The sequence below is a fragment of the Corallococcus sp. CA053C genome, from assembly GCF_003611675.1.
Taxonomy (GTDB): Bacteria; Myxococcota; Myxococcia; order Myxococcales; family Myxococcaceae; genus Corallococcus.
Genome location: NZ_RAWA01000005.1, coordinates 1 through 57,671 on the forward strand (window position 1 = coordinate 1; position 57,671 = coordinate 57,671).

41 protein-coding genes and 1 tRNA gene (1 of these 42 running past the window's edge) are annotated in these 57,671 nt (G+C 68.7%); 18 read left to right on the forward strand and 24 right to left on the reverse strand.

The annotated features are described in order from the left end of the window. The 5 genes from D7V97_RS44455 to D7V97_RS01425 form a co-directional block, all read left to right on the forward strand. A partial coding sequence (locus D7V97_RS44455; RefSeq protein WP_120608766.1) for a hypothetical protein occupies positions 1-565 on the forward strand: 565 nt, incomplete at its 5' end. Beyond that, positions 562-2,208, forward strand: coding sequence for a caspase family protein (locus D7V97_RS01410; protein ID WP_120608767.1), 1,647 nt, complete (start codon positions 562-564; stop codon positions 2,206-2,208). The genes D7V97_RS44455 and D7V97_RS01410, both read left to right, overlap by 4 nt. Beyond that, the gene (locus tag D7V97_RS01415; RefSeq protein ID WP_120608768.1) at positions 2,208-3,122 is read left to right on the forward strand and encodes a carboxypeptidase-like regulatory domain-containing protein; all 915 of its coding nucleotides are present in this window, start codon (positions 2,208-2,210) and stop codon (positions 3,120-3,122) included. Before D7V97_RS01410 ends, D7V97_RS01415 begins: the two co-directional genes overlap by 1 nt. Before the next feature lie 121 nt (positions 3,123-3,243). Then, positions 3,244-3,735 carry a hypothetical protein gene (locus D7V97_RS01420; protein WP_120608769.1) on the forward strand — a complete coding sequence of 164 codons (492 nt, stop codon included), beginning with the start codon at positions 3,244-3,246 and terminating at the stop codon, positions 3,733-3,735. 110 nt (positions 3,736-3,845) lie between these two features. Beyond that, positions 3,846-4,793 carry a DUF4382 domain-containing protein gene (locus tag D7V97_RS01425; RefSeq protein ID WP_120608770.1) on the forward strand — a complete coding sequence of 316 codons (948 nt, stop codon included), beginning with the start codon at positions 3,846-3,848 and terminating at the stop codon, positions 4,791-4,793. Positions 4,794-4,879: 86 nt separating this feature from the next. Here D7V97_RS01425 and D7V97_RS01430 read toward each other — a convergent pair whose 3' ends face one another. After that, the gene (locus D7V97_RS01430) at positions 4,880-5,431 is read right to left on the reverse strand and encodes a YceI family protein (RefSeq protein ID WP_120608771.1); all 552 of its coding nucleotides are present in this window, start codon (positions 5,429-5,431) and stop codon (positions 4,880-4,882) included. Between the two features lie 143 nt (positions 5,432-5,574). Here D7V97_RS01430 and D7V97_RS01435 point away from each other — a divergent pair, with 143 nt between their 5' ends. Then, positions 5,575-6,480, forward strand: a complete 906-nt coding sequence (locus D7V97_RS01435) for a LysR family transcriptional regulator (RefSeq protein ID WP_120608772.1) — start codon at positions 5,575-5,577, stop codon at positions 6,478-6,480. A 109-nt stretch (positions 6,481-6,589) separates the two neighbouring features. Beyond that, positions 6,590-7,285: a pirin family protein gene (locus D7V97_RS01440; RefSeq protein WP_120608773.1), complete on the forward strand. Its 696-nt coding sequence runs from the start codon at positions 6,590-6,592 to the stop codon at positions 7,283-7,285. A gap of 71 nt (positions 7,286-7,356) precedes the next feature. On the opposite strand, the gene D7V97_RS01445 is transcribed toward D7V97_RS01440, so the two are convergent. The 3 genes from D7V97_RS01445 to D7V97_RS01455 form a co-directional block, all read right to left on the reverse strand. After that, positions 7,357-8,886 carry a hypothetical protein gene (locus tag D7V97_RS01445; RefSeq protein WP_199728669.1) on the reverse strand — a complete coding sequence of 510 codons (1,530 nt, stop codon included), beginning with the start codon at positions 8,884-8,886 and terminating at the stop codon, positions 7,357-7,359. Between the two features lie 179 nt (positions 8,887-9,065). After that, positions 9,066-9,608, reverse strand: coding sequence for a DUF2378 family protein (locus D7V97_RS01450; RefSeq protein WP_120608774.1), 543 nt, complete (start codon positions 9,606-9,608; stop codon positions 9,066-9,068). Between the two features lie 91 nt (positions 9,609-9,699). Continuing rightward, positions 9,700-13,650 carry a bifunctional serine/threonine-protein kinase/formylglycine-generating enzyme family protein gene (locus tag D7V97_RS01455; RefSeq protein WP_120608775.1) on the reverse strand — a complete coding sequence of 1,317 codons (3,951 nt, stop codon included), beginning with the start codon at positions 13,648-13,650 and terminating at the stop codon, positions 9,700-9,702. Positions 13,651-13,714: 64 nt separating this feature from the next. Between D7V97_RS01455 and D7V97_RS01460 the strand changes: the two genes are divergently transcribed. After that, positions 13,715-14,650: a sigma-70 family RNA polymerase sigma factor gene (locus D7V97_RS01460; RefSeq protein ID WP_120608776.1), complete on the forward strand. Its 936-nt coding sequence runs from the start codon at positions 13,715-13,717 to the stop codon at positions 14,648-14,650. A 14-nt stretch (positions 14,651-14,664) separates the two neighbouring features. On the opposite strand, the gene D7V97_RS01465 is transcribed toward D7V97_RS01460, so the two are convergent. The 3 genes from D7V97_RS01465 to D7V97_RS01475 form a co-directional block, all read right to left on the reverse strand. Then, positions 14,665-15,765, reverse strand: a complete 1,101-nt coding sequence (locus tag D7V97_RS01465; protein ID WP_233582449.1) for an ADYC domain-containing protein — start codon at positions 15,763-15,765, stop codon at positions 14,665-14,667. Between the two features lie 245 nt (positions 15,766-16,010). Next, on the reverse strand, positions 16,011-16,943 hold the full coding sequence (locus D7V97_RS01470; RefSeq protein WP_120608777.1) for an SWIM zinc finger family protein: 933 nt from the start codon (positions 16,941-16,943) through the stop codon (positions 16,011-16,013). Further along, on the reverse strand, positions 16,940-19,954 hold the full coding sequence (locus D7V97_RS01475; RefSeq protein ID WP_120608778.1) for a DEAD/DEAH box helicase: 3,015 nt from the start codon (positions 19,952-19,954) through the stop codon (positions 16,940-16,942). The genes D7V97_RS01470 and D7V97_RS01475 overlap by 4 nt, the downstream gene beginning before the upstream one ends. A gap of 102 nt (positions 19,955-20,056) precedes the next feature. On the opposite strand from D7V97_RS01475, the gene D7V97_RS01480 reads away from it, so the two are divergent. From D7V97_RS01480 to D7V97_RS44460, 6 genes are all read left to right on the forward strand, one after another. Then, a complete protein-coding gene (locus D7V97_RS01480; protein ID WP_147444641.1) occupies positions 20,057-21,544 on the forward strand; it encodes a hypothetical protein in 1,488 nt (495 codons plus the stop codon). Continuing rightward, the gene (locus D7V97_RS45650; RefSeq protein WP_233582450.1) at positions 21,541-22,575 is read left to right on the forward strand and encodes a hypothetical protein; all 1,035 of its coding nucleotides are present in this window, start codon (positions 21,541-21,543) and stop codon (positions 22,573-22,575) included. Before D7V97_RS01480 ends, D7V97_RS45650 begins: the two co-directional genes overlap by 4 nt. Positions 22,576-22,594: 19 nt before the next feature. Further along, positions 22,595-22,744 (forward strand): hypothetical protein, encoded by a 150-nt coding sequence (locus tag D7V97_RS45655; RefSeq protein WP_233582451.1) that lies wholly within the window; start codon positions 22,595-22,597, stop codon positions 22,742-22,744. A 4-nt stretch (positions 22,745-22,748) separates the two neighbouring features. After that, positions 22,749-23,114: an IS66 family insertion sequence element accessory protein TnpB gene (gene tnpB, locus D7V97_RS01490; RefSeq protein ID WP_147444642.1), complete on the forward strand. Its 366-nt coding sequence runs from the start codon at positions 22,749-22,751 to the stop codon at positions 23,112-23,114. A 115-nt stretch (positions 23,115-23,229) separates the two neighbouring features. Continuing rightward, positions 23,230-24,645, forward strand: coding sequence for an IS66 family transposase (locus D7V97_RS01495; protein WP_120608781.1), 1,416 nt, complete (start codon positions 23,230-23,232; stop codon positions 24,643-24,645). 217 nt (positions 24,646-24,862) lie between these two features. Then, positions 24,863-25,039, forward strand: a complete 177-nt coding sequence (locus D7V97_RS44460; protein WP_158623240.1) for a hypothetical protein — start codon at positions 24,863-24,865, stop codon at positions 25,037-25,039. A gap of 60 nt (positions 25,040-25,099) precedes the next feature. Here the strand turns inward: D7V97_RS44460 and D7V97_RS01505 are convergent, their stop codons facing one another. From D7V97_RS01505 to D7V97_RS01550, 10 genes are all read right to left on the reverse strand, one after another. After that, on the reverse strand, positions 25,100-25,747 hold the full coding sequence (locus D7V97_RS01505; RefSeq protein ID WP_120608783.1) for a hypothetical protein: 648 nt from the start codon (positions 25,745-25,747) through the stop codon (positions 25,100-25,102). 133 nt (positions 25,748-25,880) lie between these two features. After that, a complete protein-coding gene (locus D7V97_RS01510) occupies positions 25,881-27,977 on the reverse strand; it encodes a DEAD/DEAH box helicase (RefSeq protein WP_120608784.1) in 2,097 nt (698 codons plus the stop codon). A 6-nt stretch (positions 27,978-27,983) separates the two neighbouring features. Continuing rightward, positions 27,984-29,321: a BREX system ATP-binding protein BrxD gene (brxD, locus tag D7V97_RS01515; RefSeq protein WP_120608785.1), complete on the reverse strand. Its 1,338-nt coding sequence runs from the start codon at positions 29,319-29,321 to the stop codon at positions 27,984-27,986. Next, positions 29,318-32,149, reverse strand: a complete 2,832-nt coding sequence (gene pglZ / locus D7V97_RS01520) for a BREX-2 system phosphatase PglZ (protein WP_158623241.1) — start codon at positions 32,147-32,149, stop codon at positions 29,318-29,320. Before pglZ ends, brxD begins: the two co-directional genes overlap by 4 nt. Next, the gene (locus D7V97_RS01525) at positions 32,146-35,775 is read right to left on the reverse strand and encodes a hypothetical protein (protein WP_147444643.1); all 3,630 of its coding nucleotides are present in this window, start codon (positions 35,773-35,775) and stop codon (positions 32,146-32,148) included. The genes pglZ and D7V97_RS01525 overlap by 4 nt, the downstream gene beginning before the upstream one ends. Beyond that, complete coding sequence (pglX, locus tag D7V97_RS01530; RefSeq protein ID WP_158623242.1) at positions 35,772-39,368, reverse strand: BREX-2 system adenine-specific DNA-methyltransferase PglX; 3,597 nt, start codon at positions 39,366-39,368, stop codon at positions 35,772-35,774. The genes D7V97_RS01525 and pglX overlap by 4 nt, the downstream gene beginning before the upstream one ends. Positions 39,369-39,464: 96 nt before the next feature. Further along, a complete protein-coding gene (locus D7V97_RS01535) occupies positions 39,465-40,367 on the reverse strand; it encodes a type VI immunity family protein (RefSeq protein ID WP_120608822.1) in 903 nt (300 codons plus the stop codon). Then, positions 40,367-41,197: a hypothetical protein gene (locus tag D7V97_RS01540; RefSeq protein ID WP_147444644.1), complete on the reverse strand. Its 831-nt coding sequence runs from the start codon at positions 41,195-41,197 to the stop codon at positions 40,367-40,369. Before D7V97_RS01540 ends, D7V97_RS01535 begins: the two co-directional genes overlap by 1 nt. Continuing rightward, positions 41,194-45,522: a BREX system serine/threonine kinase PglW gene (gene pglW / locus D7V97_RS01545; protein ID WP_120608790.1), complete on the reverse strand. Its 4,329-nt coding sequence runs from the start codon at positions 45,520-45,522 to the stop codon at positions 41,194-41,196. Before pglW ends, D7V97_RS01540 begins: the two co-directional genes overlap by 4 nt. A gap of 15 nt (positions 45,523-45,537) precedes the next feature. After that, positions 45,538-46,272 carry a hypothetical protein gene (locus D7V97_RS01550; protein ID WP_120608791.1) on the reverse strand — a complete coding sequence of 245 codons (735 nt, stop codon included), beginning with the start codon at positions 46,270-46,272 and terminating at the stop codon, positions 45,538-45,540. A gap of 345 nt (positions 46,273-46,617) precedes the next feature. Here D7V97_RS01550 and D7V97_RS01555 point away from each other — a divergent pair, with 345 nt between their 5' ends. Further along, entirely contained in the window at positions 46,618-47,397 is a 780-nt protein-coding gene (locus D7V97_RS01555; protein ID WP_147444645.1) for a hypothetical protein, read from the forward strand. Between the two features lie 100 nt (positions 47,398-47,497). Here the strand turns inward: D7V97_RS01555 and D7V97_RS01560 are convergent. The 6 genes from D7V97_RS01560 to D7V97_RS01585 form a co-directional block, all read right to left on the reverse strand. Further along, a tRNA-Leu gene (locus D7V97_RS01560) sits at positions 47,498-47,579 on the reverse strand. An 84-nt stretch (positions 47,580-47,663) separates the two neighbouring features. Beyond that, the gene (gene secG, locus D7V97_RS01565; RefSeq protein ID WP_120608793.1) at positions 47,664-48,095 is read right to left on the reverse strand and encodes a preprotein translocase subunit SecG; all 432 of its coding nucleotides are present in this window, start codon (positions 48,093-48,095) and stop codon (positions 47,664-47,666) included. A gap of 85 nt (positions 48,096-48,180) precedes the next feature. Then, entirely contained in the window at positions 48,181-48,951 is a 771-nt protein-coding gene (gene tpiA, locus D7V97_RS01570; RefSeq protein WP_120608794.1) for a triose-phosphate isomerase, read from the reverse strand. A gap of 30 nt (positions 48,952-48,981) precedes the next feature. Continuing rightward, positions 48,982-50,172, reverse strand: a complete 1,191-nt coding sequence (gene pgk / locus D7V97_RS01575; protein WP_120608795.1) for a phosphoglycerate kinase — start codon at positions 50,170-50,172, stop codon at positions 48,982-48,984. Between the two features lie 67 nt (positions 50,173-50,239). After that, a complete protein-coding gene (gene gap / locus D7V97_RS01580) occupies positions 50,240-51,250 on the reverse strand; it encodes a type I glyceraldehyde-3-phosphate dehydrogenase (RefSeq protein ID WP_120608796.1) in 1,011 nt (336 codons plus the stop codon). Positions 51,251-51,349: 99 nt separating this feature from the next. Continuing rightward, positions 51,350-54,238 (reverse strand): N-acetylmuramoyl-L-alanine amidase, encoded by a 2,889-nt coding sequence (locus D7V97_RS01585; protein WP_120608797.1) that lies wholly within the window; start codon positions 54,236-54,238, stop codon positions 51,350-51,352. Between the two features lie 80 nt (positions 54,239-54,318). Between D7V97_RS01585 and D7V97_RS01590 the strand changes: the two genes are divergently transcribed. After that, a complete protein-coding gene (locus D7V97_RS01590) occupies positions 54,319-54,963 on the forward strand; it encodes a diacylglycerol kinase family protein (RefSeq protein ID WP_120608798.1) in 645 nt (214 codons plus the stop codon). Positions 54,964-55,157: 194 nt separating this feature from the next. Here the strand turns inward: D7V97_RS01590 and D7V97_RS01595 are convergent, their stop codons facing one another. Then, positions 55,158-55,361: a hypothetical protein gene (locus tag D7V97_RS01595; RefSeq protein WP_120608799.1), complete on the reverse strand. Its 204-nt coding sequence runs from the start codon at positions 55,359-55,361 to the stop codon at positions 55,158-55,160. A 330-nt stretch (positions 55,362-55,691) separates the two neighbouring features. Here D7V97_RS01595 and D7V97_RS01600 point away from each other — a divergent pair, with 330 nt between their 5' ends. After that, positions 55,692-57,287, forward strand: a complete 1,596-nt coding sequence (locus D7V97_RS01600; RefSeq protein ID WP_120608800.1) for an NAD(P)/FAD-dependent oxidoreductase — start codon at positions 55,692-55,694, stop codon at positions 57,285-57,287. A gap of 45 nt (positions 57,288-57,332) precedes the next feature. Beyond that, positions 57,333-57,671, forward strand: the 5' portion of a protein-coding gene (locus D7V97_RS01605) for a hypothetical protein (RefSeq protein WP_120608801.1). Its footprint extends 33 nt past the window's final position; only the first 339 of its 372 coding nucleotides appear in the window; the start codon lies at positions 57,333-57,335; its stop codon lies beyond the right edge, outside the window.

Here is a 57,671-nt window from a genome sequence, read left to right on the forward strand (position 1 = left end):
GCGCTTCGCCGCGCCCCCCCGGCAGTACTGGGGATGGATGGCGGGAGCGCTCGCGGCCTCCGTGCTGATGGTGGTGATGGTTCCCCTGGTGAAGGGCCCTGGCGCCACCCGGGACCTGTCCCCCGAGGGCATCAAGGGTTCGGGGCGCATCTCGCTGGAGCTGGCGGTGGTGGCCCGGGGCGTGGACGGCGAGCTGCGCCGGCTGGACGCCGGAGCCGCGGTCGCCAAGGACGAGGTGCTGCTCGTGCGCTACCACGCCACCGAGTCCGGCACCGCGCTGCTCTACCAGCAGCGGGAGGGTCAGCCGCCGGAGCTGCTGGGCCACTTCCCCCTGGAGGCCGGGACGCACGACCTGCAAGGGCCGGACGGGCTCGCGGGCGTGAGCCTGGAGACGGACGAGGGCTCGCTTGCCCTGGTGCTGGTCGCCTTCGCGGCCTGGGAGCCAGCCACGGAAGCGGACGCGCTCGCGGCGCTCGGGACGGACCAGGCGTCGGACACCCGCCCGGGGACGGTCGCGCGGTTCGACGTTCGCGTCCAGACAGGTCAGACTTCACGCCAACCGTGAGGCAACTGCTCTTCCTCCTGCTCGTCACCCTCACCGCCTGCGCGGGCCCCTCCGCCGCGCCCGGTGACAAGGGCGGCCTCGTGCCGCTCCGGCTCGATGAATCCGACCTGTCTCGTGCCTACACGCCCCGGCGGCTCGCGCTGCTCGTGGGCGTGTCCGCGTTTGACGACCCCCAGTGGCGCGACCTGCGCTTCTCCGCCAAGGACGCCATCGACCTGGGGGCGGTGCTGAAGGATCCCGCGCGCGGCCACTTCGACCAGGTGCGCGTCCTCACGCGCCCGGAGGAGACCACGAAGGAGGCCGTCCTCGCGGCGCTGCGGCAGCTGCGGCGCGAGGCCACCCGCCCCGACGACGTGGTGGTGGTGTACCTGTCCGCGCACGGCACGCTCGCGCGCGACGGCCGGGGCGAGCTGACGCGCTACCTGGTCACCCGCGACGCGTCCTACCGCGACATCCCCCAGACGGCGCTCTCCATGGACGCGCTGAAGGGAGAGTTCGAACAGCTGCCCAGCCGGCGGCGGCTGCTCGTGCTGGCCACGTGCCACAGCGGCAGCGGCAAGTCGCTGCTGCCCCGCGAGCTGGAGGTGGAGCTGGCCGGCATCAAGTCCGGCTTCTACGCGCGGCCGCTGGAGGAGTCCTCCCGCGCCTCCATGGTGTTCGCCGCGAGCGACTGGGGCGAGACGGCGCGCGAGGACGACAGCCTCCGCAACGACATCTACACGCACTTCCTCGTGGAGGGCCTGGGCGGCACGGCGGACCGCAACGGCGACGGCGCGGTGACGGCCACGGAAGCCCACGACTACGCGCGCCGCCGCACCTTCGCCTTCACCGAGGGCCGGCAGCGGCCGTCGGCGGAGATCCTGGAGGTGGGCGCGGATCCGGTCATCCTCGCGGGCCGCATCGACCGCGCGGGCCAGCCAGAGATGTTCTCCTACAACCCGCGCCTGGACGGCTTCACGCTCAAGGTGGACGGCGAGACGCGCCTGGAGCTGCCGGGCGGCACCGCGGTGGGCGCGGGCCGGCGCACCGTGGAGCTCACCAAGGGCGACGCCGTCCTCGTGCGGCGCGACGTGGACGTGGCGCAGGGCCAGCGCCTGCCGCTGGAGCAGCTGCTGTCGGAGGCCATCCCCCGGCGCTCGCTGTCGCTCGTGGGCGGCATGGTGTCCTTCGCGGACGGCCAGAGCCGGCGCGACGTCCTGCCCGCGGCGCCCCAGGTGGGCGTGGTGCTCCGGCTGGAGGACGTCCCGCTCGAAAACCTGGGGCTGCTGGTGGACGTGGGCTTTGGCCGGGGGAAGCGCACGCTCCAGGTGGCCCCTGGCAGCGAGGTGCCCTTCGGCTACACGGCGCTCACGCTGGGTGTGGCGGCGCCCTACCTGTGGCGTTGGGAGCGGTTGACGCTTTTCGCCGGGCCGCGTGTGGCCGCGCTGTACCTGCGCAGGTCTTTTGACGTGGAGGCCTTCTCCGGAGGCCAGCGTTACTTCACCGTGAGCCCTGGCGTGGTGGCCGGGCTGGCGGTGCGCCTGGGCGAGCGGTTGGAGCTGACGGCCCAATCGCAGCTCCTGCTGACGTACGTGGTGGTGGACTCCCGGGGACAGGCGGTGGGTTTCCTCGGCGGCCACGCCGGCGTGGGGTACCGCTTCTGATGCGACACACACTTTCGCGCCTCCCACTGACGCTGCTCGCGCTGGGGCTCGCTGCTTGCGGCAGCCTGGACAACGCGCCGTTCCAGGCGGGCACCGTGCACGGGCGGCTCACGCAGTTCGACCCCGCCGTGGCCCTGGTGTCCGTGATGGGCGCGCCCGACGTGCGCGCCACCGTGGACGCGGAGGGGCGCTTCACGCTGCACGGCGTGCCCGCCGGCCCCGCGGAGCTGTTCATCGTGGCCGCGGCGGACAAGGCCGCGCGCGTGCCGCTCACGGTGCAGGGCGGTCAGTCCATCCAGCTCACGGACGTGGAGCCCGGCCCCGCCAGCACGCTGTCCGTGAAGGTGCACGCCCGGGGCAACCTGAAGATCAAGAAGGGGCAGGCGTCCGTGGACGACACGCCCCTCGCGGACCTGCCGCTCGACGACGACGGCAACCGGCGCGTGGGCCCCCTGCCGGACGGCTGCTACACGGTGAGCATCTCCGCGCCGGACTTCCCGAAGCGCTCCCTCCTGGACTGCGTGGGCGGAGGCACGCAGAAGACGCTGAAGGTGGAGCTGCTGCCGGACGAGGCCTACGCGAGCAAGGGCTGCGCGCAGACGGGGTGCGCGAACGACAGCGTGTGCGCGCCGGACGGCAAGTGCGTGGAGTGCCTGGATGACAGCGCGTGCGGCGCGTCGCTCGTCTGCCGGGGCTTCCGCTGTGAAGGGCCGGGCCCGCAGTGCGCCCCGTGCAACGGCAACTGGCAGTGCGACGCGGCCACGCATTGCGAGGACGTGCCCGGCGACGAGATGGCGTGCGTGGCGAAGTGTGGCAATGGCAGGCCCCCGTGCGGCGAAGGCTTCACGTGTCAGCAGGAGCTCTGCCTGCCGGACCCCGCGTACTCCACCACCTGCTGGTCCTACCGACAGTAGGGCACCACAAAGTCACTCCAGACCCGTGGCCGCTGTCTTCCCGGCCAGGTCTTCCTCCAGGGGGGCGCCTCCGCTCGGAAACGGGGAGGTGAAAGCAGTTCCACTCACCTGGAGGATTCCCATGCGAAACCTGTCGGCTTCTTCGTCCGCGCTGAAGATGGCGTTGTGCGCACTGTTGTTCGTTGGCTGCGGTAGCGCCACCGAGTCCGACACGCTGCTGGGCACGGGCGGCGACAACCTGGGCAGTGAGGAGGCGGAAGCCCCCGCCACCGACGGAGGCGAAGCTCCGGGCGGTGCGGGCCGCGTCTCCATCTGCCACATCCCTCCCGGCAATCACGCCAACGCGCACACCATCGTGGTGGGCATGCCCGCGGTGGTCGCGCACCTGCGCCATGGCGACACCGTGGGCGCCTGCGAAGGCGAAGCGCCCACCGACGGTGGCGTGGGCAGTGAGGACGCGGGCACCGGCGCGGTGGATGCCGGCACGGGCGGCGACACGGACGCCGGCCCCGCGTGCTTCCCGCAGGGCACCGCCTGCGACGCCGAAGAGGGAAACCCCTGCTGTGATGGCCTCACGTGCGTGGAAGGCGCGTGCTGGCCGATCATCGGCTGAGCAATCCCTTTCATCCCGCCGTGGCCGATACAGGCCCCGGCGGGTCTCCCGTCCGTTCAATACCAGCCGGGCGCCTGCGAAGGCCCTGGCACAACCCCCGAGCCCACTCCATGCCCTCCCTTCGTCGCTTGACCTCTTCCCTGCTGCTCGCCACGGGGCTCCTGTGCCTCGCCGCCTGCGGTGACTCCACGGGCCGCGTGTCGGTGAAGCTGACCGACGCGCCCGGCGACACGTTCGAGAAGGCCGTCGTCACCATCTCGAAGGTCTACCTGAAGGGCAGCGTCGAAGGTGACAAGGGCGCCGAGGGCAAGGGCGAGGTCGTCCTGCGCAGCGAGCCCATCACGACCAACCTGCTCACGCTGGCCAACGACGCGGCGGACCTGGTGAAGGACGTCGAGGTTCCGACGGGCAACTACCGCGAGCTGCGCTTCGTCATCACCGGCGGCTACGTGCAGGTGAAGGAGGACGGCGGCAGCCGCGTCTACGCCACCTCCGCCAACTACGAGGGCCTGCCCCCGGGCACCCAGGTGGACGGCGACCTGCAGATGCCGAGCGCCGCCAGCTCCGGCCTCAAGGTGAAGTTCGACAAGGACGCGGACGTCTCCGTCACCAGCGACGAGGGCCAGAAGGTCATCCTGGTGGACTTCGACGTGTCCCAGAGCTTCGGCCGCGCCGCGGGTGGCTCCGGCCGTTGGGTGATGGGCCCGGTCATCAAGGGCGCGGACCTGGAGTTCTCCGGCAACGTGGAAGTGACGCTCCGCCTGGGCGCGGGCGTGCAGCTGCCCGTCATCGGTGATGCGCAGGTGCAGCTGACCAGCTTCTCCGCCGTCCTCATCAACGCCGACGGCGGCCGCGAGCCGATGGCCTTCACCGCCGGCGCGAACGGCGTCTACGTGGCGGACTTCAAGTACCTGCTGCCCGGCACCTACTCGGTGGACCTCGTCGGCCCCACGGGCGTGAGCTTCACGAGCGAGCCCGGTCACCCGACGACGGCCACCGTCGGCTCCGGCGCCGAGGCGTCCGTGGCCTTCACGCTGACCGCAGCCTCCAAGCTGTAACCGAAAACGCATCCCGCGGTCCTGGAAGGACCTCCACGGCGAGTGGAGGTCCTTCTTCATTTCCAGCGGGTGATGCGCGGCCCTGCTCAGGCCGCCTGCTCCGCCGTCTGCGCCCGGGCCGCCTGCACCTCGAGGGTGATTTCAATCTTCTCGCCCACGAGCACGCCGCCCGTCTCCAGCGCCTGGTTCCACGTGAGCCCGAAGTCGCGGCGGTCGACGGTCCCCTTGGCCTCGAACGCGGCCTTCAGGTTGCCCCAGGGATCCTTGCCGACGCCCAGCGCCTCCGCTTCCAGCACCACCTCGCGGGTGATGTCGCGGATGGTCAGGTTCCCCGTCACACGCAGGCCCTTGCCGGACGCCTGCTCCACCTTCGTGCTCTGGAAGGTGATGGCGGGGAACTTCTCCACGTCGAAGAAGTCCGCCGAGCGCAGGTGGTTGTCGCGCTGGGCGACGCCCGTGTTGATGCTCGCCGTGTCGATGCGGACGGAGACCGCGGACGCGGTGGGGTTCTCCTCGTCCAGCGTCAGCGTCCCGCTGAACTGCTGGAAGCTGCCGCGCACCTTCGCGATGACCATGTGGCGCACGCTGAAGTGGATGCCCGTGTGGGTCGTGTCGATGTTCCAGAGGTTCGAGGCCATGGCGGTTGTCCTGTCGTGAGCGGTTTGAGTTGTTTTGTTCCGACGAGGAGCAAGGTAGCGGTGACAGGGCTTCCGGATTAGATGGGACGAACAGGAAGAACTGTTCCATTGCTGGGACAGTCCTCGCTCCCCGGGACGGCGCCATGGACCTCAACGAACTCCTCGTCTTCGCCCGGGTGGTGCAGTCCGGCAGCTTCACGGCGGCGGCGCGCGCGCTGCGCATGCCCAAGTCCACGGTGAGCCGGAAGGTGTCGGAGTTGGAGGAGCGCGTGGGCGCGCAGCTCCTGCAGCGCACGACGCGCAAGCTGCACCTCACGGAGGTGGGACGGGCGTACTACGCGCACTGCGAGCGCATCGTCCAGGAGGCGGAGGCCGCGGAGCAGGAGGTGACGCGCATGCAGGCCGGGCCGCATGGGCTCTTGCGTGTGACGACGCCGCTGTCCGTCCCCTTCCTCGCGCCGCTGGTGGCCGGGTTCCTGGAGCGGTATCCGGACGTGCAGGTGGAGCTCTTGTGCACGGACCGCGCGGTGGACCTGGTGGAGGAGGGCCTGGACCTGGCCGTGCGCGCGGGGCGGCTGCCGGACTCGTCGCTGATGGCGCGCAGGCTGGGAGACATCGCGCGCGTGGTGGTGGCGTCGCCGGAGTACCTGGAGGCGAAGGGCGCGCCCAAGACACCGGCTGACCTGGCGAAGCACGACTGCCTGCTCTTCGGCACGGCGCTGGAGGGCAACGTCTGGACGCTGCACGCCGGAGGGCGGTCCGTGGAGGTGAAGGTCTCCGGCCGGCTGGTGGTGAACGAGCCGGACATGCTGCACGCGGTGACGGTGGCGGGCTCAGGCGTCGCACTCCTGCCCGGCCTCCACTGCGTCGATGACCTGGAAACCGGGCGCCTGCAGCGCGTCCTGCCGGACTGGAGCTCCGCGGGTGCGCCCGTGCACGCCGTCTACCCGCCCACCCGGCACCACGTGCCCAAGGTGATGGCGTTCGTGGAGTTCCTGCGCGAGCACTGGCCCATGCGCCAGGAGCCGCTCAAGCGCGCGAAACGCTGAAGCCGCCGGCGCGTTGCGTCCCATGGGTGGAACAATGCGTCCCGACTTCCGTGTCTGGCCAAGGCGGCTTTGGACTCGCATTGTGTTGGGAGAAAGGAAGCACCCCATCATGATGAACGTTCGACCCTCTGAAGCCCGCGGACATGCCAACCACGGCTGGCTCGACTCCCACCACACCTTCTCCTTCGCGAGCTACTTCGACCCGGACAACATGGGCTTCCGCGCCCTGCGCGTCATCAACGAGGACCGCGTCACCTCCGGCGAGGGCTTCGACACGCACCCGCACCGGGACATGGAGATCATCACCTACCCGCTCAGCGGCGCCATCGCGCACCGGGACAGCACGGGAGGCAACGGCCTGCTGCGCGCCGGAGAGGTGCAGCGCATGACGGCCGGCACCGGCGTGATGCACAGCGAGATGAACGGCTCCAACGAGGACGTGCACTTCCTGCAGATCTGGATCATCCCCGACAAGAAGGGGCTGAAGCCCGAGTATGAGCAGAAGTTCTTCCCGGAGAACGACCGCCAGGGACGCTGGCGCCTGGTCGCGAGCCCCGACGCCCGCGACGGCAGCCTCACCGTGCACCAGGACGTGCTGCTGTCCAGCACGCTGCTGAGCCCGGGCGAGAAGGCCGAGTACACGCTGCCCAAGGGACGTCACGCCTGGGTTCAAATCGCGCGCGGCGCCGGCACGCTCAACGGCGTGGCGCTCAAGGCCGGCGACGGCGTCGCCGTCTCGGATGAGTCGAGCCTCGTGCTCGTCGCCACCGAGCCGTTGGAGGCGCTGCTCTTCGACCTGGCATGAGCCGGGACGCGAAGAAAGCCCCCGGGTTGAAGAACCCGGGGGCCTCGTGCTGTCAGGTTCCCGCGGCGGCGTTAGCGGCCGTTGTATTTGAGGTCGCGCGGGTTGACGGGCGGCGAGCCGTGGAGGGCGTCAGCGGCCTCGAAGGCCTGCATGCCGCTCTTGCCCTGGGTGGCCTGCTGCCACGCCGGCAGCGACTTGAAGGCGAAGACCATGTCGAAGTCGAGCGGCACCGAGCCCTTGTCCAGCGGCACGCTGCCCGGCTGGTCCTGGAACCACTTCATCCAGCCCGTCGAGCCCGGCACTTCAATCACCAGCGCCTGGCCCACCGTCTGCGGCGGAAGCGTGGGGCTGGGGAGCAGGAACGACTGCATCGGCCACTCGGCCACGCTGTGGCAGCTCATGCAGGACGAGGCCGGGACGGACGCGAACTGCTGGCCGTTGTAGTAGGCCGGCGCCACCACGGCGCCGTCGTTCGGGCCGGAGAGCCGACCGCCCCAGCCGAGCGTCGCCGTCGAGTACGCGGGCGCCACCGGGTTGATGACAGTTTCGGCGAGCGGCGCGCCGGGGTTCTGGGTGGAGTTGACGTTCGGATCATCCCCCCACATGGCGCCCAGCGGGATCATCTTGGCCCACGCGTCGCCCGGCACGCGCTTGTCATAGACGAGCGTGGAGAACACCCAGCCCGTCTTGGGCGCCGTCTTCGTGTCCTTGACGATGATGTCGAACTGCATCACCGACGCGTTCATCACCTGCGGCGGCGCGGTCGGCGGGCCATTGGGAGGCACGACGTAGAGGGGCCAGGTGGTGGCGCCCTCCATCACGGGCCAGTCCTGGGCCAGCGCGCTGGTGAGCGCCGCCTTGACGACGATGGAGCCCTCCGGGAACTGCCCGGACGTGTTGGTGAGCGTGGGGTTCATCGCCGTCTTGCCCCACACCTGCCCCAGCGCGTAGGCCGCCACGTCGTCGTAGTACGTGAGGACGTACGTGGTCATGTCCACCTTCAGGCCGGACGCGGCGAAGGTGTTGGCGGGGAACTCGGAGCCCACGTAGGTGCCGTGGATGCTCTCGCGGATGGAGGCGAGCCACGGCTCGTTGTACCAACCCGCCTTCGCCGCATCCCACTGGGGATAGTTGTAGAGCAGCGTCTTCATGTCCGACGCGATGTAGTCCTTGAGCGCGTTGACGTAGGCGATCGCGTTGTCCTTCCCGATGGGCCGGCCCTTCAGCGCCGCGATCCACGGGGGATTGGCGGGCGGGGCGACGGGACTCGTCGGGTAGTCATGGCTCAGGTTGAACAGCGGCCCCGAGTACTGGGACTGGGCGGGGATCTGCCCGTTGTTGTCCGCGAAGGGGTGTGCGTTGACCGAGTTGAGCTCGAAGGCACGGCGGACCGCGGCGAACGGCGTCTTCACGTCGGTGGCGGCCTTGGCGTCGGGCACCTTGGACGAAGCCGGCACCACGCTCCCGGCGGCGGGCTTCTTCGGAGCCTTGGACTCCGCGGCGTCGGCCTCGGGCAGCTTGCACGCGGAGAGGGACAGCGCCAGGCAGCCCGTGAGCCCCACGGCGCCGGACAGCAGCAGGGATTGGCGAGAACGCTTCATGGAAGAGCAGTCCTTGGAAAAGGGGTGCATCGCAGCCCTGGACTGCACGATGCGAGCCACTTTCCTGGATTGCCCTGTGTCGTCTGGGGATGGCCTTGCGTGGAGGGCCGGGCCCCCGGAAAGGACGGGGGCGGCGCGTCTTCACGGAAAGCATCCGCGTCCGCGCGCGACGCAGGGGCTCAGGGGTCCCAACGGACGCGGTACGAACAGCCCTGGCCGTCGAAGTCGAACGGTTCGACGCGCAGGTTCCTGGCGCCCGCCCGGATCAGGCTCGCTTCGATGATGCCCCGCAGGTAGCCCGGGTTGCCGTTGCACTCGCTCACCCGGATGAGGTGGTGCGCGGGGCCTTTCGAGATGAGCTCGCTCTTCTGGTAGTTGTTCACCGTCTCGAAGCTCTCCTGGATGCGGACGACGACCCGCTCGGGCCCGAAGATGGGCCACATGGACATGAGCGCCTTGCCCAGCTGCGTCTGGGCGAGTCCCTGGATGATGCCGACGCCGATCAGCCGGTAGCCCTCCTCCGCCGGGACATCCGGGTGGAGGTACTGCACGGTGATGCGGAGCGCTTCGGCGAAGACCTGCCGGGACGTGTTGGGGGGGACCTCCGCGTCCAGGTCCATGCCCACCGCGCACAGCCGGGCCTTCAGGTCCGGGGTGAGGCGGCCGCCCACGGAGCGGAAGAGACCTTCGACCGTGTGACGATACACAATCTCTTCAGCCATGAATCACCGTCCCCGGCGCGGCGTTCCCATGACGCCGCGCGCGCGGATCCTAGCGCATCGCCCCGGGACACGCGAAGCCGGGTGGGGGGCCCTACCGGGGGTCGAACGAGGCACAGACGCGCACGCCAATCCGGACGTCGCGCGCCGTCGGGTCCCCGGGGGAGAGATCCGCGCTGGCCGCGACGAAGGAGTCGTAATACCAGGAGCCTCCCCGGGTCACGACCCGGCCGAACTCCGGTGTGACGGAGCGCGTGAGCTCATAGGCATTGCCCACCATGTCTTCCAGGCCGAAAGGACTCACGGAGACGGGATGGGAACCGACCGGGTCGGGCCCGAAGGCCAGGGGCTTCCGGTCGTAGGTCGCGTCGATGTTCGCGTCGTCGGGCTGGAGCTCGTCGCCATGGGAATAGCGGCGGCCATCCGCGCCTCGGGCCGCGTGTTCCCATTCGTGCTGGCCACACAGGCGGGCGCCCGGCATCCGCTTCGTCTGGTGGAGCCAGTAGAAGTAACCGTCCAGGTCCTGAGCGGAGACGCCGGACAGGGGGAGTTGCTTCCAGTCGACGGTGTTTCGCCGGGGCCGCCCCGCGTAGACGAAGGGCTCGCCCTCCCTCGCCGTCTTGAACACCTCGGGTGAGTGATAGAACGTGAAGCGCCACTCCCCGTTGGGGTGCTGCCGCAGCGTGACCGCCCCACCGGGGCCGAAGCGCGGCTCCTCGAGGATCCGCCTCGCGGGTGCGTCGGGAAGCTGGTCGTTCAGGTAGGTCAGCCAGTCACCGAACGTCACCTCGTTCCGCCCAATCACATACCCGTCGGAAAGACAGTACCGATGTAGGGGCGCACTGAAGGAGAACTTCCGCACCATCTCGGGCTCGGAGCGCCCCAGGAGGAAGCACCCGGGCGGGATGTAGACATGACCCTCGGGCACTTCGGTGGGAAGCACGAGGCGGACGGTTTCGCGGGCCCCGTGCGTCAGGAACAGCGGCACGTCCACCGGCACGCGCCCCGGGTGCGTGACGTGGAGCATGTAGGAGCCCTCGGGCAGGATGATGCCCGCCAGGGGCGTCGGGCCCAGGGGGCCGGTCCGCGCGACGGGCTCCCGGCGGAACGTCCCCTCCTGCTGGGTGTAGCGCCCGATTTCGACACGGGCGCCGGGAGGCGTGGTCACGACCTCGATCCGCGCCGGGGCCCGCAGGCTCCGCAGCCACTCGCCGCCCTCCTTCGAGGTCTCCACCTCCTCCGTCAGTCGCCGCATCCACTCGTCCCGCTCCTCGCGCAAGAGGAAGGACTCGGCGAGGAGGACGCGTTCATGAAGGACCTCCGCGATGAGCCGGCGCATGTCCACGTGGTGACGGTCGCGATCCAGGCCCCGCTCCAGGCTCCGGCTGGCGCGGGTGTAGGCCGCATCCGCCTGGGTCCGCAGGGCGAGCGCCTCCGTCCATCGCCGCTCGGCGGCCGGACGGAGGTCCGCGGGTCCCAGCGGAGCCTCGAATTTCATGGAGGCGGTCGTCCGACCATCGAACAGCGCCATCGCCTCCTCGCGTCCCACGCGGGCCTGCTCGGCGAACGCGCGGCCCGCGGCGAGCGCCTCCCGCGCCGTGCCCAGCTCCGCGGCGAGGAAGCGCGAATCCTCCAGGTGCGCCTGCAGGCGAAGCCCGCCATAGGAGGCGAGGACAGCGAGCGCGAGGACCAGCACCGCGAGCCCCCTGCCCCAGCGCGCGCGCGTCACCGCACGGTGGGAGGCGCGCAGGAAGGCGCGCTCACGCGACCCCAGGGTGGATGGCTCCAGGAGCCGCGTCTCCTCCAGCTGGCGTTGCCCCCAGAGGGCATCGCTGACACGCCGCAGCCGCTCCCACTCCGCGCTGGCCGCCTCCACGCGCTTGCGCAGCACCCGGTGGCCGATGTCGTCATCCAGCCAGTCGCGCAGCGTGCCCCAGCTCTTGATGAGCGACTCATGCGCGATCCCACAGCGCGGCGGTCCCCCTTCGGTGCGCATGTGCAGGAGGCGGCCTTCGACGAGCGCACGAAGCGCGGTGCGCGCCGCGGTGTCCGAAGCCTCCGCGAGTTCCTCCACGCCCCGCTCGATGCGCGTGCCCTCCCCCGTCACGAGTTGGAGCAGGAGCCGCCGCGCCGCCGCGTGCTCCTCGGGGCTCAGCCGCGCCAGGACTCCATCGGCATGCCGGGACAGCGCTCCGGCCACGCCACCCATCGCCTCCAGCGCCTCCAGCGTGATGCGGCCCCGTGCGGGATCGCGCCGCTCCCACAGCTCCGCGAGCGCGAACTGGAGCAGCGGAAGGCTGCCCACGCCGTGCGCCGTGGAAGCCACGAGCGTCTGCACCAGCGCTTCGGATTCGAAGGCCACGCCCTGGGCGCGCGCGGGACCGACGATGGCCTCGCGCACGCCTTCAGGCGACAGCGGGCGGAGGATGTAGAGCGCCCGCTCGGCCTCGTCCCCCAGGCCCGGGAGCGCGCACAGGCGCGTGAGGTAGTCCCCGCGCACCGCCATCAGCACGTGCACGCCCGAGGACGGCAGGGCCAGCTCCCCCATGAGCCGGGCGAAGTGCGCCGCCTGGACCGGCTCGGCGAGGGTGAGGAGCTCCTCCAGCTGATCAATGAACAGGAACAGGCCGCGCCCGCGGGAGTACGTCTCGCGCAGCGCCTGTCCCAGCCAGGCCGGCGTGGCCACCAGCGCCTCGACGAGCTCCGCTTCCTTGCGCCCGAGCAGCGGCGCGAGCGCGGCGGCCAGTGCTTCGACGGGACGGGGCCCCGGCCACAGCGTGACGATGACCTGCTCACGGCCTTCGTCCAGCGCGCCCGAGGCCACCCGGGGCAGCACCCCCGCGCGGCACAGCGACGACTTGCCGGCCCCGGAGTCTCCGGCGACGAGGACCAGGGGGCGCGTGCGCAGGCGCTCCAGCACGGCGCGGATGTCAGCCTCACGTCCGAAGAAGAGCGCACGGTGTTCGGCCGCGAAGGGAGAGAGCCCGCGATAGGGATTGCCGTCCACCAGCGGCACGGGCGTGAAGGAACGCTCCAGTCGCTCCAATGCCTCGCACAGCGCCTCCGCGGAGACGAAGCGCTCGTGCGGATCCACCGCGAGGCAGCGCGTGATGATGGCGGAGAAGTCCGGATCGACATCCGCGCCGAGCGCGGCCCGGGGCAACGCGGCCCCCGGGCGCGGCACCTGTCCCGTGCACAGCTCATGGAGGATGAGCCCCAGCGCATACAGGTCGCTTCGCACCGTCGCGGGCCCCCCGGCGAGCATCTCGGGCGCGAGATAGAGCGGCGTGCCGACGAGGAGCCGCGCGTCGGAGGTCAGCTCCGCGCCCACGTCGAAGCGCTCGGCCAGTCCGAAGTCGAGCAGCTTCACCTCGCCGTCCCGGGTGACGAGCGCATTGGAAGGCTTGAGGTCGCGGTGGAGCACGCCCTGGCGGTGCGCGGCCGCGAGCCCCCGGGCCAGGCCCACGCCCAGCGACAAGACCCGCCGCCACGGCACCGGCAGGGGCAGCTCCGCGAGGCTCTCGCCGACGACGTACTCGGAGACGATGTACGGATGGCCGTCCACCGCGCCCACGCTGAACACGTTGACGATGTTGGCGTGCTGCAGGCGCGCGAGCGCCCGGGCCTCGGTCGTGAAGAGCTCACGGACGAGGGGGTCGGGCCGCGCCGACGCCATGAACTTCACCGCCACGCGCCGATCCAGCGAGGTGTCGTGCGCGAGGAAGACCACGCCCATGCCACCCCGGCCGATCATCCGCTCGATGCGGAAGGCGTCGAAGGTCTCCGGCGGCATCCAGGGGTGTCCCGGCTCCGGGGCCGTGTCCTCCGGTGCCGGGGCCTCCGCGACCTCCGCCTCCGGGCGCTGGAGGCCGGGCGTGAGCAGGGCCACGAGGGTCCGACAGGCCTCACATCCGGCGGCGTGCCGGTGGACCTGGTTCAGCGCCTCGTCCGGCAACCGGGCCTCGAGGAACTCGACGAGGACGTCGTCCGTCAGGCAGGGGGAAGGGTTTGGACGCACGGAGTCGAAAGGCCGCACGCTAGCCATGCGGCGTACATCCTTCAATGGCATGCGCTGGGGACAGGCAATGGCGCATGGTATGGGCCAGGGTATGCAACAGGTGCCCGAGCTGGTCGCGACGTTCCTCGCGCACACGAAGGTGCGCTTCGTGCCCCTGGCGGACGAAGAGGCCATGGCCCTGGAGTCCGTCCTCCTGCGGGCCTGGGAGGAGTCGCGCGCACGATGGCCCACCGTCGCGCTCCCCGCCGGGTTGTTCGTGCGGCACGTCGCCGAGCGGCTGCCCCCGTCGGTGCCTTCCGATGCCATCGCGCCGCTGCTCACCGGGCTGTCCCTGACGGAGCTCTACCTCGCGTGTGGCTGTCTGCAGGGCATGGCCTCCGCGCACGAGGCCTTCGAGCGGGCCTACCTGGCCCGACTGCCGGAGAAGCTCCGGGGCCTCAAGCAGGCCGACACGGTCATCGACGACGTCCGCCAGAAGGTGCGCGTGAAGCTCCTGGTCGCCACGCCCGAGCACCCGCCCCGGATGGGGGACTACACGGGGCGTGGCGCGCTGATGAACTGGGTGCTCGTCATCGCCGGACGCACCGCGAACAAGCTGCGCGCCGCGGAGAAGATGGGGCCGGAGGACAGCGCGGACGAGCTCATCAAGGCGTTGCCGGGGCAGGGCCTGGATCCGGAGCTGGACGTGATGAAGCGGCGCCACCACGCCGACTTCCGTCAGGCCGTGCGCGAAGCGGCCTCCACGCTTTCGTCCGAGGACCGCCACCTGCTGCGCCTCCACTTCGCGGATCGGCTCTCGACGTACGAGATGGCGCCGCTCTTTCGCGTCAACCAGTCCACCATCTCCCGCTGGTTGAAGCGGGCGCAGCAGCAGGTCTACGAGGAGACCCGGCGCCGCCTGCAGGAGCGGCTGGGCCTCACCACCGAAGGCTTCAAGAGCTTCCTCGCCTTCGTCGACAGCCAGCTGGACCTGACCCTCAGCCAGCTCCTCGCCGAGCAGGGCAAGCCGCCGCCCCCGGAGGGCTGACCCCGGCAAGTGGCCTATGGCGCGCTGGCCGATGAGGTGGATCCCTTCGGCGCTCCATACGACAGGTTGCGCAGCAGCGCGGTCCCCGGCTCCACGTCCGCGCGTCGCGCCGTGCAGTGCTCCCCTGCCCCCAGCTCGACCGCGGCGCCCGTCTGGAACCGCTGGGGGCACTCGCGGAGGATGGTCTCCATCGCGCGGCCGTCCCGCGTGCGGGCAAGGCACGTGGCCCCATCCGGCGCCCACGCCGCTTCGAATGAAGCCTTCGTGGGATCCCACTCCCGCGACGTCTCGGTCGCCCGTTCGAGCAGGCCGAACCTGTCGTAGATGTCGATGGTGGTGTCCTCATGTGTGTGATTGCGGCCGTTGCCGCAGTAGTCCGCGCGAGCCAGCCGCGTGCAGGCCTGATGGAGATCCGCGAGCGACCGTCCCTCGCGAGAGGCCCACGGCTTGTAGCCCCAGCGGATGCACTTGGTGATGGCCCCGTTCTCACAGGCGAAGGTGAGCTTGCCCGGAGCGTCGACGTGGGCCCCGCTGGAATCCCAGACACCGCTCACCGCGAGGGCGCGAGGGTCGGGCACGCGGTCGACCGCGACGCAGGGGTTCTCCCACTCCTGCGCCACCGCGTTCCAGGCCTCGATGCGATAGAAGACCATGCCCGCGTCCTCGGCGGAGGGTTCGGCGCCGCAGATGGCCACCTCCACGGGCTTGCCGTCGCTGGAGGTGCCCTGGAGCACGGTGCCGACGACGCCGCTGGTGACGGCACCGGCGTCCGGTGATGGAGAGGCCACGAGGTGCCCCCCGTTGAAGCGAAGGGCCTTCACACCGACGTCCGCCTGCCGCAAAGGCGCGAGGTCCACCGAGACGACCACGCTGTTGCGCTCGTCGGTCGGCTTCTCGGAGTCCCAGCTCCGCCGGGTGCCCCACAGCATGGTCCCCTGCGGCCGAGCGATGCGTTGGGCGGACTGTGACTGGCAGCGGCGCGAGTAGTGCTCGGCCCGGGGCCCACTGACCGCGAACCTGGGCGCGAACTTCGCGGAGGCCGGCGCGGTGGCTCGCGCCAGCATGGGGACCGACAGGACCAGGCAGACCAGCAGACAGCGCGGCGACAGATTCACGACATTCACTCCGGTGAGCCCACGGGCAGGGGCGGAACAGGTGCCCTGCCCCAAGAGAGCCCGCGACCGGGAAAATGATGCAGGAAATCCGCTGCCGCCTTCCAGTTCACCTGGAGCCGGGATGAACAGGTGACCTCGATGTGATGGACGGTGCACAGGATGTCCGCGACTGACGAGAAGCCTCGTCCAGCATCGGCTCCGCCCCCCGCTTGAGGCAGACGCGGTTCGACGGGCTCGCCATGGGCCTAGCCCTCATTGTCTGGCGCGACTTGCAGGTCCTGTTCGGCCATCGCGATGCGTCGCGCGGCCTCGGCCGCTTTGCGAACAAGCGGAGACAGCATCTCCGCGGGCGAGACATCCGCACTCCACGCGGCGGGAACCCCAAGCTGCCGCAGGACGGCACCGTGCGAGCTCGGCGCATCGAACGAGAAGTGGAGCGCCGGCATGGCTTCCCGCGCCCGGTCGTAGTCCGCAGGCTTGATCTTGCCGAGCACCACCTTCGGCACCTTGAGCGCTGAGCCAGCTTCCCTGTTCGTCTCCTCCCTGGCGCTTCTCGCGCGCCCTTTCCTGGCCGCCGGTGTGTCCTCGCCGCCGCGTGCGCTTCGGAGCGCGTCGAGCACCTGCGCCTTCGTTCGTCCGCGCAGCTCGAAGAGCAAGAACGGGTCGCGATCAAGGGCCTCGCCGAGCACGTAGTGCGTGGCCGCGACGTGCTTGCAGGGATCACCCCAGTCGGGACACGAGCAGCTCGTCACGAGCTCCGTGCGCTGCGTGGGAAACAAGGGGGTCCCCGCGGCGTGGAACACTTCGTCGATCTCCTTCGGCATCCGCCCCGCGAGAAGCTCGGCGGAGAACCGCGCCTCGCCGGCCATTGCGACGATGGCTTTCGTCCACGCGGCCGCAGGCAACTGCGCGAGTGCAATCGTAATCGTGTAGGGCGTCGCACGAGAGCCCGTGACCTTGGCGGTGACCTTGCCTCCCTTGACGAGGAGATCATGGGTGCGTCCGGCGCGCGCGTAGGTCCGACCGCGCGCGAGGCGTGCCGAGTCGCCGCTCAGCACGTTCTCAAGCGCTTCGATCCAGCGCTGTCCCCACCAGGTGGCGCCGGCCTTCTTCATCTTGATGCCGTGCTCGGGCGGCGGCTTCTTCGGCGCTGGCGTGTACCAGTCCCAGCGGCTCATGATCGCACCATCCCACGGCTCGCGCGCGTCGCGGGCTTGCGCCGCCGCGAAGCAACGGACGCAGCGTCCTCGTCGCCCTCCTCACCACCGACCACCGCCCCCTCGGACAGCGCGAACAGGTCGCGCAGTTCGCGAGTCCCGAGTTCGGTGATCCACTGCTCTCCCGTGCCGACGACCTTCGAGGCGAGCTTCCGCTTTTGCTCGAGCAGGTGATCAATCTTCTCTTCGACCGTACCCGCGCAGACGAGCTTGTGGACCTGCACCGCGCGCTTCTGCCCGATGCGGTAGGCGCGATCCGTGGCCTGGTCCTCCACGGCCGGATTCCACCAGCGGTCATAGTGGAAGACGTGATTCGCCGCGGTGAGGTTCAGGCCCGTGCCTCCCGCCTTCACCGACAGGACGAAGACGCGCGGCCCATGGGGTTCCTCCTGGAAGCGCCGAACCATTTCGTCGCGCGCCTTCTTCGGCGTACCGCCGTGCAGGAACACGACCTCGCAGCCCAGGCTCGCATCAAGGTGCGCGACAAGCCGGTCCCCCATCTCCCGGAACTGGGTGAAGACCAGCGCCTTGTCGCCCGCGGCCATGGCTTCCTCCAGCATCTCGGAGAGGCGCGCGAGTTTTCCCGAGCGCCTGGGCAAGGGACCGCGCTCCGAGAGGTACTGTGCCGGGTGGTTGCAGATCTGCTTGGTGAACGTCAGCAGCGCGAGCACACGACCGCGACGCTCAATGCCATCCGCGTCCTCGATGCGGCGCATCTCCTCGTCGACGACGGCCTTGTAGAGCGTGGCCTGTTCGCGCGTCAGCGTACAGATGACCTTCATCTCGTTCTTCGGAGGAAGGTCCTGGATGACCGCGGGATCACTCTTGAGTCTGCGCAGGATGAAGGGGCTCACGATGCGGCGCAGACGCGCCGCCGCATCCTCATTGCCATGGCGCTCAATCGGCACGGCGAACTCACGGCGGAAGGTCTCGAGCGGCCCGAGCAGGCCCGGGTTCGCGAATTCGAGGATCGACCAGAGCTCCGCGAGCCGATTCTCGACGGGCGTGCCGGTGAGCGCGAAGCGGTGGCTGGCAGGGAGCGCTCGCGCGGCCCTCGCCGTCGCGGAGGCCGCGTTCTTGATGTTCTGCGCTTCGTCGAGCGCGACGACGGACCAGTCGACGCGGGCAAGCAGTCCGGCATCGCGGCGCAAGAGGCCATAGGTGGTGACCACGAGCGAACCAGGCTCCTTCGGAAAGTCCTTCACCGAACGCATGCGCCCGGCTCCGTGGTGCGGCGTGATGCTCAGCGAGGGCGCGAAGCGCTGGACCTCACGCTCCCAATTGCCCACGACCGAGGTCGGCGCGACGAGCAGGGTCGGGCGGCCGTCGCGGGGGACCTCCTCCCTGCGTCGGAGCAGGAAGGCGAGAAGCTGCATCGTCTTGCCCAGGCCCATGTCGTCGGCAAGACATGCGCCGAGGCCGAGCGAGCCCATGGTCGAAAGCCAGTGGAGGCCGCGCGCCTGGTAGGGACGGAGGCTCGCATTCAAGGTCGCCGGGGCCACCAGGTCGGCCGCCGCGCCCTGCCGCAGGCGCGAGAGCAGCTCCGCGAAGGAGCCCGTCGCGGCGACTGTCACCGGGAGCTGCCCCTGGCGGATCTCTCCCGCGAGCGCCGCCTGCACGGCCTCGCGCATCGTGATGCGCGCCGGACCGCCCGCGATGCGCTTCTGGATGTCGTCGAGTTCGCGCGGATCGATGGCGACCCAGGCTCCGCGAAAGCGTACGAGTGGCGCCTTCTGCTTCGCGAGCGCTGAAAGCTCGCGGGCGGTGAGCGCCTCGTCGCCGACCACCGCATCCCAATCGACTGCGAGGAGTTCATCGAGGCCAAGTCCCGCGACACCGGAGACAGCGCCGGCAACCCTCGACTTCCCGCCGACGCGCATGCGCAAGCGGAGACGGCGCTGTCCCGCGGCCGTCAGCTCGCGCGGAACGATCACGCCGAAGCCGGCCTCCGCGAGCACCGCGGCCCCATCGCCCAGGAACGTCCAGGCGGTGGCGGGGTCGAGTTCGAGCGACTCGGGCTTCGCGCTCGCGAGGGCACGCTCGATGGGCGTGAAGAGCCGCGATGCGCGTCCGAGCGCTTCGAGCAGCGACTCCTGGGGATCGCGGAACGCTCGACCGAACTTCTCAAGGCTGCGCCCCTTCGTCGTCCAGACGTCCGCCGCGGGCACGAGCAGGCTCGGATCGTCCGGGGATTGCAACAGGAACCGCAGCAGGAACGGAGCCCGGTCGGCCTCTGGTAGTTCGAGGCGGAAGCAGGCGCGCAGACGATCACGTGCCCCCAGGGCGGGTTCGCTCCAGCGCTCGATCTCCTCGACGACGGAGCGCTCCGCGAAGCCCTGGGGCTCGAAGCTTCGCCGAGGCCCTTCGAGCGCGGCACGCCAGCGTTGGTCCCACGACGAAGGTGCGGGCGCAGCGCCCTTGCGCGCCGCGGCCTTCTTCCCGGGCGGCAGCTCGGGTTTGCCACGGGTCGTGCGAACCAGCGCGTCAACGACAGCGTCCAGGTATGCACGGAGCAGCGCGTCGGGGGCCCACACCTCGCGCGCATCGCCGTGAGCGACGGGGAGCGCGTGCGCCGCCGGCGGCATGCTGCGCGCGAGCGCGGCGACCCTGGCCGAGTCCCCGCTCGCGGAGAGTGCCGCCGCCCAGCGGGCCTCGATGCCGGCGTTCTGATATGTGATTGTCGGGATGATGCGCTCGCGCGACACCAGTTCGATCGCGAGCTTGCTGGCGAGCACCCACGTCGCCACGGAGGCAGGAAGCGTCCCGACGCTCGCCGTGGGAACCACGGCGAGCATCGTCAGGGTATCGAACAGGGGCAGCGTGAGGCCGTCGACCTGACGTCGCCCCTCGGGGGTCACGATGATGGCCGGATGCGGCGTCCCCGAGCGGCCAAGCGAGGGGAGCTCGCGCGGCGCGGGCTCTGGGCCCCAGAGAAAGAGGGACTCGGCTTCGGGTAGGTACAGGAGCGGCATTGACTGCTTTTCATCGCATGGGCCCCCCAGAACGGGAAGCAGGACGAAGCCGCGGGGGTGGTTGCCTTGTCGGGTTCCGGCGGGCTGGGGCAGTGTGGCGGCATGCGAAACGTCGACGACGTGGAGCGCTTCGCCGCCGCGGCGCAGCGAGCCGGGTGGGCGGACCCGTCCGAGGTCGACGACTGTCTCCGACAGGGAATCACGGCGTCGCTTGCTGGCGACCACGCCTCCGCGTGCGCCATCTTCAGGGCACTGCTCATCCCCATGTCCGACGGGGACATCGACCTGGGACAGGATGAGATGGCCGAGGAGGTCCTGTCCGTGGATCTCCACGACTGCGCGACGCGGTACCTCGCCGCCGTGTACATGACCACGCCGGTGGAGGGGCGAGCGGATGCCCTCGTGGCTGCAATCGACGAGGCGTACGGGCTTTCGTACTTCAGAGACCCTGTCGAGGAGCTCCAGGCGGCCCTTGGCGGGACACTCCCTGACATGGAGGCGTTCCTGCCCGCATGGATCGCCCGCCTCGAGCAGGACGCGAAGCCGGTGTCGCAGTGGGAGTCCCAGAAGGAGCGTTGGCTCCGCGCCGCGATCGGCCGCAGGGACGGCGTCGCGGGTCTTGAGCGCATCGCGCGCACGACGAGACACCCCGAGGCCGTACAGGCCTGGTGCGACGCGGTCAAGGCGGCTGGAGATGGGGCAAAGACGCTCAGGGCCTACGAGACCAGTGCGGCGCTCGTGACGTCCGAGGGTTGGCGCGGGGGCTTCCTCGACGGGGCTGCGCTCGCCGCCCAGGTGCTCGGACGAAAGGACGCGCACACGAAGCTCAAGGCGGCCTGGCTCGGCGAGCCTTCCCTGACGCGGCTGCTGCGGTGGCTGTTCGCCGGAGAACCGACCTCCGCGACGCTTCGCAAGCGTGCGGCCTCCGCACTGAAGGCAAGCCCGACGAAGGCCCCCCGACTCGTCGGGTTCCTGAATGTGCTGGTGGGCGACATCGAATCCGCCGCCCAGCGGCTTGCGCGGGCGCCCGGCCTTGGCTGGTCGAGCAGCGACCATCCAGGCCACCTCCTGTTCCCGGTGTTCGCGTGGCTGCTCGGTGGCGCGCCGACGGGATCGGTCCGTGCGGAGCTCGCGCGGGTGCTCCTTCAACCGCGGGACTCGGAGGACGGCACCGGGTTTGCCTTCCTCGGTGAGATCGGCACGAAGCAGGACGCCGGACCGCGGCTTTCGACCCCGTCGGTCATCGACGCGCTTCAGCGGGCAGAGGTCACCAGGCGCCTCACGGCCCAGGAGCGCGGGGTGGCGCTCACGGCGATGAAGGCCGCGGCAACGAAGCGAACCGATGGGGTGCTGGGTGAGAAGCGGCGCCGCTACTACGGGCATGCCGCCGCGCTCGTCGCCTGCTGCGTCGAACTCGAGGACGGGACTGGCAGGGCCTCCGGAACCTCGCCGTGGGCCGAGGCGCTTCGCGCGCGGACGTCCCGGTTCCCCGCCTTCCAGGAGGCGCTTCGCGCACCGCTGGCGCGAAGGGGCCCGGGTTCCGTGGACAACCCAGGCACATGGACGGAGACCGAGGAGGACGACACATGAGCGAATACCAGTGCTACGAGTTCATCGCGCTCGACCGACCACTCACGCCGAAGCAGATGGCCGAATTGCGCGGCATCTCCACGCGCGCCGAGATTTCACCAACCCGCTTCTGGAACGAGTACCAGTGGGGCGACCTCAAGGCCGACCCAGCGAAGCTCCTCGCGCGCTACTTCGACGCACATCTCTACTTCGCGAACTGGGGCACGCACCGGCTGATGCTGCGTTTGCCAAGAGCTCGCGTCGACGTGAAGGCGCTGAAGGGGTACTTCACTGGCCGGCACGCGGCACGTCTCACGCTGGCCAGCGAGCACGTCGTGCTGGACTTCAGCAGCCAGGACGAAGAGCCCGAGGATGACGAAGAACGCGAGGGTTCACTCGCGGCGCTATCGCCCCTCCGCGCGGAGCTTTTGCGCGGCGACCTGCGTTCCGCCTATCTCGCCTGGCTCCTGGCGGTCCAGGCGGGTGACGTCGGCGACGAGGCCCCGGAGCCGCCGGTGCCCGAGGGGCTTGCCACGCTCACGGCGGCGCAGCAGGCAATGGTGGAGTTCCTTCGCATCGACGTCGATCTCCTCGCCGCGGCGGCACGCGACAGCGCGGAGCCTGACAAAGGCGACGACGCTTTCCGACGTTGGGTCACGCGCCTTCCACCCGCACGGAAGGACCAGTGGCTGCTACGCGCGGTCGACGACCCCGACCTCGCGCTCGGCGGTGAGCTGCTGCGGACGTTCCGTGCAGAAAAGGGCCCGGGCGCAGCCGCCGCGCGACGCACGGTTCGTGAGTTGCAAGCCCTCGCCGAGACGCAGCAAGGAATGAGAGTAACCGTCCGGCCAACGACGTGCCGTGAGGGATTGCCGGGGGCGCGTTGCGCAGCAGACGCTGGCGGGCATGTCGAAGCAGGTGGAGAAGCCGGAGTGGGCGCGCGTCGCGGAAGCGTTCGAGGCCAGCGGGCAGACGCAGCGGGAGTTCGCGTTGGCGCGAGGCGTGAGGCTGAGCACGTTGCAGTCGTGGGTGTACCGCAGGCGGCGGTGTGAGGCGACGCGAGCCGAGCCGGTGCGCCTGTTGCCCGTGCAGGTAGCAGCGCCGGTCGCCGCGTCCGAGTCCGTGCTGGAGGTGGTGGCGGCCAGCGGAGCGCGGGTGCGCTTCACCGTGGGGACCGACGTGGGGTACGTGGCCCGGCTCGTCACCGCGCTGGGGCGGTGAGGCGGTGTTCACGCTTCCTGCGTCGGTGCGCGTAGTGCTGGCGACGGAGCCCGTGGACATGCGCAAGTCGATAGATGGCCTCATGGCGCTGGTGCGCACGGCGTGGGGTGAAGACGTCTACTCGGGGCACCTCTTCGCCTTCGTCTCCAGGCGGGGGGACCGCATCAAGGTGCTGACGTGGAGCCGGGGCGGCTTCGTGCTGCTCTACAAGCGGCTGGAGACGGGAAGATTCCGGCTGCCGCGCGTGGACGCGGAGGCGAAGGCGGTGACGCTGGACGCTACGCAGTTGGCGATGCTGCTGGACGGCATTGACGTGGCCGAGGTGAAGCGCCAGCCTGCCTGGGCGCCCCCGGGGCGTACAGGTAGCTGAGCACGTCACCTCGTGAATGCCCTACCCGGCGCGTCGTTGAGAGCCGGTGCCCAGAGTCCTCCCCCTCGACCATTTCTGCCCCTGGCGTGAGGAGGCGGAGGAGCTTCGCGAGCGGATGACGTCGCTGGAGTCGAAGATGGCCGCGCTGGAGCGGCGCGTCTTCGGCAAGAAGACGGAGAAGATTCCGCCTGTCGCCCAGGAGTTGAGAGGCGAGGCGCGAAGCCCCGAGGAAGAGGCGGCGCGGGCCGAGGCCGCCCTGGTGAAGCGCCGGGAGCGCGCGGCCCGGAAGGCCGCGGAGGCCCCGACGCGCGAGGTGCGGCACGCGGTGCCACCCGAGGCGAAGCACTGCCCGACGTGCGGCAGCGAGGACTTGAAGCCGCTGGGCGAGGGGCGCCGGACGGTGCTGTACGAGTACGTGCCGGCTTTCTTCGAGCGCCAGGTGCACGTGCAGGAAGTCCTCGCGTGCGCGTGCGGCCAGGGCGTGGTGACGGCGTCCGCGCCCGCGAGGGTGGTGGACCGGGGCGAGTACGGCCCGGGCTTTCTGGCGCACGTGGTGACGTCCAAGTGCGCCGACGCCATGCCCCTGCACCGGCTCGCCCAGCGCGTGGAGCGGGGCGGTATCCCCATGAGCCGCAGCACGCTGACGGACCTCTTCCATGAGGCCGCCTCGGTGCTGCTTCCGCTCTCCACGCACCTCTTGCAAGTCATTGCAGCCTCGGAAGTGGTGTGGGCCGACGAGACGCCCCTGCGCGTGCTGGACGTGAAGAAGACACGCCAGGGCTACCTCTGGACTTTCCTCACCCAGACGCAGCAGGGCGAGTGGCTGCTGGGTTATCGCTTCAGCCTGAGCCGGGCGGGCAAGACGCCCCAGGACGTCTTGGGGGGCACCCGAGGCGCCCTCGTGGTGGATGCGTACACGGGCTACAACGCGGTGACGCTGCCCGAAGGCCGCGTGCGTGTCGGCTGCTGGGCGCACGTCCGTCGTCGATTCTTCGACGCGCTGCCCACCGCACCGGAAGCCCGCGAGGCCTTGGACTTCATCCTCGCCCTCTACCGGGTGGAGGCCGAGGCCCGCGTCGCGGGCCTCGTGCGCACCGACGCCCACCGCGAGCTGCGCCAGCAGAAAAGTGCCCCGGTCCTCGCCGCGCTGTGCACCTGGCTGGAGGAACAGGCTCCGCGCCACCTGCCCAAGGGGCCGCTGGGGCAAGCCCTCTCCTACGCCCGAAACCAGTGGGACGCCCTCACCCGATTCGTCTCCGACGCGCGCCTGCCTTTGGACAACAACCGCAGCGAGGGCGCGTTGAGAAAAGCGGCCCTCGGCAGGAAGAACTTTCTCTTCGTCGGCCACGAGGCCGCAGGGGAGAACCTCGCGGGCCTCTACGCGCTGGTCGCCACCTGCGAGGCCAACGGCGTCAATCCCGAGGACTACCTCGCCGACGTGCTGCTGCGCGTCCAGACGCACCCGAACGCCCGCATCGGCGAGCTGCTGCCGCACGAATGGAAGCGCCTTCACGCCGCCGACTCCTCCTGAAGTCGCGCATCCCCCACGGTCATCGCCGCTCAACCGTCGTGGCTCGTGCCGAGCACGGCCGACGTCCGCTCTCAAGTGATCCGTCACGTCATTGGCCGGACGGTTACGAATGAGAGAGACGGCTGAGGCCGCCCGTGCGAAGAAGGCTCAAGACGCAGCTGAAAAGAGGCTCCAGCGCAAGCTCGACGAGCTCGGGCGTGATGTCGACGCCGCGTGGATGAAGCTCGAGAAGCTCGTTGAGGCGAGAGCCTACGACGAGGCCCTGATGCTCGCCGTCGACTTGAAGGCGCTCGCGACGCGCGGGGACGCGCTCCAGGACTTCGCGACGCGCTTCGAGGCCATGCGCAAGCGGCAGCTCCGGCAGCGTGGATTCTTCGACCGGTGGAAGCGGTGAGCCTCAGGGGATCGGTCGCGTGTCGTGGCGCCAGTGCCTATACCCTGACGCTCTCCGGGACTATTTCCCGAGCTTGTTCTGATACCCCCGTTTTTCCCAAAGCCGCGCAAGCTTCTTGCTGGGCTTGGGGTAGCGGCGAGGATGCTTCGGATCGAGCGTGCCCACCGCATCAACCGCCATCGAAACCTGTCCGACGCCGAGCTTCAGGTTTCGGGCGAGTTCCTTGATGGCATCAGCCCGCGCAGCCGGATCTGCACGGTGAGCGAGGTGCAGGTCGATGGTCTGTTCCATCTCGGCATCGGTCCACCTGTGTGTCTCCAATACACTGGCATCCGGGTCCATCAAGGACGGGGGCAATGTCGCCTGTAGGAGGGAAGTCACCATCGTGGCCCGCCCCTCTTGCTTCAACTGCTTGTACTCGGGCACCTGCGAAAACAGCAAGTTGATGAGCTGCGCCTCCGGAGTCGCGAGCAAGCTGGGAAGCACCACAACGAGTTCGATACCTCGAAATAGCGCCGTTGCGCCCGGATTCACCTGCTTGCCAATGAAGGCGGACAGGAGCGTTGCCTCTGTAACGGCGAGGTCAACAACGCTCCTCGTCTCAGCAACGGCAACCCTCTTCAATTCCACAGGAAACAACTCTGCGGATGGAACGTCGGCCGCATAGACGAAGCTGAAGTCGGTCCGCTCAAGGAACCAGCACAACATCTCGGAATCGCGACAAGGAACTACAGGAGTCATCGGATGCCCTCTGGGATGGATGAAGGCCAGCGTCGCCTGGAATCGTCATCGACTCCTCTCGGGCAGACTCTATCGTTCTGCACCCAACAAAGCCCTCCACTCAGCTCGTGAGGATTGCCTTGGCCGAAGGGGCATCGGTCAGGACGCTGGCGGTGAAGATGGCCTCCAGTCTGGGGGGAAGGCAGGGCTCGAACTTGGAGAGGCGCATTCCCCGGGGAGCGGCCCCCAGCGCGATCGCATCTTCTCGCGTCGGCCGTCCCTCCTGGCGCAGACGAGCCAGCGCCTCTCGCACAGCCACTTCGCTCTCACCCGCCCGTCCCTTGAGCCCAAGGGACAGATTGTTGGCGGTGACCCGCTCGCCCAGGATCGACTCCAGGACCCGCCCCAGCAGGAGGTTCGCCTTGAGCCCGCCAAAGGTCCACAACCGCATACCGCCCGGTTCGGTCTCCAATGGAATCGGGGCCTCATCAAGAAAGGCGTGGCCATCCCGCTCCTGTTGCAGCCGCTCGCGCGCCCGTCGCGACCACCACGGGTCTTCCTCCCGGCTCATCAGGACGTCCCGAATGGACAGGCACATCTCGCGGTGGAGCACGGTTCCCATTCCCTGCCAGCGTGCCGGTGCCCCGTGCTCCGCCGGCTGGACATAGACGACGCCCCGGTTCCACTCCACGGCGGTCGCCCGCCAAGACCGGGCCCCCAGGGTGAAGACCAGCTTTTCCGGCGTCTCCTGCTCGGCGAAGTAGGCATCAATGGTGCCCACTTCCTCCTGTCCCCAGAGAACCCGTAGCACGGAGGGCGAGGAGAAGACGGCGTACAGTTCGGTAAAGTTGCGCGCACCGTAGAGCTTCTCGCCCGTCCTACCCAAACCCAGGCGCCCACCGTCACGGAACAGGATGTCCGCAGCGAGCATGTGTTCCAGGAGTTCCTGCCGGTCGTCGGGGGTCAATCCGCTGAAGGGTGTTGCCTGGGATACCCATCCCCACCAATCACTCTCCGGAATGCCCTCCTCCTGAATGCACAGCGCCATCACCTGATGGGCGAGCAGGTGCGCGGCGAATCGCCGCGGTCGCACGGGCTCTACGAAGCCCGACTTGTAGAGGCGGAGCAACGCAGCGCTCTGTACGAGCGACTCCTCATCCGTCGCCAGGAAGGTGCAGTTCGGGTGCGTCCCAGGACGCCGCCCGGAGCGCCCCATGCGTTGCAGGAAACTCGCGACGGTGGAGGGGCACCCCACCTGGATGACGTGATCCAGGTCCCCGATGTCGATGCCCAGCTCCAGGGCGCTCGTGGCAACGATGACGCAGTTCTTCCCCTGGGCAAACGCCTCCTCGGCCCTCCTTCGCTCCGCTACCGATAGCGAGGAGTGCGTGACATGCGTATCGACGCCCAGTCCGCGCAGGGCGGTGCCCACGGCCTCCACCCCTCGCCGGCTATCCACGAAGACCAACCGCTTCTTCCCCGGATGGAGCGCGGCGATGATCCGTGCCGCGTTCTCGCGGTTCCCTACGAAATCGAGCATCAGTTGGGGATCACGGGGGAGCCCGGACGCGCGAACCAGCGCACCCTTCCGCTGTGAGGATCCCGCAACCCAGGCGAGGATTTCCTCTGGATTGCCCACCGTCGCTGACAGGCCGATGCGCTGGATGTCCTTCCCACAGAATCGGGAGAGCCGTTCCATGAGCGCGGACAGGTGCCCTCCGCGATCATCCGCCACGAAGGCATGGATTTCATCGATGACCACCGCGCGCAGGTTCTGGAAGAGCCGCCGAGCAGGCACCTTTCGGCTCATCAGCATCACCTCCAGTGACTCCGGAGTGGTGAGGAGGATGTCTGCCGGTTCCTGGATGAAGGCGCGGCGCTCCGACTGGGTGGTGTCCCCATGCCAGACCGCCGCGCGCCTGCCGATCAGCTTTGCGAAGGAAGAGACGCGTTCCTCCTGGTTGTTCAGCAACGCTCGGATTGGCGCCACGTAGATGACGGAGACTGCCTTCCAGTCCTCCTCGTCCATCCGAGAGAGCAGCGGGAAGAATGCCGCCTCTGTCTTCCCACCCGCGGTGGGCGCGAGCACGACGCAGTTCTTCCCATCGAGGACGGGACCGATGGTGAGTTCCTGCACCGGGCGCAGCGACTGGAAGCCGAGCCCGTTGACGATCTGGTACTGGACCGCGGGGCTGAGCCGCGAGAAGGCCTCGCTCACGTCACCCTACTCCGTCCCTGAGGTGTCCAGATCGAGCGCGATGTCATCAGCGCTTCGCTCGATGCCAGCGGCCGCCCGCTCATCCGCGCTCATCTCGTTCGCGGCGAGGTGCAGTTCGTAGTGCGCCGCCGGATCGAAGTCTGGATGTTCTTCGACCCTGTCGAGCACGTCGCCCACCAGCTTCTTGAGGAAGAGCCGAGGCGCAATCCCCACCTTGCCACCGAGCTTCCCCGCGATCTTCCGGGCCAGCGCGCCAATGAGTGCATCCGGGACTCGCTCGGCGACCTTGGCCGGCGACGCCGTGGGGTACAGGTCGCGGATGCGCTTTCCCACCTCCACCAAGCGTGCCTCATCAAAAGGCAGAAGGCGGATCTGCACCGCCCGACTGGAGTCGAAACGAGGATCCGACGCGAAGTCCACATGCAGCCGCTGCTCCAGCGGGGGCAGTCGCCGGGCGCCCTGCGGCCCTTCGAAGAAGGCAGGCGTGCCCGTGACCAACAGATACAGGCCCGGGTAGCGGCCACTGTCGACCTCATCGAGCAACTGCCGCATGGCATTGAGGCTCTTCTCACGCACGTCCGCGCGCATGCGCTGGATGGTCTCCACCTCATCCAACACGAGGAACAAGCCCCGGCGCCCGGTCTGCTGAAGCATGGACAACAGGCCCCGGAGGAAGCCGCCAGCGCCGAAGTGATCGATCTCCCCCTTCAACCCAGCCTTGCGCTTGATGTCCGCGCTGACGTTGGGCTGCCCCATGAGCCAGGCCAGCAGCCCCTCCGCCACCGCGGCATCTCCTTCAACCCTTGCCCGGTGGCAGGCACGGAGGGCGGCGGCGAACTGCGGTTGGGTGGCGCTCACCTTGCTCAGGCGCTGTTCGAGCAGCTCGCCCACGGCGGTCGCGACGGCGGAGGCGTCCTCCGCCGGGAACCCCGGGCGGCCGAGCACCTCCTCCTCCAAGGCATAGAACCAACGGTCCACCAGCGCGCGGAAGGCCCCCTCCTCCCACTCGCGGGTCCGCAGTGATTCCAGCGCCCGGCGGTACACCGTCTCCATGCGATGCAGTGGCGTCTCCGTCTCGGAGATCTGCACCTCGGCGGTGGCGAAACCGGCAGCCTGGGCGCGGTGCTGGACCCACCGGGCAAAGAATGTCTTGCCCGTGCCGTAGTCACCTCGCACGGCCTTGAACACGCCATGGCCGAGCGCGGCCCGGTTGAGTTCCTCGTCGATGGCGGCCATGTACCGGTCCAGGCCTACCGCCAGCGTCTCGATGCCGCGCCGGGGCACCGTGCCATTGCGCAGCGCCGAGACAATCTCCCGGCGCCGGACCAAGGTGAGTTCGCTCACTTGCTTCCCCCGAACATCTGCTTCAAGGCCTCGACATCCAGACGGACCACCTTCTCCGTTTCATCGAAGAAGGCCACGGGTTGTCCGTCCAGGTTGAGCCACTCCGCGAGCTTCGTCACGGCACCCCGCACACGGAATGGCAGCTCGCCCGTGCGCTGCGCGAACACATCCGGGGGCATGCGTCCCTCGTGCTCCACCAGCACCTCGACCCACGGGATGATCTTGTTCTCCAGCTCGTCGCGCTTCTTCCCCGCCACGTCCTTGAGCAGCGGCGACTTGCGCAGCAAGGCGCCCATTGGGGAGGAAGCTGCCTTCTGCTTGGCCGGCGCGCGCTGTGATTGCGGACGGGAAGCCAGAGGCTCGTACGCGCGTGGCCCGGGCACCGGCAGCACCTGGAAGGAGAAGGCCTCCTGGTTCAATACGGTAGGAGGCGACATCGGCACGGGGGGAGACGCATGGAGCGGACGCTGGACGGGTCGCACTTCGTAGTCCCACCAGCCCGGGCGGGGGAAGGACACGACCTCCACCTCGCGATCCTCGTAGCCCTCGGCCTCGTACTTGCGCGACAGCGATTCGGAGGCCACCAGGAGTGCAGGGGCAACGACTTCGGCCAGGGATGCGCCTCCATGCTCCCCTTCATGGGACATGGCGCCGTAGCTGTCCGACTCCCGGAAGAGCAGCCCCACCCGCTTCTTTCCCCGAGGGCGCCAGACCTCATCCTCGGAGAACACCACCTCGTTCGGATGCGCGGCCTCCTCCTCCGCCAGGATACGCCAGCGCGCCCCACCCGCCTCGACGGGAACGGCGAGCCGCGACATGCGGGAGCCCGGCACGTGCCCATGGTCGGCAACCATCAGCACTGCGCGTCCGGCCAGCGCGGCGGCGTCGAGCAGATCTCGCAGCGGCTTGATGGTCTGGAGCTTGTACTCCACGCGAATCTGGCGGCCTCCCTTGAGCTGCTCGTCGATGGCGTTGACCACCAGGGCCACCACGCGATCCTCCGACAGCACCAGCTTCCGCGCCTGCTCGGATGCCGCACCATTCAGCGACTGGACGTCGTGGCGAAGGAGCAGGCGTGGCAGCACTCCGATGAGCCCGCTCAATCCCCGGTGCTCGGCGAAGCGGTCCGGATCCTTCCCGGTATCCAACTGCGCTCCCGGAGCCATCAGCCTCCCGGAGAAGAACGCCGAGCGGCTGACTTCCGTCACGGTGGGGAGTGCCGCGAGCATGGGCGGGAGCAACGCCCGGGTGGCACCCGCTCCCTTGGGCCTCCAGCGCACCGGTGCCACCTGGTGCGCTTCCAGGTCCATCAGCAGTTCCACCGCGTTGGCCCACGCCATTCCGTCGAGCAGCAGCACCAACAGCTTCCGGTGAGCCCCCCCGTTCAAGAACTGCAAGGCGAAGCGGTCCAGTGCCGTGTCGATGGGCACCACCCGGTCCGACTTGCGCCCCGCGCGCATCCAGGCCGCGAGCCCTCGCGCGAAGCGTGCATCATCCCCGTCACGCAGGGTCTCGATGGCGGCCACCACCTTCTCAACACCCCGCCCCAGTGCATCCGAGGCGCTCCCCCTTGCGAGCCGGAGGGCGTAGTCCACGTAGCCCCCCTCCCGGGAATACTCCTCCGCCAGGAGGACCATTTCCTCGTAGGACGAGCCATGGCGCGACAGCTCCTCGATGTCCGGTCGCTCCCGGCGGTACGCAAGCAGCCGCATGGCCATCCGTGCCCGCTCGATGCGCTCCGTCTGACGCCGCGCCAGGTGATGCCGAGTAAGCCGCACCAACAGGTCGGAGGCCGCCCGGAAATGAGTCTCGGACCCATGCTCCGTCGCTCGCACGAGGGCCTCGCCGAGAAGGTCCGCCGTCCGCTGGAATGCACCCGGCAGGTAGCGCCCGTCCGCGAGCGCGTCACGCGCATCCTCCGCCGGAAGGAGCGACTGGGCCTCCTCCAGGAGCGGGGACAACAGCTCGTCGGTGAGCCGGAGCACGAGCCGATCCGCCAGCTCTCCCCACCGCAGCAGGAGCGCCGGATCCTTGAGGGGAGCGTCCTGCAGGCTCGGATCCACCTGCGCAAGCACTCCCACCATGCGGGCCTTGAGGTTGGGGTCATTCGCCAGCGCCGGCGCAGCGGCCTCCAGCAGCAGGGTGAGGGCGGCCAGCTTGCGTCCCTGCCCGGCCTCCCAGGCCCGCCAGGTGATCCGCGCCACGGGCCCCGAGGCCCTGTCCAGGTAGTCGTAAAGCGCCTGACGCAGGCGGGGACGCTCTTGCAGGTAGCGTCCAAATTCAGGGCCTGCCGGAGACGTGGCGCAGAAGGCGAGGATGCGATCCTCGGAGAGCCCGGGCTCGTTGGGCAGGGCCACACGCCGATGGAGGAACCACCGCCAGGCGGTTTCCAGATCCACCGTGGCCCCCGGCAGCGGCCCTGCCTGCACCGACAGGTCCTCCAGCAGCGCCTTGGCCAGGGGACTGTCCAGGAGTTCCGCAGAGGCGGCACTCGCACCGAAGAGCCGTGCCACCCGCCGCGCGTCCGCCACGAAGTGGATGCGGCCCCCCGCCAGACGCGCCTCCACGTCCAACGGCAGGTCCGTCCCATAGTCCACCAGCAGCACCACGGGGGTGTCCCCCGCCTGCTGCAGGGCCTGCCGCAGCTCCAGCTCGCACCGCACGGGAACGGCCTGGAAGGACCTGCTGCTTCCCTCCATCGTCGCGATCAACGAAGCCGGCTCTCCCCGCCCGTACAGCGCGACGTTGGGCGAGCGGTGCCGCGTCCGATGGATGGCGCCGACCTCCTCTTCGAGGTCCCGGAGGGACAGGTACGGCGCTTCGCTCACGACTTCACCCTCGTCACGCGCCACTGGAGGGACACCTCCACGCCGGGGCCCGCGCGCTGGAGCGCCTCACAGATTCGCGCCAGCTCCGCCTCCACCCGCGAAACCTCCTGCACACTGCCCTCCCCCACGACCTCGATACCCGGCGCGGGAGGAGCCTGCTCACGGGGGTCGCGCTGCTTGCGCACCGACTGCTGGACGAGGGACTGGGCCTCCGAAGACAGGCGGCGCACCCGGACGGACAGATCCTCGTGAAGCTGATCCGCTTCACACACGCGGCGCAGCTCGGCGAGCAGGGCCTGGGCCTCCGGTTCGGACCGCCCCTCCAGCAGACGGAAGTTGTTGAAGACGAGGTCATCGTCCAGGCAGTCCGCCACCTGCCGGGCCTGCACCAGATGGCGAGCCATGGCGGTGGAGCTGGTGCGCGGATCCAGCCCGGCCAGTGATTCCACCTGCGCCACGGGGCCAGAGGCAGACAGCCGCTCCAGCAACTCGCACACGGCCCGCGCGGTCGCCACCCGTGGCACATCCCCGCTGAGGCCTCGCTGCACGAGGAGTTGCTCCACCTCGTGGGCCCGTGCTGCCTGCGCTTCCTTGCGATTCTTCTCCAGGGACTCGTGGAGCTGGCGCAGGTTGCGCGCGTGGAGCGCCTTGCCGCCCAGGCTGATGCCGAAGAGGCCCGCGGACAGCTCCAGCGCACGCTGCCACCGGACCGGATCCGGCATGGGGGGCTTCACCAGTTCTGCGTCCTCCGGCAGCTTGCCCGCGGTGGGCTCGCGCACCGGATTTCCTCCGCGCAGCAGCTCCCGTCCGGACACCAGGGCCCAGGCGAGCACGAGGAAGTCGGCCACCTCGTCCGTCAGCCCCATGGCGTCCTTGGGGTCCAGCAGCCGCTTCACCCGCGCCACCGTGGGCGACTGGATGCCTTCCTTGTGCAGCTCCTGCTCCAGGTCCTGGAAGCGCTGGGTGCGCAGCGCCGCGCTCGCCTCGTGCACGGACACGATGCCCAGCTCGTGGGCCAGCTCCAGTTCCTTGAGCTCCGCCCGTTCGAACGGCAGCCGCTGCCCGTCCGCCTCGCAGATGCGCTCGAAGAGGCGGAGGTTCTTCTCCAGCCGCGCCCGCGTCGCCTTCTCCGTCAGCCGGGGGTGGCGCGGATAGCGTTGGTCGAGCAATTCATGCACCGCCGAGCGGAGTGCATCGCCCAGCGACGCGGACACCAGCCCGCGGATCTGCAGGCCCCGGCCAAGCACGAAGAAGTGCCTGTCAATCATCCGCGCGCTGTCCAGTTCCCCGTCTCCAGCGCTGGTGAGGCCGTACGCAGCCTGGAGCACCCGCATGACACGCTGACGCTTCTGGCTGCCGAGGCTCTCCAGCTCGGCCCGCGCACGGAGCTGGTCGTCCGGGCGGAGGTTCTCGACGTGGCGCTTGAAGTCGCCCTGGACGATGCCGTCAATGATGACCAGGTCGCTCAGGTCGCGCTGGACCTTCTCGGAGAAGAAGCTGGGCAGCCACACCACTGACCGGCTGTCGCCGCCCTCTAGCAGGAAGCGCTCCAGTCGCGTCGCGTCCTCCACGGGGCTGTGGCCCGACTTGTCGAACGGATAGTCGATGACGACGCGGAAGTCCTCATCCTCGCGGTGGCGCAGGAGGGTGTCGTCCATCTCGCGCACGTTGCCGTAGTGGATGCTGCCGGTGCGCCGGGTGCCACGCCACTCCACGTCGTGGTTCACGGTGGGCGCGCTGGCCTCCAGGTCCATGGCGGTGAAGAGCACCTCCTGGATCTTCTTACGGCGGGCGCCGTCCGAGTCATACGCGCTGGCAGCGGCCAGGATCGGCTTGAGGTCCACGCCCTCCAGGACGACAGCGACGGTCGGGTCCGGCTGATCTCCAACGCGCAGCTTGCCCACCTCAGACGCCCAGGCGCGCAGCCGGCCTGCGGCCTGCGTGGCCTCGGTGCCCGGAATGGGCGAGCGCAGCGTGCCGTGATTGAGCTGCACCAGCCGCGACACGGTGAGGTTCTTGAAGACCTTGGAGTTGGGGACGAGCGCCCCCAGTAGGAGGGTCTTCGCCAAGCGGTTGTCCGTCCGGCAGCGGGCCTCCTTGCAGCCGGAGCAGCCGAGCGACACGGGCCAGTCCTCGCGAAGCCGCTGGCAGCGCTCCTTGGTGCCCGTGCCGTTCTGCGCCTGGAGAACCGGAAGCAGCTCGGAGGTGTAGAGCCGGCGCGCGGCGGCGAAGCGCTCGCGCATGACGCCGTCCATGGGCTCCTCGCCACCGGCGAGCGCGTCGAACAGGTCGCCCACCGGGACGACCTTGCCCAGTTCGAAGTCCGGGAGGTGATCCACGAGCAGTTCGACCAGCACCTTGAGGGCGGTGCGTTCACGTTGGAGGCAGGCTGAGAGCGCCACCACCGCCTCGATGAGCGCGGGGCTGAAGGGGTAGACCTGCCGGAAGGACTTCTCGTCGGCCACGTCCCCGAGCAGCGTTCCCCAGGCGGACCCGAGGCTCCGGCGCATCTGGATGAAGGCCTCGTCGAGCTGCCTCTTCGCCGACGCGTCCTTCGCGCGCACGACGCGCTTCTCCACGATGCTGGGAAGGTTCCGGTCCTCTAGGCGGATGGTGTTGAAGCGCCCCTCCCACCACTTCAGCGAGTCATCGAGGTTCTGCGCCTCATGGCCGGCGTACTGGTCCCCCACCATCTCGCGGATGTCACGCTGGCGGGCGAGGAAGCTCACCAGTGGGATGGGGCGCCGCTCATCCTGGGCCTCCACCAACTTGGCGAGCTTCTGGATTTCATTGCTGAGGAACGTCCGGTCCGTGGCGCGGCTGGCCAACCAGAGGATGAGTTCGTCCAGGAAGAGAACGATTCCGTCGTAGCCGAGGCTCGCCGCGTGGCGGGTGACGATACCCAGGCCGCGGTCGAACGAGATGAAGCCGCGTGAGTTCTGCGCGAAGGCGGGGAAGTGCGTCTGGACGAGCGAGGAGAACAACCGGGCACGCACGTCCGGATCGCCACTGTTCCTCGCGGCGTCGAAGGAGGCGGCATCCCACGCGCTGGCCGCCGCGAGCTTGCCCCAACCCTTGGCGGCGGGCTGGTGGGCATTGAGCCTGGAAAAGAACGCCGCGTCCCCGAGCGTGCGCTGGAGCTCCACGGCGTTGTCGAAGAGGGCGGCGTCCTCGAAGAGCGGAGGAATGGGCGCGTCCGGGTGCAGCTCTCGGATGTGGGAGAGGTACTCGGAGAAGACCTTCTCCTCGGTGCTATTGGCGCCCACCATGTGGAAGTGGAGGCGGAGGAGCTTCGCCGACTTCACCCACTCATGTTTTGCGAGCAGCTCGTGCAGTTCGCGCTCGGACCAGGCGCTCGCGTCATTGGCCAGCAGGAGGCTGAGGAGCGCGAGGAAGTGGCTCTTGCCGGAGCCAAAGCTCCCGTGGACATAGGAGGCGACGCTCTGCTTGTCGCGCAACGCGGCGCCCACCAGCGTGAGGGCTCGGTCGAACGCCCCCTTGAGGTCCGGCGTGATGGCGGTGTTCCGCAGGAGGGCTTCGCCATGGGCGACACCCTCGGTGAGGCGGACGACGAAGTCGCTCTTCTTGACCTCCTGGGGGAGGTCCAAAATCTCGCGAAGGCTCATGCTGCGCCCTCAGTATCAGAGGCCTGGACTTTCTTCTTCTTGGGAGCGCGCTTCTTCGCGGGGGCCTTGACGGGACGCCAGTTCCGAAGGTCGTCGAGGGTCAGCCCGAGCGAGCGCGCCTCCTCCGTGACGAACTGCGAGTAGTAGTCCCCCAGCCGCTCTCCGTTGAAATCTGGGTTGGGCTCGTTGTGCCACTGCTGGAGCCAGGGGACCAACTCCAAGAGCCCGGAGAGCAAAGGCACCAAGCTTTCGCCCTCCCATGCATCCTGGGTTTTCCTCTCTTGGTAAAGCGTGGCGAGCGCATTGGCCTTTTGCAAATGATTCCAGCCAGCCCAGCCCAACAGGACATCCCGACCCTCCTCTCTTTCCAACTGAGGGTATGAGACGAAGCGCTCCTTTGGCACATCGAGCTTACCGCGGAGGCGCCAAAACGCCTGACTCCTGAAATCCTTCGAATCATATTTGGGAGGAACGCCGCTCTCAACCCGCTCCCCATGATCTTCTTTCCGCTGGAGTTCCCATCTCGCCTCCCAGCGCATCCGCTTCTGAAGACCCGACTGCGTGAATCGGTACACACTGAGAAATGGAACCGACTCACCGATAACCATCCCCCGCAACACCTCCTCGATATTCTCACCAGGAGCGCACAAGAACTGAATCACCTCACTCCACTTCGGATGCGCAAGGACTTCTGAAGTAAGCCTGGAGAGCGGCATTGCCGCCGCCTGCTCCTTAACAACCAACTCCACGGCATCCAGGAGCAAAACCATCAATGCTTCCCGTGTCTCTTCATCGAAATTTCGCAATGTCCACCGCCGCTTGTACTCTGGCGCCTCCAAGAGGCGGACATTGGAATTCTCTCTCAGAACCCCGAGTCTCGCAGCAACCAACCGAGGCGGCCCAGGAAGAGACTTCTCATCCGCAGGCGGAAGCGCATATCCATTTCTCTCAAACCAAGCAGTGGACACAGCCAGCCGCTTCAGTTCAAACTCAAAAGGCCTGCATCCCGGAGGAACAGCAAATCGCAACAATCCCTCCCCCGCCACAAACCCATCCTGCGCTCGAGCGACACCCAACATCTCACGCTCGGCCAACGAGAGGATATCAAATTGCTCATAAATCAACCAGTCGATTTCCTCCTGAGTTCCCACCATCTCAGACAAGCACGCCTGAGCTTGACGGTTCGCCTCAATCAGGCCCTGCCCCAAACTCCCCGCAGACCACCCATTGCGAAGAAATAGAGAGGGCATGAAGCCTTCCCGCTTTTGCGCAAGTTCATCGATCCTTGCGGCCAGAGCGGCGACCATGGGAGGGAGCACAGGCAAGGGAATCGATCCAACCAAGGCCCCGCTGTATTCCAAAAACTGCTCCCAAATCTCAGACTTATGCCCCTCGTTAACCCCCTGCGCCCCCTTGCTATGGCCAACTTGCCGGTAAAAAAAGCCAGCTATGGAACTATTGAGGTAACCCAGCAGCGCAAGGTGTTCCTCCTCCGTGGCTCCTTCCGGCAACTTGACAATGGGCGCAGTCTGCTTAAACAGCCTGCCGCCACGAGACAGAACAAAATGATTGTGAGTAGAAACAAAAGCAAAAGCTACAGAGACCGGAGTACGCAGTTTCTCCACATAGTGCTCTAAATGCCCGTACCAATTCTGCCCTTTTTGACGAAGCGTCTTTCCGAAGACTGTTCTATTTTCAAGCAGAGACCTGTACACCCAAAGATGAAACCGAACGACCGGATGACTCTCCACAACAGACACGCCTCCTAGCTTGTCGTATGGATAAATCACCTCTAATGATTCATCTATCCACCAATCACGAACATTCTCCCCCACCACAAGGGGAACAACACACTCACTCGCCGTGTTCCGCCTGCACGTCCCCCTGGGCGCAATCCAAACCTCATCCTCACCGCAGACAGTAGTCCGACCGATAGCCTCAACGACGTCCTCAAGCGTCTTGCCTGCGCCAGATTCAAGAATTTCTTTCAGCGCAGAAGTACCGCCTCCGCCTAAAGCCCACGGGTGCCTTGAAAGCACAAGCCTACCCACCGGAGCAACAGAGATGAAATCATTCTCGAATCCACTCAAGTCATAGTTCTCCACGATTGAGGACCAAACCAATCCAGCTTCGGGATTCTCGGGAGTGATGGGCTCTCCGCGCTTGCCGAGAACTGCGGCAACAGAGTCAGCCACTGGCACTCGATTGCGCCCAAAGAGCAGTACCGTAGGGGTCCCGTGGCCAGGAATGAAGGCTCCCGACGTATCAATTACACGAGAGAGATCCAAATTTCGCAGCACATCCTCAACAAGCCGCCGTCCAAACTCACGTTTCATGAAGCTATTGGCATTAATCATCCCCACGAAACCCTGCTCGACCGCAAGCTCAAAGAACCGCTCAGCAAAAGGCGCAGCAAGCGCATAGTTCCGATAACATGAATCATAACGCTCTCGGTATGCATCCCGGAGAGCCTCGTCCTTACATGTAATATAGGGAGGGTTTCCAACAACCGCATGGAACCGCCTCCCAAACAAGCGTCGTGCGGCAATTGGGTCCTCTAAATCGAACAACTCGTCTCCCCAGCGAGCACGGTCCTCATCCAAATCCGACAACTTCGTTTGATGACGTCCCCCATAGAGTAGCGAGTCAGCCACTACCAAGTTGAGCGAGAGTCGAGGCGCATGGGCGAGCTTTCTAATTACCGCCTTCTCCAAGAACGCCAAGGCAAGGCGGAAGCGAGCAATTGCCACAGCATATGGGTTGAGGTCCACGCCATACACCTGTGCGAGCGCGGCCCTCGCGTGTTCCTTGACGTCCAGGCTCGGCGCATTCAACCGCCGCTTCTCGAAGAGCCTCTCGAACGCCCCGAGGAGGAAGTGGCCCGATCCACAAGTCGGGTCGATGAGCCGCACCTCCTCCAGACCGAACTCCTCAATGGCCGGATCGAGCGTGAGGTCCAGAATGAACTTCTCCACGAAGTGTGGCGTCTGAAGGAGCGCGTAGCGCTTGCGCACCTCCTCCGAGAGGTCCTGATAGATGTCTCCGAGGAAGCGCGTATCTGTGCCGGAGAAGGTCCATGTCAGCGTCCCGCTCGCGTCCTCCTCCTGGAAGAAGTCGAGGAGCTTGCGCGCCGCCTCATGTGACGGGGAGAGTCGCCACGCAGGGTTGTGCCGGAGCCCGAGCACGTCCTCGGCCGCCGGGAGTGCGGCCACCTCCCGGAACACGAGCAGCAGGTAGTCACGCGCGGTCAGCGCGGGCGCAATCTCGATGAACTGGCCATACGCGTCCTTCGCGCCCGGCCCGGCCAACCGCCGCTGCCCAAGCAACTCCCGGTCCTCCAGTGTGCGGATGAACAGACACGAGAGCACCCACGCGGCTCCCACCTGCTCAACCGTCCGCTCCATCCAGTCGATGAAGTGCTCCGCAGTGCGGTTGGCGGCCTTCTCGTGCAGGTAGCGTTTCTCAAGTGCGTGGCGTACCTCAGGGGCCTTCACCCGCTCGCGCAAATCCGGCACCAGCACCTTTGACAGGAACGCCGCCAACTCAGGCGTAATCGTCCGCTCGCCACCCTTCTTCTTGCCGCCGCGACTCACGCCATACCTCCTCGATACAGGTCCGACAGCCACGCATCCGGCACGTGCATCCGCTGCACTGTGGACGTGGCCTCGCTTGAAGTTCTTATTTCCATATCAGTCGAGGAACCGGCGCTCCCACCGCCGCATGTCCTCCCGGGTAAAGCCGTGCCAGCGACGGGGAAACACGTACAGCCAGGGTTCCAGCACTCGCGCCAGCTCGCAATACACGGGCAACCCGCGGCCCTGCGCGCCGTCGCCCGCTTCCGGCCATTCCCCCAATGTCACCACCACCCGCTCGTCCCCCATCGCCTGGACGGTCGTGCCGGGCGAATGCAGCCGGGCACGCAAACCCGCCACGCCTCCCAATTCCCCTAGCACCCGCTGGCCCAGGAAAGTCAGCCAATACGCCCCCTTCAAGCGGGTACCGATGTCCAGGGAAACGGACGAGTCTGGCATGTCCAGCCCCGGGTAGCGGAAGGCGTCGTCGCAAATGCTCTCGGACATGCCCAGCACTGCTTCCGGGTAGAGAAAAGACAAGCCAGCATGACCAGAGTCGAAAGGCAGTCCCGCCGCCAGTTCCAGCGCCAGCTCGCGCACCCGCCCCGGGCCATGCTCCTCCAGGAACTCCGTGGGCAGTCGGACGACCAGCAAGCTCGATTCCCCCGCCTCGACGTCCTCGGGCGCGCGGCCACGATAGGCGAACTCGTAAGCAGAGAGTTCCTCCGACGCTCCGGAGAGGTGGAGATTGGCGCCGCCTGGATGCAGCAACTCCTTCCGGATGAACTCCCAGCCCTTGTCATCCAGATCCCGCCACTCGCCCTCTTCATCGACATACATTCCGAGCACCTGCGGCTCCACGGCACGCTGGTACACGTCAAGGCAATGCATCACCGCCTGCATCAGCTCCGGGTGGGAGCGCCGCAGGTAGAAGGTGATGCTTACGCACTCCCGGATGGAGAGGTAACGTCCCTCCGGGTAGAGGCTGTAGCGGCGGATGCGCGGGTAATGCTCACTCATCACTGGAGTCCAAGTTGCGGAGTGATGAGGACCGGCTTCGTTTCTCCCCCCAGCGCCTTCTCGTATCGCTCACCCTGGTCTGGTTTCCCCCGCGAGGAGTACCGCCAGCCAGGACTCTGCTTTCTGGAGGGCAGGCACGGAAACTTGTAGTCGTAGACGCGCTGAACCTTGTTCGGATTGCCTGACTCGTGAATCACGATATCTGGAGCCAGCGTCCCCAGGAGCAGGTCGAAAGCCATGTCCTCCAGCCACCGCGCCACCTGCTTCGGGTCGAGCATCAGCCAGCGTCCCGCCGCTGGGTCGTACTTGTAACGCGGCTGCACGACGACGTTCCGCAGGAGGCTCGCGCCAAGTCCGCTCCTGACGCAGTCGAGGGCCACTGCGTGCTTCTTGGTCCCAAGCGCCATGGCCCGCGTCACGTCCTTGCCCTTCTCCTGCCGCACCACCTCATTGCACTGCTCCGCGGTGGGGCGGTTGCCTTCTCCCAATTCATCCTCGTTGACCTGGCGCTCCGCATCCCGGGCACACTGGAGCAGGAGCTGCTCCACGCGCTTCACGTCCGCTTCGTCCAGGAACTCCATCACCATGGCGGTCGTTCGGGCCGCATCCGCGGCGCGTGACAGCCAGGGAAGGACGGCCTGATCCCCCGTCTGGGTATAGCAAGCGGGATTGCGCAGACAGGCGTTCGTCGCCGAGTCCACGGTCTGGTCATAACGCTCCGGCGCGCCACGGCCCACCATGTTGGATCCGGCCCGGGGCTCCGTCGTGGCGCATCCCGCCAGCGGCACGGACATCCCCCATGCCAGCATGGCCCACCCGAGGCGACTCACCCCCGACCTCCGCGATGCAGATTCGCCAGCCACGTCTCCGGTACTTGCATCCGCTGCGCCGCGGACGTGGTGGGAATGACCAGGGACTCCGTCACGCCATGGATGCTCGCAGGCCCCGCGTCGCTATGCGCAGGCACCACGAGAAACACCGCCGGCCCATCGTCGCGCTGACTCGACTCCCATAGCCCGCGCAGGAAGCCGTCCAGGTGATAGCGCGCCAACATGCCAGGGTGGGTCAACACCAGCCGCTTCCCCTTCTCCTCCCGGAGCGACTGCCCCAGCCGTTCGGCGCTCTCCAGGATGAGCTGCCGGAGGTTGGACCAGTGGGGACCGCTCGGCCCCTCGCGGTCCGCTGCGTACACCACCTCCAGCTCCACTCCGAACTCCTCCGCCAACTGCAACGCGCCCTCCAGTAGCTCCCGCTCCAGGGAGCGAGGCGGAACCTTCAGCCGCCGCCCCAGCTCCTCCGCCGCCGCATCCGCGTAGGGCGAGCTGACCTCCACCACTCGGAAGCTGCCCTTTTCCGCCGCCAGGCGCAGCCGGTCGTCGAACTCCTGCGCCTCCTGGGCCGCCGGGTCGTTCTTCGGGCGGTGGCTGGAGTGCGTCGTAGGGCGGCGCCCCTGTAGCTGTTGGGTGCTGGTGGTCGGCGTCGCCGTGGCGCCCGCGCGCACATACGTGCCAAGCGCCTCACTCCAGTTGAGCCCCAGCTTCTCCACCGCTGCATCCAGCGCGGGGCGGGCCGGCAACGGCTCCGCTTCCGGATACCGGGCGGCCACCACCTTGACGATGGCCTCGGCGGACATGCCGCTGACGAGGGCCCCGGCCGAAAGCGCCAGCGCGCGGTCCACGGACATGCCGCGCGGATAGAGCTCAAGCCGGGCGCTCCGGGCCGCCGTGCGGCTGGCCTCGGCCGCCAATGACACAAGCCGCTCCGGCGGCACGCGGGCCAGGGGCGTGTCCTCCACCGCGGAAACAAGCACTTCACGCACCTCTTCGGACGAGGGCAGGGGCTCGCGCACCGCCAACGCCTCCGCCTTGCTCCCCAGCGCACGCGCCGCGTCCAGGTGCCCGGGGGACATGCCGATCCACGGCGCATCGTGGAGCCGCCCCGGCACGAGCCCCCGACCGGACTCGGCCACCAACCGCACCAGGGCCTGTGCCCGGCGCGCGGCCCCCTCGTTCGTCCCGGCATCATGCGGCAGGAACGTAGGCAGCACCTCCGCGACCCGCGCCACCGGGGCCACGCCTCCGAGCATCTCCAGCGCGGCGCCTACTCGCGCATGCAGCTCGGCCTGTGCCGGATGCGCGGTCCACCGCTCCCGGGCCTTGCCCAGCGACAGGTAGACGCCCTGGGGAGTGATGCCAAGCTGCGCGGCCAGTGCCCGCACGTCCGGGACGGGCTGCTCCGGCGCCTCCAGCCCGAACAGCATGCGCACGTGTCTGGGAAATACCTCGCGCGCCTTTGGCCTGGGCAGGAGCGCCTCCAGCCAGGCCTCGACCGTGGAGGGTGCGTCAGCGCTCGCGCCGTCCCTGGAAGCGGTCCTCAGGTACGCGAGCACCGTCTCCTCCGCGTGCGGGTGAGGGGCCAACAGCCTCGCCACCCGGGCGCGAGAGGCGGAGGCCACCTGGGCCAGCCGCCCGAGCCCCGCATCGTCCAGCGCCGCCGCGGCCGCCTCTGGCAGGCGGGGCACGAAACCCACGTCCCCGTCCGCCCCCCGGTAGCCCGGGAAGAAGCAAGGCTCCGCGCTCCCGTCCCCCGCCACCGTCCCCAGCCGCTCCCGCAACTGGCCGAGCCGCTCAAGGATTTCCAGCGTCGTCTTGCGCCCCACGCCGCGCATGGCGGACAGGTGGTTCTGCGGGACGAGCAGCAGCTCGCGCACGGTGATGATGCCGGAGCGGTCCAGCGCGTTGCGAGCCTTGAAGGACAGGGGCAGCGCCTCGATGGAGGTGTCCGGCGTCACGCTCGCCAGCGCGTCCTCCACCGTGCGGCCCGTCTCGGAGGAAGGCTCGGGAGCCGCGGAGTGCGCGAAGCACGCCATCCACTCCTTGCGCATGCCCTCCGAGCTGTCGTGACGGACGGCCACATCGCGCGCGAGCGCCTTGCGGAAGAAGGCCAGCAGGCGCGTGCGCACCGACGCGTCGAAGCGCTCGGCGGAGAGACTGATCTCCTCCGTGCTCACCACGGCCGCGATGTCCGCAGACGGGAAGCGCGGGCGCACGCCAGTGAGCATCTCGTGCAGCGTGAGTGCGGCGCTCCAGCGGTCCGCGGCCTCGTCCCACCGCCCGCGCCGCACGAGAAAGGGATCGCGGTACACGGGGGTGCCCGCCGTCACCTCGGTCGGGGCGACGGTGGACAGCGAGAAGTCGAAGAGCATCAGGTGGCGCGCCTTCTTGCTCGCGCCCTCAAGGACGCCGAGGTTGGCGGGCTTGATGTCGCGGTGCTGGGTGCCCGTCTCCTCCAGGGCCTGGAGGGAGAGCAGCAGGTCCTCTCCCCACCGGGCCGCGTAGTCCAGGCTCACCGGACCTTCCTGCGCGAGGAGCTGGCCGAGCGTCTTGCCCGCGTCCGTGAGCAGCAGGCACGTGCGCTCGGAGAGCTTGAGGCGATCCACCAACGCCACGATGCGCTCGCCACGCAACCGTTCGAGAACCTCCGCCTCGGCGCGCAGCCGTGACTCATAGTCCGGGGAGAGGGGAACCTTGAGCGCGTAGTGGGAACCGTCGCGCGACACCCGCAGCACGCGCGAGGTGGAGCCGGTGCCGAGGACTTCCACGACCTCAAGGTCCGAACCAAGCCTGTCCCCGCGCCGGGCCACCAACGGGTCCACCCCCGACACCTCGGGGACGGACGGTGTCGTCACCTGTTCGAGCAGCAGGTTGACCCACTCGATGGCGCTGTCCGCGCGCTGGACCGGGTTGACGTCGGTGGCGAACTGCACCACGTCATCCAGGCTCTTCGCCTGCTCCTTCTCCGGGTCGAGCCTCCTGGTGCCCGCCGCGAGGTCGTCACGGGCCGCGGCCACCGAGAGGAAGCCCGGCTGCATCAGCGCGTCGCGCTCTTGGAGCGTGGAGCCCGGAGCGCGACCGGTCAGCACATGGTAGGCGATGGCGCCGAGGCTGAAGACGTCGCTGGAGGTGGAGGCCTTGCTGGGATCCTCGATGAGTTCGGGGGCGCGATAGAGCGCGGCCGGATCCCCCTGGAAGGCGGACAGGTGGCGCGTGCCCGGCGTACCGTCCTCCTTGAGCGCGAGCTGGAAGTTGTAGAGCCGCACGTCCAGCGCTCCGCCCTCGCGGCGCTGGACAAGCACGGAGCCAGGGTGCAGCCCGCGGTGGAGGACCTTCTTGCGGTGGCAGTAGTCGAGCGCCTCGCCGAGCTGCTCGAGCAGGGCCACCCGATCCTCGAAGGAGAGTGCCGGATTCTGGCGCAGGAAGGTGTCGAGGGGGAGCGCGTCAGGGAGGTGCTCGAAGACGACGCAGGGCCCTCCCATGGGCCCCTCGGAGTGGTAGTTCGTCACCTTGAGAATGCGGGGATGGTCCCCGAGCAGGGTGAGCAGGCTGGCCTCGCGCTCGGCAGCCCGACGCAGTTGTTCGCTGCGCTCCCGCGTCTCCGATTGGGGCACCAGATAGGTGCGCACCCTGCGGCGCAGGTGGGGCATGCGCTCGTGGGTCGCCTCCCGGTCCTGATAGCCCGGCCCTTCGTCGAGGATGGAGCCGATGAGGAGTTCACCCAGCTTCATCGCGCCCCGACTGGGGGCGAGCCCCAGTTCGAGCAGGGCCTTGGCGGTGGCCTGGGCCAGGGGCTTGTTGATGCTCCGCGAGGCCATGCGGGCATCCACCCCGGGGAAGCGGGCGTGGGTGATGGCCTCGGCGAAGGTGGCCTGCGTGACGACGTTGGCGCGTGCGGCGTCCGGAAGCGCGAGCTTCACGTCCGGGTGAGCGAGGAAGATGAGGGGCTCCACCCAGGGACGCCCGCCCGGCATCCGGCGATCCAGCAGGCTTGCGAGCACGCGCGCCTTCTGGTCGGCGAGCCGAAGAGGGTTCTCCTTCACACTGCGCCCGCCCCCGGCGAACTCGAAGACCCAGTCCACCATGGACCCGCTCACCGTGGCCGGGTGGCTCTTGATCTCGACCAGGTAGAGGGCGTGGTAGCCGAGAATGAGCGCATCGATTTCATACCGGCGCCCGGAGGGGTCCGCGAGCGTCACGAGGGCCCAAATCCGGTAGGGCTCCGAGTCCGGGAGGGCCTTCTTGATGAACTCGATGGCCTGCTGTTCGTGGGGATGCGGCGTCATCCCCTGCACGAGGACGCGATTCTGCGAGAGCGGCATGAAACGGGTCCTCTTCTACGCGCCAAGCGCCCGGGCAAGGACGGCGACGGCATCGCGCCGGGCCGAGGGAACATCGTCCGAGACGAGCATCAGCCCGGAGCGTGGGAACTGCTGCGCACGCGCGTCCTCGGCGGAGGCCGTAGGAAGCACCCAGTGCGCGGGATGGGTGCTGCCCAGGAGCATCACCGCCATCCCGAAGAGCTGACGCTCCGCGGGTGAGTCGGTGACAAGGAGGACCTGGTCAGCGAGGTCCAGCTCCGCGCGGCCCTCGAAGTGGGCGGCCAGCGCGAGCACGGCCCCGGCTCCGGAGGCGAGAATGCGAGAGGCCGGAGCGACCTCCGTCAGCGCCTTGCTGGCAAGAGGCTGGGGTGTCAGCTGCCATGCCTGGGCGGCGGCCCGCAGGACGTCCTTGAGCGCCGTGGGGGCAGGAGCGTGAGAGTCACGCCAGAGCCGCATGGCAAGGGCCGCATCCGGGCCGGGCCACTCCGGGCCAAAAGGCTCGTCCTCAGCCAGACCTTCCAGCAGGAAGATGCGCCGAGGAGCGAAGGCCGTCGGGTGGTTGACCGCCGCATCGCGGATGAGGAGATCCAATCGATCCCGCTCGTGCAGCTCTCCCTTGAAGAGGGCCCAGCGAGCATCAGCGTTCGGGCCAAAGCGCCTCGCCGTGGCCACGCTGGCATCCAAGGCCTTCAGTCCCACGAAAGCGGCTTCGTAGAAACTTCCCAACGGGCCGTGCTGCACGGCGGACATGGTGGCGTTCCCTTCCTGGAATGGGCGCGCAGTCTACGTCGGGCGTGGATCAGGGCGAAGTGAAGGAACCGCTCCCGTGAGAGCAATCCCGGACGCGCGTCATCACACCCACCCTGGGTGTGGCCCGACCGTCTCTGCCGATGAAGCACTGCATCCTGGAGCGCCTCCAGCTTCGCAGTCCGCGCGCCCCTGGGGTCGAGTTCCGCCACGAGTGGCCGTGTGTCACGCTGCGGCCACTATCGTTGCGCGCCGTTCCGCCCACCGTCCCGGTGCCCAGCAGCCCCATCCATCAGGCACCAGCCGGTGAACGGCTACGGCTCTGCAACTGAGCACAGGAGGGTTGCAATGGGCGGATGGCGCGAAGCGAAGCGATTGGAAGCCGGCGGCAACGGTGCAAGAGAAGAAGTGCTTCAGCGCATCTTCGACACCTGGGCCTCCAGGGGGACGGCCGTGGCCGGCGCGCCCGAGTGGCTCTGGGCATTGCCGAACCCGGAGCGCCCCCTTTCGAAGGGCTTTGGCTACGCGTTTACCCCTGACGCGTATTGGGCGCAGGCCCAGCCCCGCATCGTTGGAGAACTCAAGTACGGCGCCAAGTTCGAGCCTGTTGCGATCGCCGAGGCAGTCCATCATGCCCACCTCCTCCGCCGCATACACGGCGGGGAGCCCATCGTCTCGGTTGTGATCACGCAACCGAACTACTGGATCCGCGCCGCGATTGCTGAACTCGACAGTCAGAAAATCCTCCACGTCGAAGCGGATTTGCTGACCCTCGATAAGCAAACCTTCCTCTGGTTGTCGTGCCCGCATTCCGCGCTGGGTACACCGTCCTCGATGCCAGGTGGCCTGCCGCTCGGTCACGACTGGACTTCGCTGCGCTGGTCCGCCGTCCAAGGCGAACCGACCTGGATCGCGCATGACGAAACGCACAAGCCGCCTTTTCTCCAGGGGACCGCCGTGATGGTCAGCCGAGTTCGCAATGACCGCCGTTACGAATGGGTGCTCTGGACAGGAAAGCTGCCAGAGCTTGGAACAACGTGGAGCCTGAACGATTGGGCGGAGGCTGGCAGCTTCTGGCTCTGGGATGTGGAAGCCCAGGGAACGCGAACGCCACCCGCACCGCGCTAACGCGCGCAGCAAGCGGACGGCCCAAGACGACTCATCGCCAGCGCCTCCCTGAAACGAAAAAAGCCCCCGAGTCTTTCGACTCGGAGGCTCTTTTTCGGAGTGCCCAGGGCGGGACTCGAACCCGCACGCCTCACGGCGCCACCACCTCAAGATGGTGTGTCTACCAATTCCACCACCTGGGCCTGCTCGCGGGGCTCATCTATCGAACCCCGCTGACTCGCGCAACGACTAAATCACCAACGCGCGAGCCGGATTCAGCCTGACGACTACGGCGCGGGCGTCGTCGGCGCGGGGGCCGGCTGGCCCTCGGCCGGCGGGGTCGCCGTGCGCTCCTGTTCAACACTGCCCGGAACCGCGGGCGCGGGCGTCGTCGCCGGAGCCGCACCCGTCGTGGGTGCCGCACCCGGCGTCGCGGGCGCCGTGGCCGCCGGAGGAGGCGATGCGACCGAGCCCCCCGCCGCCACGGAACCGCGCAGGCCCACGAACGACAGGCCCAGCGACGTGAGGAAGAACAAGGCGGCGCAGATGCCCGTCAGCTTGCTCAGGAAGGTCACCGCTCCGCGCCCACCGAAGGCGCTCGTCGCGGCGCCGCCACCCAGGGCGGAACCCATGCCGGCGTCCTTCCCCGGCTGTAGCAAGATGACGAAGATCATGAACACGCAGAGAAGAACGTGCACGATCGTGAAGAAGGTCAGCATGGGGCTTCCAGACGCTCCGTGAGAAGAGGGCGCACCCTACACAAAGTGGTCAACGGGTGACAACTTCCAACTGGGATAACTTCCTCTAGCCCGCCGCCTTCACGATGGCCACGAAGTCGGCCGCCTTGAGGCTCGCTCCCCCGACGAGCGCCCCGTCCACGTCCGGCTGGCCCAGCAATTCCGCCGCGTTGTCCGGCTTCACGCTGCCCCCGTACTGGATGCGCACCCGCCCCGCCGTCCCCTCGTCGTACAGCCGGGAGAGCAGCCCCCGGATGGCCGCGTGGACCTCCTGCGCCTGCGCCGTCGTCGCCGTCCGGCCCGTCCCAATCGCCCACACCGGCTCGTAGGCCATCACGAACGTCGCCACGTCCGCGCCCGTGAAGCCCTCCAGCGCGCCCCGCACCTGGCGCTCCACCACCGTCAGGGTCTGGTTCGCCTCGCGCTCGGCCAGCGTCTCACCCACGCAGATGATGGGCGTCATGCCCGCGGCCTTCACGGCCTTCGCCCGCTTGTTCACCGTGGCGTCCGTCTCCCCGAAGAACTGCCGGCGCTCCGAGTGCCCCACGATGACGTAGGCGCACCCCAGCTCCACCAGCATCCCCGCGGAGATCTCCCCGGTGAACGCGCCGGAGGCCTCCCAGTGGCAGTTCTGCGCCGCCAGTTGGATGGGCGCGCCCTCCAGCGCGACGTGCACGGGCTGCAACGCCACGAAGGGAGGCGCGATCACTACCTCCACCTTGTCGCCCAGCGCCGCCACCGCGCCGCGAAGCTCCCGCACCAGCGCGAGCGCTTCGGGCACCGCCTTGTTCATCTTCCAGTTGCCAGCGATGATCTTCCGACGAGCCTGGGCCGCCATGGTGTCTCCCCCGAGGTACCGCGCGTTGTCCTACTTGGTTTCCAGCGCCTTGATGCCGGGCAGCTCCCGGCCCTCCAGGAACTCCAGCGACGCACCGCCACCCGTGGACACGTGGCTCATCTTGTCCGCGTAGCCCATCTGCTCCACCGCCGCCGCGCTGTCACCGCCGCCAATGACCGTCGTGGCCTGGGTGTTGATGCTCATCGCCGCGGCCACCGAGCGCGTGCCTTCCGCGAACTTGGACACCTCGAAGAGGCCCACGGGCCCGTTCCACACCACCGTCTTCGCGTCGCGGATGCGCTGCGTGAACATCGCGCGCGTCTTGGGCCCGATGTCCAGGCCCATCATGTCCGGCGGGATGACCTGGTCGGGCGTCTCCTTCGCCACGCTCTTGTCCGACGGCTCCGTGCCCACGATGTGGTCGATGGGCAGCACCAGCGGCGTCTTCAGCCGCTTCGCCGTGTCCAGCAGCTTCGCCGCGAGGGCCAGCTTGTCGCCCTCCTCCACCCGGCTCTTGCCCACTTCAATGCCCTGCGCCTTGAGGAAGGTGTACGCCATCGCGCCGCCCACGAGCAGCGCGTCCACCTTGGGCAGCAGGCTCTCGATGACCTTGATCTTGTCGCTCACCTTGGAGCCACCCAGGATGGCCACGAAGGGCTTCTCCGGGTTCTTGAGCACCTTGCCCAGGTACTCGATCTCCTTCTTCATCAGGAAGCCGGCGGCCTTCTCCTTCACGAAGGGCACCATGCCCGCCGTCGACGCGTGCGCGCGGTGCGCGGTGCCGAACGCGTCGTTGACGTAGACGTCCGCCAGCGCCGCCAGCTCGCGCGAGAAGGCCTCGTCGTTCGCCTCCTCCTCCTTGTGGAAGCGCAGGTTCTCCAGGAGGACGACCTGTCCCTCCTTGAGCTCCTTCACCTGCTTCTTCACGCCGTCGCCCACGCTGTCATCCGTGAGGATGACCTCGTGCTTGCCGCCGAGCAGCTCCACGAGCTTCGCGGCGACGGGCTCCAGCGACAGCTTGGGGTCCGGCCCCTTGGGCCGACCGAGGTGGGACGCCAGGATGACCTTGCCGCCCATCTCCAGCGCGCGCTTGATGGTCGGCAGCGCTTCGCGGATGCGGGTGTCGTCGGTGATGCGCCGGCCGTCCATGGGGACGTTGAAGTCCACGCGGATGAAGACGCGCTTGCCGGTCAACTGCAGGTCATCGATGTAGCGGATCATCTTTTGGTGCCCCTTGCCTGTACTCGGTCAGCCCAACGGTGCCGGAATGCGTGCCTGCGTCTGACGACTACAGGCCCTTCGACACGAGGTACTTCGCCGTGTCGACCATGCGGTTGGAGAAGCCCCACTCGTTGTCGTACCAGGCCATGACCTTGAGCAGGTTGTCGCCCATCACGAAGCAGTTGGTGGAGTCGAAGATGGCCGAGTGCGGGTTGCCGTTGTAGTCCACCGACACCGTCTGCGCGTCGCTGAACTCCAGCACGCCCTTGAGCGGACCGGCGGCGGCCTTGCGGTACGCCTCGATGACCGCCTCCGCGGTGACCTTCTTGGTGGTGTTCACCGTGAGGTCCACCAGCGACACGTTCGGGGTGGGCACGCGCACGGCCAGGCCGTGCATCTTGCCCTTGAGCGCCGGGATGACTTCGCCGATGGCCTTCGCGGCGCCGGTGCTGGTGGGGATCATGGAGAGCGCGGCGGCGCGGGCGCGGCGCAGGTCCTCGTGCGTGAGGTCCAGGATGCGCTGGTCGTTGGTGTAGCTGTGCACCGTCGTCATCAGGCCCTGCTCGATGCCGAAGTTGTCCACCAGCACCTTGGCGATGGGCGCCAGGCAGTTGGTGGTGCACGACGCGTTGGACACGATGTGGTGCTTGGACGGGTCGTACTGGTCGTGGTTGATGCCGAACGCGATGGTCATGTCCGGGCCCTTGGCCGGCGCGGAGATGAGCACCTTGCGCGCGCCCGCCTTGAGGTGCTTCTCGGCGCCCTCGCGGCCCGTGAAGCGGCCGGTGCACTCCAGCACCACGTCCACGTTCATGGACTTCCAGGGCAGCGCCGTGGGGTCCTTCTCCGCGGTGACGGCGATCTCCCGGCCATCCACCACGATGCCCTTGTCCGTGGCCTTCACCTCGCCCGGCCACGTGCGGTGCACGGAGTCGTACTTGAAGAGGTGGGCCAGCGCCGACGGCTTGTCGAGGTCGTTGATGGCGACGATCTCGAGGTCTTCCTTGCGGCTGAGCGCGGCGCGCAGGATGCAGCGACCGATGCGACCGAAGCCGTTGATGGCGATCTTGGTGGCCATGATGTCCGTATCTCCTTGAAGTAGGAGTGGGCCTTCACGGCCCACCGTCATGAGTCTCGTAAAGAAGGCGGGCGACCGTAGGCAGGCGCCCCCGCCGAGTCAACGCCTCGCGTGGGCCGCTTTCGAGCGAGAACGTCGGAGCTGAACAATCACCCCGACCAACACCCAGAGCGCGGAGGCCGTTCCCGCTTCCCCCGCCCCGCAGCCACAGCCGGTGTCCGCCTTGCCGTAGTACAGGTCCGGCATCACCTGGACGACCTTCGGCTCCGGCGGCGGGTCCACCGGCGGCGGGTCCACGGGCGGATGCGGGTTGCGCTCCCGCACCGCCACGCAGGACGTCAGCGGCCGCGGGCTCACCGGGGGCGTCACGTCCGCGTCGGGCAGGGGCGGTGCCTGCTGGAGCAGCCCCGCCTTCACGAGGAACGCGCCCACCAGCCGCGACCGCGCCTGGTTCGATGCCAGGCCCTCGAAGGGGAAGCCCAGCACCAGCACCTGTCCCGCAGGCGTCATCCCGGAGACGACTCCCGCGCCCAGCGTCGTGCCGGTATGGCGCAGCACCTCCGCGCCGCCACCCGTCGCCGCCAGCACATCGGTGACACCGACGGGGTAGCCCCCGAGCGTCCCGTCATCCAGCGGCGCGGCAGCCAGGTCCGCGAGGAAGCCGCCCGGCGAGCCCTCCACGCGGGAGGCCGGCGCGCCCGGAGCGATGGCCGCGCGCAGGATGTCCGCGACGAAGAGCCGGTCCTCCGCGCTGCCCGCGGCCAGCGTGGACACGGTGCGGCCGCCCGACAGCAGCAGGTTCCCGCCCGCGGTGACGAACGCGCGCAGGGCGTCCTGCTCCGCCCGGGATGGGCCCGCGCCGCCCACGCCTCCGCGACCGGTGGACCAGTCCACCAGCTTGTAGCCCGTGGGCGCCACGAGCCCCGCCGCCACCGCGGTGCCCGTCGCGCTGTCGAAGGGCAGCGCCGTCTGGGCAAACGCCGCGCCGTGCTGGCGCAGGAAGCTGCCGTCGTTCATCGCCTCCAGGTAGACGCGCAGCGGAGAGTCCAGGTCGTACGGGGTCAGCGTCTCGCCGCAGGCCACCGTGGCGTCCAGCCGCTCGTACGCGTTGACGAGCAGCACCGGGGGCGTGCCACCCACGCGCACGCCCACCGTGGCGGACGGGAACGACTCGCCGCCCGCGTTCATCGCGGCCACGCGGAAGTAGCGCAGGGTGCCGGCCGCCAGCGTGACGGTGGCCTCGGTGTTCTGCACCAGGATGCCCTCGTCCCAGGCCCGTCCGTCCGCGCTCTGGTAGAGGCGGTAGCCCATCGGCGCGTCGCGGCCCTCCTCCGACGCGACCAGCGGCGGCGCCGTCCACTTCACCTCCACCGCGCCCGGTGTCGCGTTGCGCGCCACCACCGCGCCCGGGGCCTCCGGCGGCAGGTTCACCACCACGCCGTCGCGGGCCGCGAAGTACTTGATGAGGCCCTGCACGATGGCGCGCGCGGCGACGTGGCGCAGGCGCGCATCCTTGAGCTTCGCCGCGTCCGCCGTGTTGTCGTGGTAGGCCATCTCCAGGAGCACGCTGGGCATCTCCGGGTTGTGCGTGGGGTTCACCTCGCCCAGGTTCGCCGAGCGCAGGGTGCGCACCCGCCAGTTCGGATCCACCTCGCGCTTGAGGTCCTTTTCAATCTGCGCGAGCAGCGCCTTTCCCATCACGTCGCTGTCCTTCACGCCGGTGAAGTTGAGCGTGCCGTCCACCGGGTTCGGCCCGTAGACGTAGGCCTCCGTGCCCACCACGTTGCCGGACGTGGACGCATTGGTGTGCCAGGCCACGTAGACGGCATCCTCGCCCTCCTCGTGCAGCCACGCGGCGAAGCGCGGGCGGGCCGTCACGTCCGCGTTGCGCTCGTTGGTCAGTGCGTTGGCTCCCGACGGTGCGTACACGCTGAAGGGCGCCCCGCTGTACTGCACGTGGTAGCGCGCGCTCTCCTCGAAGCGCGGACGCGCAAGCGGCCCCTGCGCCGCGTCTCCCAACAGGCCCCGACCGCCGCCCAACCGCACCGCGTCCACCGACAGCGTCGTGCCCGCGCCCTCCGCCGTATCGTTCTGGAGCACCACCGCGCCCGACTCCGGGTGCTGGCCGGCCTTGAAATAGAAGCGGCCCAGCAGCACCCAGGTCCCACCGTGGCGGCGCTGGTTCACCCGGAAGTGGCTCTCCCCTCCCGCGTGCTTCACCACGTAGTGCGCATCCGTCGCGCGCGTGGGGTCCGAGCCGTAGGAGACGTAGACCTGGTAGGCCGCGTCCGCCGGCACGTTCGGGGTCCACGTGGCGCTCGCGGTGGCGGTGGCCACCGTGTCCAGCGTGCGCGTGGTGCCCAGCGTGAACGGCTCCACGCCGTTGCCCATGGGCACGGGCGGTGCGCCCCAGCCCTTCTGGTCGGAGGCGTGGAAGCGCCCGAGGTCTCCCTCCTGCGAGTAGCCCGCCTGGCCGTCATCCACGATGGCGAGCAGCGGGTTCAGGTCCGTCTCACGCACCGGCACCACCGTGGCGCCCGCGCCCACGAGCAGGGGCAGCAGCTCCTGGGACACCACCTCCGCGGAGATGAAGTCCTCCACCACGCCAAAGGTGTTGCCCCGCTGCGTCGCCCAGCGCTTCAGCCCGTTGTCGCGGTAGAAGCCGTGCCCGGGGCTCAGGTAGATGACCTTGCCGGACAGCGCGCCGGAACCCAGGCGCATCTGCGGCACCCCGGCCGCCTTCACGCCCCCCGCCGGACCGCGCACCTCGCGCCGCACCACGGGAGGTTCGGAGGCGGACAGCCGGTGCTGCTCGTGGGCTCGCGGGCCCGGGGCTGGGAGATAGTGAACACCGGGCGGCTCCAGGCCCAGGTCATCTCCTTCGAAGCTTGTAGGGGCCCCCTGCGCATGCGCGAGGACTCCGGTGCACCACAGGGCCAGCGCCAGCACGCGCGGCATGGACGACAAAGACGACAAGGACGTTCGCATCACGCGGCCGACCTTACCCGTTCACTCAGACGCGGCAATCGAACCCGCGGGTGCTAGCCTGCCACCCCCTTCACTCTCCGATGACCGTTCCTGCGCCCTCCCGTCCCCAGTTCCCCTCCCGCCGCAGCAACGGGCTGTTCGCCTCGTTCGGTCACGCGTGGGCGGGCCTCATCCACACCGTCGCCTGGCAGCGCAACATGCGCATCCACCTCATCTCCGGCGTGCTGGTGGGGCTGGTCGGCAGCGGCATCCCGCTGGGGCTCGCGGAGAAGGTGACGCTCATCTTCTGCGTGCTGCTCATCTTCTTCGCGGAGATCCTCAACAGCGCGCTGGAGCAGCTGGTGGACCTGGCCGTGCAGCAGTTCGACGAGAAGGCCCGGCTCACCAAGGACGCCGCCGCCGCGGGCGTGCTCGTGCTCGCCGGAGGCACGGTGGTCATCTTCGCCGCCATCCTCGTGAACTACTGGGAGACGGTGCGCACCAGCACCGACGCCATCTTCCGGCAGGTCGCGCTGGGCCTGCCGCTGGCCGGGTGCGCCACCATCCTCGTGCTGCCCCAGCCCCGGCCCGTCGCCATCGACGTGCTCGCGTTCCTCGGGGGCTGCGGGCTGCTCGCGCTGACGGCGCCCACCTCCGCGAGCCTCGTCTTCACCGCGCTCACCGCCGCGCTGCTCTTCATCGCCGGCGCGACCGCCCGCGAACGCAGGCGCCACCCCCAGCCCTGAAGGCACGACGCGCCGAAGCGTCCGGTGGCCCGGGGGCGCGTTCCGTGACAGGCATGACAGGCGTGACAGGGGACACGGGCGGACAACAAAAAACCGGCGGCCGCCGGTTCGCTTCCTCCACCTTGCGGGCGGGGACCCCGGAACCGGTCCGGAGCCCGCTCACCCGCGAGGGTCTGTCATGCGAGTCTAACGGCTCAGGCGCGCTGCTGCCACTCGGGCGTGGTCTCCGGTGTCGGCTGGGCGGCAACCGCCTTGTCACCTTCCCGCAGGTCGGTGGTGACCAGCTCCAACAGCTCCGTCGCGATCCCGATGACCTGGTGCGGCGTGTAACCGCTTGCGCGCAGTTGGTTGAAGAAGGTGCGCGCGAGGATGCGGGTACCCTTTTGGTCGGTGCTCACGGGATTTGCCTCCGGAATCGGCGCCGTACCAGGGGGCGCCGCGTCATCACTCGGCTGCTAGCTTCAACCTCCGTGCCAGTCGTTCTCTTCCAAACGAATTCTCCAGCAGTCCCCAGGGGTTGAAGCCAGAAACTGGACGGCACGGGAAATGGAAGGTGCGAAGGGAGTTACGCACCCGGGCCTCCCCACCGCCTGGAGCCAGGGGGCGGGTGCATCAGCGGGTACGCACCCACCCCCTTCCTGGCAGATGAGCGTCTCGTCTTTTCAAGTGCTTGCATTCCCCGCGGGGGGTGGAGCACATACGCGCCCCCACTGAGGAGCTAGAACACGATGGCGTACCGGGTGAACAACATCGGGCTGTGGCTGGACGAGCCGGAGGAACTGCTCGGCCAGCGCGCCGCGGAGAAGCTGGGAGTCACCCGGAGTGACCTCGCCTCCGTACGCGTGGTGCGCTCGGTGCTGGATGCGCGCAAGAAGGGCAGCCCGCGCTACATCTACACGCTGGAGGTGGAGCTGGCCCCGGGCCGCAAGGCGCCGCGGCTGCCGCCGGACGTCAGCGAGGCCCCTCCCCCGCCGGAGATGCTGCCGCGCGTGAAGGAGCCGGAGCGGCTGCCGCTCATCATCGGCACCGGCCCCGCGGGGCTGTTCTGCGCGCTGGGCCTCTTGGAGCGCGGCGTGCGCAGCATCCTGCTGGAGCGCGGCCGCGAGGTCGTCACGCGCCGCAAGGACGTGGCGAAGCTGATGCGCGACGGGTCCCTGGACCCCGAGAGCAACATGAACTTCGGCGAGGGCGGCGCGGGCGCGTACACCGACGGCAAGCTGTCCACGCGCATCAACCACCCCATGGTGCGCAAGGTCATTGAATCCTTCGCGCGCTACGGGGCGCCGGACCACATCCTCATCGAGGGCAAGCCGCACATCGGCTCCGACCTGCTGCCCGGCGCGGTGGCGAAGCTGCGCGATGAGCTCATCGCGGGCGGCTGCCAGGTGATGTTCGAGCAGCGCGTGGACGACCTGCTCTACCGCGACGGCCACATCGCGGGCGTGAAGATGGCGGACGGGCGCACGCTGGAGAGCGACCGCGTCATCCTGGCGCCGGGCAACTCCGCGCGCGAGCTCTACGAGCGCTTCGCCGCCGACGGCCGCGTGAGCGTGGAGGCCAAGCCCTTCGCGCTGGGCTTCCGCGCGGAGCACCCGCAGGCCCTCATCAACGGCATCCAGTACGGCGCCGCCGCGAAGCACTCGAAGCTGCCGCCCGCGGACTACAAGCTGGCGGAGAACCTGGACGTGGACGGCGAGGTGCGCGGCGTCTACTCGTTCTGCATGTGCCCCGGCGGCATCGTGGTGCCCACGCCCACGCAGGAGGGGCTGCAGTGCACCAACGGCATGAGCAACTCGCGGCGCAACGCGAAGTTCGCCAACGCGGGCATCGTCGTGTCCGTGTCCGTGGCCGACTTCGAGCGCGAGGGCTTCCGGGGGCCGCTCGCGGGCCTGGAGTTCCAGCGGCACTGGGAGCAGGAGGCCTACAAGCTGGGCGGAGGCCGCTTCTACGCGCCCGCGCAGACCATCCCGGACTACCTGGCCGGCCGCGTGAAGAAGGACCCCGGCGACACCAGCTACCGCCCGGGACTTGCGCACACGGACCTGAACAAGCTCTTCCCGGAGCGGCTGACGCAGTCGCTCAAGGCGGCGCTGCGCACGTTCGACCGGAAGATGCGCGGCTTCATCAGCGAGGAGGGAAAGCTCATTGGCATCGAGAGCCGGACGTCCTCCCCGGTGCGCATCACGCGGGGCAACGACTTGCAGTCGGTGTCCATGCGGGGCCTGTACCCGGCCGGCGAGGGCTGTGGGTACGCGGGCGGCATCGTGTCCTCCGCCATTGATGGACTGCGCATCGCTGAGCAGATTGCCACCGAGCTGACTTGAGGTCCCCTCCCGGTCCGGGCAGGGTGGCCGGGGAGGGACAAACCCATGGCGTACCGCGTGCGCACCCCTGACGGAGAGCTGATGTTCCCCTCGCTGGGCGACATCGAGCGGGCCTACGTGCAGGGCCTGGTGGACCCCGACGACGAGGTCCGCGAGGACGGCGCGGAGAAGTGGCGCAAGGCGTCCTCGTTTCCGGTGCTGGCCCAGGCGCGCAGGCCCCAGGCGAACAAGGACTCGCGCTCCCAGAAGCTCACGGTGCTGGGCGCGGTGGCGGTGGGCGTGCTCGCGCTCGTGCTGCTCGTCACCGGCAAGTCGTGGAACGTGCGCATGATGGGCATCGCGCTGGCCCTGGTGGTCAGCGGAATGCTCACGCGGGTGACTTTC

Excerpts from the sequence above, each read along its gene's own strand:
- pgk (WP_120608795.1), bottom strand. The coding sequence starts at position 50,172 with ATGATCCGCTACATCGATGACCTGCAGTTGACCGGCAAGCGCGTCTTC.
- D7V97_RS01425 (WP_120608770.1), top strand. The coding sequence starts at position 3,846 with ATGCCCTCCCTTCGTCGCTTGACCTCTTCCCTGCTGCTCGCCACGGGG.
- pglW (WP_120608790.1), bottom strand. The coding sequence starts at position 45,522 with ATGCCGCTCTCGCAGAATCGCGTCCTCGTGCAGGGGATGACGCCGCAT.
- D7V97_RS01550 (WP_120608791.1), bottom strand. The coding sequence starts at position 46,272 with ATGTCCGCCGTGCAGCACGGCCCGTTGGGAAGTTTCTACGAAGCCGCT.
- D7V97_RS01600 (WP_120608800.1), top strand. The coding sequence starts at position 55,692 with ATGGCGTACCGGGTGAACAACATCGGGCTGTGGCTGGACGAGCCGGAG.
- D7V97_RS01585 (WP_120608797.1), bottom strand. The coding sequence starts at position 54,238 with ATGCGAACGTCCTTGTCGTCTTTGTCGTCCATGCCGCGCGTGCTGGCG.
- D7V97_RS01430 (WP_120608771.1), bottom strand. The coding sequence starts at position 5,431 with ATGGCCTCGAACCTCTGGAACATCGACACGACCCACACGGGCATCCAC.
- D7V97_RS01535 (WP_120608822.1), bottom strand. The coding sequence starts at position 40,367 with ATGAGTGAGCATTACCCGCGCATCCGCCGCTACAGCCTCTACCCGGAG.
- D7V97_RS01440 (WP_120608773.1), top strand. The coding sequence starts at position 6,590 with ATGATGAACGTTCGACCCTCTGAAGCCCGCGGACATGCCAACCACGGC.
- gap (WP_120608796.1), bottom strand. The coding sequence starts at position 51,250 with ATGGCCACCAAGATCGCCATCAACGGCTTCGGTCGCATCGGTCGCTGC.
- D7V97_RS01590 (WP_120608798.1), top strand. The coding sequence starts at position 54,319 with ATGACCGTTCCTGCGCCCTCCCGTCCCCAGTTCCCCTCCCGCCGCAGC.
- D7V97_RS01420 (WP_120608769.1), top strand. The coding sequence starts at position 3,244 with ATGCGAAACCTGTCGGCTTCTTCGTCCGCGCTGAAGATGGCGTTGTGC.
- D7V97_RS01480 (WP_147444641.1), top strand. The coding sequence starts at position 20,057 with ATGCGAAACGTCGACGACGTGGAGCGCTTCGCCGCCGCGGCGCAGCGA.
- D7V97_RS01415 (WP_120608768.1), top strand. The coding sequence starts at position 2,208 with ATGCGACACACACTTTCGCGCCTCCCACTGACGCTGCTCGCGCTGGGG.
- D7V97_RS01435 (WP_120608772.1), top strand. The coding sequence starts at position 5,575 with ATGGACCTCAACGAACTCCTCGTCTTCGCCCGGGTGGTGCAGTCCGGC.
- D7V97_RS01445 (WP_199728669.1), bottom strand. The coding sequence starts at position 8,886 with ATGAAGCGTTCTCGCCAATCCCTGCTGCTGTCCGGCGCCGTGGGGCTC.
- D7V97_RS01555 (WP_147444645.1), top strand. The coding sequence starts at position 46,618 with ATGGGCGGATGGCGCGAAGCGAAGCGATTGGAAGCCGGCGGCAACGGT.
- tpiA (WP_120608794.1), bottom strand. The coding sequence starts at position 48,951 with ATGGCGGCCCAGGCTCGTCGGAAGATCATCGCTGGCAACTGGAAGATG.
- D7V97_RS45650 (WP_233582450.1), top strand. The coding sequence starts at position 21,541 with ATGAGCGAATACCAGTGCTACGAGTTCATCGCGCTCGACCGACCACTC.
- D7V97_RS01495 (WP_120608781.1), top strand. The coding sequence starts at position 23,230 with ATGACGTCGCTGGAGTCGAAGATGGCCGCGCTGGAGCGGCGCGTCTTC.
- D7V97_RS01505 (WP_120608783.1), bottom strand. The coding sequence starts at position 25,747 with ATGTTGTGCTGGTTCCTTGAGCGGACCGACTTCAGCTTCGTCTATGCG.
- D7V97_RS01455 (WP_120608775.1), bottom strand. The coding sequence starts at position 13,650 with ATGGCTAGCGTGCGGCCTTTCGACTCCGTGCGTCCAAACCCTTCCCCC.
- secG (WP_120608793.1), bottom strand. The coding sequence starts at position 48,095 with ATGCTGACCTTCTTCACGATCGTGCACGTTCTTCTCTGCGTGTTCATG.
- D7V97_RS01475 (WP_120608778.1), bottom strand. The coding sequence starts at position 19,954 with ATGCCGCTCCTGTACCTACCCGAAGCCGAGTCCCTCTTTCTCTGGGGC.
- D7V97_RS01525 (WP_147444643.1), bottom strand. The coding sequence starts at position 35,775 with ATGAGCCTTCGCGAGATTTTGGACCTCCCCCAGGAGGTCAAGAAGAGC.
- D7V97_RS01470 (WP_120608777.1), bottom strand. The coding sequence starts at position 16,943 with ATGAGCCGCTGGGACTGGTACACGCCAGCGCCGAAGAAGCCGCCGCCC.
- D7V97_RS01460 (WP_120608776.1), top strand. The coding sequence starts at position 13,715 with ATGCAACAGGTGCCCGAGCTGGTCGCGACGTTCCTCGCGCACACGAAG.
- D7V97_RS44460 (WP_158623240.1), top strand. The coding sequence starts at position 24,863 with ATGAAGCTCGAGAAGCTCGTTGAGGCGAGAGCCTACGACGAGGCCCTG.
- D7V97_RS01450 (WP_120608774.1), bottom strand. The coding sequence starts at position 9,608 with ATGGCTGAAGAGATTGTGTATCGTCACACGGTCGAAGGTCTCTTCCGC.